Origin of the sequence: Sellimonas catena, from assembly GCF_027924685.1 — a bacterium.
In the GTDB taxonomy this organism is placed as follows: domain Bacteria; phylum Bacillota; class Clostridia; order Lachnospirales; family Lachnospiraceae; genus Sellimonas; species Sellimonas catena.
The window spans coordinates 1-49539 of sequence record NZ_BSBO01000031.1 but is presented as its reverse complement, the minus strand read 5'-3'; the positions used below and the strand labels follow the sequence as shown (position 1 = coordinate 49539).

The window sequence follows — 49539 nt, the reverse complement described above, 5'->3', positions numbered from 1 at the left end:
CTTGCGGGTTCTCAGGGCAGCGCCCTGAGCCCTCGGAGAGCTTTTTGATGTCAAGATCTGCAATTTTCAAGGTTCTTTTGAGCCTATTTTTTTCGGCTCGTTTTTTCATAGATCACTTGACACTACCCTCTGACTTTACTCTGCCTTTTTGTTCCATTCCCGGATGATCTGCGGAATATCACAAAGTGTATCTGCCTTCCGATCGATCAGCGAAAGAAGCTCCTCATCCGGCTGGGTGAGATCCGGCACCATAATGACACGGCATCCGGCACCGGCGGCCGCACGAACGCCGTTTGGCGAATCCTCCACCGCCGCACATTCTTCCGGTTTTCTTCCGATCTTCCTGCATGCATATTCATACACATCCGGAAACGGCTTGCCACGCTCTACCATAGTAGCACAGACGATGTCGTCAAACAGATCCAGAATTCCAATCTCACTTAAATAGCTTCTCGTCCGCTCTTCATCCGTTGCCGTCACAACGGCAGTCTGATATCCGGCTTCCCGAAGACTGCAGAGCACTTCGTCCACGCCGTCCTTCTTCTCGATTCCGTTGGCTTTCAGATGCTCGCTCATCAGCTCTTTTCTCCGCTCCCGGATAGCCCAATAATCGTACTGCTCACCATACGTCTTTGCGAACCATGGGGCAGCGTACCTGCTGGCAAAACTGCGGAACTGATAAGAATCCTCTTCTGTCAGCAAAAGCCCGGCTTCTTCTGCCGCCTGTCTCCAGAACCGGGTCAGGTATTTTTCCGTATCAATCAGAACACCGTCCATATCAAAGAGTACTGCTTTTATTCTCATCTTCTCTTACCATATTCCTTCCATCTTTTCTACAAGCAGGGATTTCACCGCACCCTTTTCCTGTACGTGGAACTCAAAGTTCCCCATCTCGGACTGCTGATAAAACTTCTTCGCTCCTGCCGCTTGCCCTTCATTTAAAAATACCTCACAGACATTCCGGTCCACAAAAACTTCCACCACTGTCACCTGATCAATGTCCGCAGGATAGAGAATATTTTTCGCTCCTTCCCCGACAGTCCGGAAACGGCACTGTCCGTCTTTCTGCTCCAGATAGAGCTTGCGGTCCTTCCATTTATAAAGCGTCATGCGGAAATCCGCCGAATGTTCCAGTTCCAGTCTGACATAGTAGGTGTTCCCTTCGATTCCGGAAAGTTCCACATTCTCGTCACATCCTTCATAGACCGGGTAACGGATCAGCTGATAAATTCCCTGAACCGGATTCTGGTACAGCCTTCCATCCTTGACATGGAGCACCCTCGGAATACTCATGCTTCCGCAGGCTCCATTTACTGATTTGACATGTTCCTTTGCAACATCGCTGATCCAGCCGATGGCAACTCTCCCGATCTCGGTTTCAAGTGTCTGCACGGCATAAAAATCCGCGCCGAAATCATATAGTCCCTTCGTCTCCGCATGGAACTGATCCTGATACCATTCTCCGATATGGTAATATGTCCCGTTTTTCCTTCCGTGCTCGTCCACGTGGCCGCAGTATCCGGCTGTCAGCACCCACTGATTGTCCAGTTTGTAAAGATCCGGGCATTCCAGAGGAAAACATCCTTCCTCCTGCTTTTCCTCGAAGATCTCCTGACAGTACGTCCACTGCACAAGATTGTAGGACTTATAAAGCGCAACCGCCGGGTGTTCCTTTGTCCGTGTGCCGATGATCATCTTGTATTCGCCATCTTCAAAAAATACTTTCGGATCCCGGAAATCCTGGATTTCCTCATCTTCCGGTCCATCGATAATCCGGCTCTCCCGTTCCCACGAAATTCCGTCCCAGCTTTCCGTCATGACCTGGTATTCCCTCATATTCTGCGGTTCTTTCCGCTTTCCGATATGTCTTGTAAAGAACAGCCTCATTTTCTGCTCATCATCAATCAGCGCAGTCCCCGAAAACGCTCCTCCCACAAGTTCCGGATGATTCAGAATCTCCTGCTGCGGCTCCATGCACACCGGGAGGTGTACCCAGTGAATCAGATCCTGGCTGACTGCATGTCCCCAGTACATATTGTCCCACTCTTCCGAGAATGGATGAAACTGGTAAAACAGATGATAGTATCCGTGATAAAAGCAAAAGCCGTTCGGATCATTCATCCATCCCTTCAGTGGTGAGAGATGAAACTGATTTCGCACCGGCGTATCGTACCATCCTGCCCACTGGCTTTTACCGTAAAATCTGCCGTCCTGGATCAGGCAGATTCCCCGCTCCATGATATTTTCACATCCGCTTAAATACGCGTAGGAAATCTCGCAGTCCTCGGGCGTCACCTCATAGGTTGTTCCCTGGTTGACAGCGATCCGCATCCACTTTCTGTACTGGTCAATCCGGAACATCTTGCGCACGCTTCCGGAAATCATATGAAGTCTGCCTGTCTTCCCAGGTTCTGTCTTAATAAACAATTCCAGCTGTCTGTATTTTTGTGTATTAAATCTCATGTTTTTCCTCCTGTTCTCAGGCGTATTTGTCGTCAGTTATCTACTTCTACTGTACAGTTTATCACAAAGCGCCGCATTAAAAAAGCGGTATCCCTTCCGAACGCTCGACAAAATCCGGCCGGAAACGATACCGCCTTCCCTTTGATGTCTACAGAATGATGCTTACAAGAATTCCCGCAGTCAAAAGAATCAGAAGAATCCCTACACTGACCTGAAGCCATCTAGGATTTTTGACCTCCTGATCTGAAATTTCATCTTCCGGCTCCACATCTATCTCAGATTCCGCAAGAATCGATTCGATAATTACTCCTGCCTGCTCCGCATCCCGTCCATCTACATAGATCTTCTCTCCGAAGATCGAATTCCCCGTATACACATCCATAACTCCTCCGGCCCCTCTGGCCTCGCGGAATCCCTGAATACCGTTTCTCTGAAGTGCCTCCAAAAGCATCTCGGCCTCGATTCTGTCGCCTGCCGTATAAATGCAGACCGGACTCATAGCCTCCACTTTTTCCCTTCTTACTGCTCTCATACGAACACCTCTTTTCCTTTACACCAGCGGATTTTCTGATCAAAGATTTCTATCTTTATTATACTTCTGTTTTTTCTCATTTTCAATTCGGATTTCCCTTGACAAGACCTGTTTTAAGATCTATTATGATATCAAAATAATATCACTTTAACTCATGTTTGAATGAAGGAGGAAGAGTTATGGAGGCAAAAGAATCCCTGATCCAGGAGGAACGGATTATTCACGCACTGAACGGTTTTCTCATGTTGTTTGTCAGTACCGTAGTACTGATAGCAGGTACCGCGCTTTTTATCGCAGGACCCGTTTTTTACAGCATGGACCGGGTATCCGGCGGACTTTGCGGTGTTCTCGTGACGCTTGGCATCATCCTTTTCGTTGTTGCCATCATTTTGTACTGCGGACTGAAGATTCTCAATCCGAACGAAGCCCTTGTATTTGCACTCTTTGGTAAATACTACGGCACGATCAAAAAATCCGGCTACTACTGGGTAAACCCTTTCTGCTCGGCAATCAACCCGACAGGAAACAAAGCCGGTTTTACCGTTTCAGCCGGCGGACGTACTTCCGTAACGCCTGCCGCGAAAAAGATTTCTCTTAAGACAATGACTCTCGACAATGCAAAGCAGAAAGTCAATGACGAACTGGGAAATCCGGTGGAGATCGGCGTCATTGTCATCTGGAAGGTTGTAAATCCGACGCAGGCTGTCATCAACGTGGAGAATTATAAAAACTACCTCTCCATCCAGTGCGATGCCATCATCCGGAATACGGCCCGCATGTATCCTTACGACACAAGCGAAAAGGGTGACGAAAAGTCTCTGCGCGGCAGCAGCCAGGAGATTGCGGATATCATGCAGCTGGAGCTTCAGGAAAAGGTAAAAGATGCCGGTATCCAGATCATTGACGTGCGTATTACCCATCTGGCTTACGCACCGGAGATCGCGTCCGCCATGCTTCAGAGGCAGCAGGCCGCAGCCATCATTGACGCACGCCAGAAGATCGTGGAAGGTGCAGTCGGCATGGTGCAGATGGCTCTGGATAAGCTGAATGAAAATGATATTGTAGAGCTTGACGAAGAACGCAAAGCCGCCATGGTCAGCAATCTTCTTGTCGTACTGTGCGGCAACAAGGACGCGCAGCCGATCGTAAACAGCGGTACCATCTATTAAAATCAGGAAAAGGTGGGACACATTTTGGAGAAAAATACGACTGAAAAGGGAAAAGCCAAAAAACAGGTCCCTTTAAGGCTCTCCCAGAGCCTTTATAACGAAATCGCCCAATGGGCAGAAGATGATTTCCGTTCCATGAACGGGCAGATCGAATATCTTTTGACCGAGTGTGTGAAATACCGGAAAAAGAAACTGAATAAAGAGTAAAAAACAGGAAGAGTTTCCAGTCCGGAACTCTTCCTGTTTTTTTATTCTTTATGCTTTTTTCTAAACAAGATGTAACAGGTGTGTTGCCACCTGAAAGTATACCATGATAGAGCAGACGTCCACGATCGTTGTGATCAGCGGCGCCGCCATGATGGCCGGATCCAGGCGCAGCTTCTTTGCGACAAGCGGAAGCACACATCCGATCAGCTTCGCGATCAGAATTGTCGCAACAAGTGATATCGATACAAGAAGTGCCAGCATCGGATCATGGTAACGGATCACCATATAAATTCCGTTGACTACCGCAAGAGCCGCTCCCACAAGAATGGCCACCCGGAACTCTTTGAAAATCACCTTGAAAATATCTTTAAAATGAATCTCGTCAAGGGCAATACCGCGGATAATCAGCGTCGAGCTCTGGGAGCCGCAGTTTCCGCCGGTGTCCGTCAGCATCGGAATGAAGGAAACGAGAAGCGGAACGGCAGTAAATGCTTCCTGATAGTGCGCGATGATCGTCTGTGTCAGCGTCGCGGAAAGCATCAGCACCAGAAGCCATCCGATCCGGTTTCTTGCGTGTTTGATCACGCCTGTTTCAAAATACGGCTGTTCACTCGGGCTCAAGGCGTTCATGATTTCCATATCTTCTGTCGTCTCATCAACGAGGACATCCATCGCGTCATCGACTGTCACGATTCCGACCATATATCCCTGCTGGTCCAGAACCGGGAGCGCCAGAAGATCATACTTGGAAAGCAGATGCACTGCCTCCTCCTGGTCGGTATGAGTTGTGACGGAAATAATCTCTGTCTCCATCAGCTCTTCCATCGTCATGTCATCGTCCATTGTCATCAGATCCTTGGCAGAGACGATCCCGACAAGCCTTCTATTTTCCAGCACATAACAGGTATAGATCGTTTCTTTGTGAATCCCGGTCTGTTTGATGTGGTCCATGGCCTCTTTGACTGTCGTTTTCCGGCGCAGATCCACATACTCCGTCGTCATAATGCTGCCCGCACTGTCCTCCGGATAATTCAGAATCGTATTGATCTGCGCACGTCTTTCTTTATCGACCTGCTCCAGGATCCGCGTCACCAGATTGGCCGGCAGCTCCTCCAGCAGATCGACCGTGTCATCCATGTAGAGCTCATCAATCAAATCTTTCAGCTCTTTTTCCGTAAACATTTCCACCAGATAAGTCTGCATGGAGCTGCTCATCTCCGCAAATACTTCCGCCGCTTTTGCTTTTTCAATCAGGCGGAACGCCAGAATCATTTCCTTATCTTCCAGCTCGGCAAGAAGAGCTGCAATGTCTACGGTATTCATGACCTCCAGAATACTTCTGACTGCCTTGAACTCTTTTTTCTTCAAGAGGTCTGTTAAAATCTGTCTGTTCATAGCAATCCCTACTTTCTTTTATGAATTTTTCCATGTAACAATACGAGTCATAACTGCCTCCAGCATCCATTGCACCTCACCTGCCTTTCTTTTATCGGACGTTACTGTTCATTCCGTGGAACATTTTGTTTTACAGGGAAGAAATTTCCTGTGAAACAAAAAAATCTCCGGCAAAAACCGGAGATACCTGATCCTGTCCTTTCTTACGTACAAGCTTTAGTATCACAGGGCATAAAAACTGCGTTAGGTTATGCCTTATCGCCGACATAACCTGTTGACCAGCGCATTGTGTCTCCACAATTTAGCGGCAGCAATCTTAGGTGTCCCAGATCCCTGTGGTAACCTCACCTACCGATTTCCTATACCATCATACTTCGATTATCATCCGGTGTCAAGTTTTTGTTTCTTTCTTTTCGGATCTGATTTATACTGGAAAGTATCAAAGGAGGGTGATGCATGTGCGTATATTAATTGCAGAAGACGAAAAGGATCTGAATCAGATTCTTACTTCACGTCTGAAGGCCGAACACTACAGCGTGGATTCCTGTAAAAACGGCCGGGAAGTGCTGGAATATATGGCCGGCGCCGAATATGATGCCCTGGTCCTGGATATTATGATGCCGGTACTCGACGGCTTAAGTGTCTTAAAGAAAATCCGTCAGCGAGGCTGTACCGTTCCGGTTCTTCTTCTGACTGCAAAAGACAGCATCGAAGACCGCGTGGCAGGTCTTGACGCCGGAGCGAACGATTATCTTGTCAAACCATTTGCCTTTGAGGAGCTGCTTGCACGAATCCGGGTACTGCTACGCAAACCTGCCGAGACTCCATCCAGCTGTCTTCAGACTGCAGATCTGAAGATCCTTCTGGATACCCATCAGGTATTCCGCGGGGATACGGAAATCCGTCTCTCCGGGAAAGAGTTCTCCCTGCTCCGCTACATGATGCAGAATGAAGGAATCGTGCTGTCCCGCGACAAGCTGGAACAGCATATCTGGAATTATGACTATACCGGCGGTTCCAATGTTATCGATGTCTATATCCGCTATCTCCGCCGCAAAATCGATGACGGGTACGAGCCGAAACTGATTCATACAGTACGGGGCGCCGGATACGTCCTGAAGGTGGTATCATGAAACGATTATCTTTAAAATTAAAAGTAACATTACTGTATTCCTTTTTCATGACACTTCTGACCTGCGCGGCTCTTGCGATTTTGTTCTCCCTGAGCAATCAGGAGATTCTTGCTTCTACGCAGAATACACTGAAAAAGCAGGTGCAGGAAAGCATGGAGGATGTCGAATGGGAAGACGGTTCTTTTGATCTGGATTCGGATTTCTATGATCTGGACGGCGGTGTGTATTTGTCCCTTTATACGGAGACCGGAGAGCTTCTGTATGGACGGATTCCCTACGGATTTGATCTGAAGCCGGATTTTTCCGACGGACAGCTCCAGACACTTTCCGATTCCGGCCGTCAGTGGTACGTGTTTGACCTTGCCCACCGGATTTCCGGCTATGGACTCGTCTATATCCGCGGAATTTCCTCTGTCACAGAGGCGGAATCCAGTTTCCGGATCACGCTCCGTTTCGCCATGATTGTGCTTCCGCTTCTGGTTGTGTTGACTGCAGTGATCGGATATCTCTTTACGCGAAGGACGCTCCGCCCTGTCCGCAGGATCACGGATACGGTACAGGAAATTCAGACAAACCAGGATCTTTCCCGACGCGTCGAGCTTGGAAATGGAACCGATGAAATTTATCAGCTTGCCGATACATTTGACCAGCTGCTTGACCGGATTGAACGTGCCTTCCGGAGGGAACAGCAGTTTACTTCTGATGTTTCCCATGAGCTTCGTACTCCGATTACCGTGATTCTGGCCCAGTGTGACGCGGCACTTGCCGACGAAACCCTGAACGGTGAACACCGTCAGCAGATTGAGCTGATCGAAAAAAAGGCGCGGAATATGGCTCAGATTATTTCCCAGCTTCTGCTGCTCTCAAGGGCAGATCAGGGAAGACAGAAGCTTCAGCTGGAAACGCTCAATCTCAGCGAGCTCACTGAGATGGTCTGCGAAGAGCAGGCGATTCTGGCCGGAGAAAAACAGATCATCATCAACACACAGATTGAGCCGGAACTATATGCCTCCGTCGATGAGACCTTTTATATCCGGATGCTTGTCAACCTGATTTCCAATGCCATCTGTTATGGCAACGAAGGCGGACACATTCTTGTCTCCTGTTTCCGGCAGAACGGATTTATCACCGGATCCGTGGAAGACGACGGCATCGGCATTTCCGCAGAAGATCTGCCGCACATCTGGGACCGGTTTTACCGGGCAGATACCTCCCGAAGCGCGTCAGGACATTCGGGACTTGGGCTTTCCATGGTGAAATGGATTATCGAGGCTCATGGCGGTACAATCACAGCGGAAAGCATCCCGGGAAAGGGAACCATATTTACCTTTTTGCTGCCGGAAGAAAAAAAATAAATTTCTGTTTTCCTTTAATGTTCCTTTAATCTTTGGGTACTATACTTACATCAACAACAAAAAAACACCCCGAAAAACCAAAGGGACATCATAGAAAGGAGATTTATTATGAAAAAAAGAATGATTGTTACAGCAGCAGTTACCCTTACACTTCTCGGCCTGGCTGCCGGATGCGGAGGCGGAAATGATATCGGAGAGGACAGGGCAAAGGAGATCGCTTTAGAAGACGCAGGCGTAGCCGAATCCGATATTTCCAGATTCCAGTCTTCCAAAGAACGGGACGATGGAAGAACTACCTATGAGATTCAGTTCAACTCCGGCGATACAGAATATGACTATGAGATCAACGCCGAAAACGGTGACATCCTGAGTTACGATACGGAAACTGCAGGAAACGGACGCAGTCAGATTCAAAGCGGCACAGACACTGCCGGCAATACAGACACGGCTCAGTCACAGGATGACACCCAGAACAGCACCCAGGATAACACCCAGAATAATACTCAGAACAATACTCAGAGCAATACCGGAACTACCCAGACTCCGAATGTTCAGATCAGTGAAGCGGACGCAAAAGCCGCAGCTTTGGAACGGGTTCCGGGCGCAACCGAGCAGGATCTGCGCATGGAGCTGGAACATGATGATGGAAAATATATCTACGAAGGAGATATTATCTACCAGCAGACCGAGTATGAATTCGAAATTGATGCAAATACAGGAAACTTCCTGAAATGGAGCGAAGAGAGAGCATAACAGCTCCCTGTAAGAAAAACTGAAACATGATGAAAGGCGGCTGCCGTAACCGGTCTGATTCCTGACCGGATCACGGCAACCGCCTTTTTCTTTTGTCTTTCATTGTCCTTCCCGCCATCTGTTAGAAAAGATCTCTTGTGTAGATCTGCTCCATGCATGTCTCGAAAGACTCTCTTAAAAATGCACTCCATTTTCTAAGCATTTCCGGCACCTCCTTTTAATTTTGATTGCATTGTAGCTTAATTTTCGCTATAATTCTTGTCAAATATATGGAGAAACCGGCCAGATTTTGCAGGAGGGATATGTATATGCACTTTTTTTATGAACTGAAAGAATCCAGTATGGAAATTGAGAAAAAGACTTCTGTCCATGTTCCTCCCCACCTTCACCGGTCACTGGAATGCATTTTTGTTACCAGTGGTACGCTGGAACTTGGCATCGGTACAGAGCTTTTCCATATGAATACCGGCGATTTCGGAATTGTATTTCCTGAGCAGATCCACCACTATCAGGTCTTTGACAGCGCGTTCTGTCAGGCAGTTTATCTGCTTGCCGCCCCTTCGCTTTCGGGTCCATTCTCAGATCATCTTCAAAACTTTGTTCCTGAATATCCTGTCCTGTCTGCGGCAAACGTCCATCCGGACATTACGTATGCCCTGCAGTCTCTTCTGAATCTTGGAACCCCTGCCTGGACTTCAGTGCTTTGTCAGTCCTACACCCAGATCATCCTTTCCCGGACACTTCCGCTTTTCTCTCTACAGCCCAAAAAGGATTTGACAGGGCAGGACATTGTATTTGATGCCGTCTCCTACATGGCAGGACATTTTACAGAAGAGCTCTCTTTGTCCCGGATGGCCAAAGATCTTGGTTACAGCCAGTTTGCGCTTTCCCGTGTCTTTTCCTCCGTTTTTCATACAAACTTTAACCAGTATTTAAATGACCTTCGTCTGAACTGTGCGCTTGGGCTGTTGAAGAACACCTCGCTTCCGGTTACTGAACTTGCCATGAATGCCGGTTTCACCAGTCTGCGCACATTCAACCGTGCCTTTAAGGAGCGCTTTCACATGTCGCCAAGAGAATACCGGAAGCAGCAGGCAGCTCCCGGTTCCTGATTTTCTTCTTTTTCAGGAGACAATTGCTTCATGCTTCCATTTTCCGCTTTTAAAGCGGAGCAGAAAACAGACAGAGCGGGCAACCCAGTCGATAATCATGGCAACCCAGACGCCAAATACACCCATTCCAAAATACTGTCCCAGAATATAGCTGAAAATAATCCGGAAAATCCACATGGAAACCACAGAAATAACCATACACATCCTTGCATCTCCTGCTGCCCGGAATACAGCCGGTGTTGTAAATGCCAGCGGCCAGATCAGTACACTGCATATTGCATAGAATCCGACAATCTGTGTCGTTGTGGATGCCGTAAGCTTCGACAAATGATACGCTTTTAAAATCCACGGCAGTACAAACAGAATAATCGTATTGGTTACAATCATGCTCAAATATGTAATGATCATAAGTTTCTTTGTGTAGTATTTAACCTGCTCATAATCTCCGGCACCCACACATCTGGCAATAACCGTCGTCACTCCCAGTGCGATGGCCATTCCCGGAAGAACCTGAAAAGAAGCAATAGTATTGGAAACCGCATTGGCCGCAATTGCATATGTACCAAATGTAGAAACAAGGCTCAATACAATGATCTTTCCAAGCTGAAACATACTGTTTTCCAGTCCATTCGGAATTCCGACCTTCAAAATGTTCCTGATCATCTGCCAGTCCGGACGGTAATGTAGATTTCTCTCCATGGATATTGTCTGACCCGGACGAAGCAGCAGAGAAATGATCAGTATCGCCGCCACCATTCTGGATATGAGCGTTGGAACAGCCACCCCTTCAGTTCCCCTGTGCAGTCCATAAATCAAACATGCGTTACCTGTCACATTGATAATATTCATAATAACAGACACCCGCATGGAAACTTCCGAATTCCCCATTGTACGGAAAATAGCCGCACCGCCGTTATATAATGCAATGAACGGAACAGATGCCGCCACAATCATCAGATAAATGTCTGCATGCCGCATGACATCCTCTTCGATCTTTCCAAACACTCCATGAAGAATCCAGCTTTTGCACAGATAAATCAGTACGGTAATCACAACTGCACAGATCGTAATAAACCAGATAAGCTGTGTAGCAGCCTGTCTGGCTTTTTCTTTATCTTTTCGTCCAAGATACTGCCCTGCAACCACGGCACCTCCGGTTGCAAGAGCAGAAAACACGTTGATCAGAAGCACCATGATATTATCCACCAGCGACACCCCGGAAACCGCCGCTTCTCCTACATTCGCTACCATAATGCTGTCCGCCATCCCGACCAGTACGGATAAAAGCTGCTCAATTACCAGCGGAATCAGCAAAGCCGTCAGATCCCGGCTGCTGAATAAATATCCGGATCTGTCCACCTTCTCTTTTCCTCTCATTTGTATATCCCCCTTTTCACGTAATGTCTATTATAAAACTTCTGTCCGGAGGATACAATCCTTTCTGCCCGGTTTCTCTATTTCTCGAGCAAACGCACTTTCACATGGTAGGTAAGGGTCTTCCCCGGTTCCAGAAATTTCAGGCGGCCGTCCCTCCTCATGACATCTCTGCCGTCCGGATAACAGTTGCCACATTCCAGGCCAAGCACATAATCCCGGACGCCCATCATTTTCCACTCGGTAAAGCAGTCCAGTTTCTTCGGATCAAACCGGATTTCCAGGCCGATTCCAAGTTTCGGCTGGCAGATGGACGCACGACCCTCTTTTTTACATTCATGGTAATAACAGCGTTCCTCATAGCCTGCCTGCGGTTTCTCCATATGCATCCAGTTTTCCAGGTCTTCTGCCGCATGGGCATTGCGCGGGCGCACCTGTTCCGAGGATACTTCCACAATACTGTCTTCATCCAGGAGTGGATAGCCCATATTCATATGGTACAAAAGCTCAATCGGCTCCGTCCGGTCTCCTTCATTGACAATCCTGTCACAGATCGTAAACGAAGCTTCCGTAAGGCTGACCCGGATCTCTCTTATCAGCTTCAGTTTCCTGCCAAAAATCACCTCGTCCCGCATCTGCGCATGAACAACGATCTCGCCGTCTTCCTCCTCCCACCGGTAATATTCCGCAGGGACATTGGCGATCGAACCGTGCATCGGCACCTGTTCCCCGCCGTCTTCACACGGCACACCCACGGATTCCAGACCGCATGTGGTCAAAAATCCTGCTGTAAAGGATTTGAGAAAATGATCCTCTCTCCTGTCATAATATGCCGGTCCCACATACCCGCACGGGGAAAAGTACCCCATATTGATTCCGCGGAACCGAAGTCTGGAAATATCCGCCGCACGGTCCAGCGACACCGTCAGATGCACCCCTGTCCCGCTGCTGATTTCCAGCAGACGCATTCCATCTCCTTTCCCGCCTACAAGGCGGTGTTCTTCCACACTCCAGATCTGCGAATCATGTCCAATATACGGATTCATACACATTCCTCCTCTTTCTTTATCTGTCAATCTGCTTTCATCCAGACCTGCATTTCTCCTTCACCCCGGTTGTTCCACAGATAATACGGGACAGCCCGGACTTTGACTTTTTCCTTCACCGGACGATACGGCATGTAAAGGTCCTGCCCCTCCGGCAGTTTGATCCGGACAGCATCTGCCTCCAGCTCCACATATCCATTCCACTCCGGACGGGCCGTCTCCCGGATTCCCGCTTCCGTATTCAGCACCAGTTCATCCAGACGCGGCCCGTTGTCCGCTTCTTCCAGGCAGTACACCAGTGGTCCTCTTGTCATGGCCGCCCTGCCAAGATCATAATGGATCTTCGGATTTGCCCCGACAAACTGTGCTTTCATCTCAAAATCTGCCTGAATCGTGGTCTCCTGTTTCCAGTTCCTGCAAAACACAGCATATCCCTTTTCAACCTGATCCGGCACCACCGCTTCTCCATTGATCGTAAAGCGCCAGTTTTCTGCCCAGCCGGGAATCCGAAGCGCAAATTCAATATCTCTTTCTCCATCACCCTGAATCGTAAAGCTGATCTTGCCATCGTTCGGATACTCTGTTTTCTGGATGACCGAAAGCGTCTGTCCCCCTGTATTCAGATGCGCAGTCCCTGCAATATACAGCTGGACATTGACCCGGCTTTCCCCGACCGTATAAATATATTTCCAAAGACTTCCGATCAGCCTTGCGAGATTCGGCGGACAGCAGGCACATGAGAACCATTTCCTGCGGAGAGTCCCGACATGATGCCGCTCCGGATTTGCCTTGCTTACCTCCGGAACCGCTTCCAGCGGATTCACATAGAAAAACCGGTTCCCTTCATAGTTCATTCCGCCAAGCACAGTATTATACAGAGCCTGCTCCATTACATCCCCGTATACCGAATCCGTTTCGCACTGCAGCATTCTATGAGCAAAAAAAATCAGTCCGATGGACGCGCAGGTCTCGGAATAATTCGTATCATTCGGCAGATCGTAGTCTTGCGTAAACGCTTCTCCGGACGAAGTCGCACCGATTCCGCCGGTCAGATACATCTGCTTTGTAGTCACATCATCCCACAGCCTTCTGCAGACCCGGTAAAGTTCCTGGTCCTTCGTCTTTGCCGCAAGATCAGCCATCGCCGTGTACATATACATGGCTCGCACCGCATGGCCAACCGCCGTCTCCTGCTGCCGGACCGGTGCATGAAACTGATTGTAATAGCTATAAGGATAGTGATTGTACCTCTCATTGGGTTCCGGAATTTTTGCCCCGTTCCAGAAAGTGGTCCTTCCGCGCTTTTCAAACTCCTCCTCAAAAAAGCGGTTCGTCCCTCTGGTCTCCAGAAAATATGAAGCAAGCCGCAGATACTGCTCTTCTCCCGAAACCTCGTACAGCTTCAGCAATGCAAGTTCAATCTCCTGATGCCCCGGGTAACCGTGCATCTTTCCCTCTTCCTGTCCAAAGATTTGCGTCAGATAGTCCGCAAGACGACAGGCCGCCCGGTAGATCTTTTCTTTTCCCGTTGCCTGATAATAAGCAATCGCTCCCTCGATCATATGCCCCGCACAATAAAGCTCATGGCACTCCAGCAGATCACTCCACTTTTTGTCCGGCTCCCGAATCGTAAAATAGGTATCCAGATACCCGTCCGGCTCCTGCGCTTTTACAATCAGATCAATCAGAGAATCCGCCTGCTCCTCCAGATGAGGATCACGCTCCAGCATTAAAATATTTCCGACAGCCTCCAGCCACTTATACACATCACTGTCCTGAAACACCTGCCCGTAAAACGCCCCCTCCATCTCACCTGCCGCAATCCGGAAATTGTCGATCGCATGACTGGGCTCGGCATCCTCTCTCCGATCATTCAAAATATCCCACTGATACGGAATTACACCATTCCGTATCACCCCGATATACCGGTTCCAGAATCCACTCTCAATCCTGCAGGCCCCCTGCCCCGGAATCTCATTTCTCTCCACTGTCCATCACTCCTCACCTTCCTTGATACATATCCTATATTACAGGTTGCTCCTATAAACATACTATATCTTCCACACACCACTTCCGTCAACATAAAAACTTGGGGACGTGTACCGATGCACAGGAACCCGTCCCCAATGGTGTTATTTCCTACCATCTCAGTAGGTTATTCTTGATAGCGAATCCGTTCGACGATGGATTCTTTTTTGATATTTCGGCTCAGGATGAAGGAGAGTGAGATCTGTAGTGCCGTTAGGATGATAATCATGGCAGCGATCTCGATGACCGGGATGTGGTACACATCCAGACCGAAGTATCCATGTTCTCTTCCGTAGCAGAAAAGTGCGTATCCTGCCGGCATGCCGACGAGGAGGGATACGAGGATACTTCCGGCGGTGAAGAGGACTCCTTCGTTTCTGAGCATGCTGTTCATCTGGCTGTTTGTCATGCCGAGTGCCTGCATGACGCCGAGTTCTCGTTTTCGTGTGATGATGCTGATGATTATGGTATTTGCCATGTTCATGAATGCGATCAGTCCGACGAGGAGGAGGAAGCCGTAGGCAAGTGTCTCGAACATGCCGAGGCTGCTTTCGGATGTCTCCAATGCGCCCTGATAGGTGCTGAATTCGTAATGCTGTTTATCCGTAAGCAGGTCTTCCAGCTGGTTTTGTACGTCTGCGCAGTCCTGTGGGCGGCAGTCTACCCAGATGGTACCGATGCTTTTTCCGGAAAGTCCCAGCTGATCATAGGCTTCATCTGTGATAATCCAGTCGTAATTGCTGCTTCCGAAGGCTCCTGTCATTGTTCCCTGGAACCTGGCTTCGCCGCCTGCGTCTCCCATAGTCATGGTGACGGTATCGCCGAGATCATAACCGCTCTCTTCGATGAAATAAGACCAGCCGTAAAGGATGTCTCCGTTTTTCGCTGCGGTTTCGTAGTCAACTTCTCCTTTTAATGACCCCTGGTATTCTTCGTCATCGAACTGTTCTTTGTTCAGAACGCCGATGGACTGAAGATTGCCGTTCTGATCATAAGCGTACATCATGTAGCGAATCTTGACATCTGTAACGGCATCGATTTTCCTGATCTGCTCCACCAGTTCCTCATCCAGAGGGTTGGCTTTTAAGATGGAGTCCAGATTGTTTTCCGGATAGGCCGTATCAGCCTTGCTGTAGGTAAGGTCGATCTGGAACTGTCCGTACGGTACCTGTTTTCTTGCGTCATATCTGGTGCTGACATTTCCGGTAAAGTTGGCTGCCACTACAAAGAGGACACAGGAAAGTCCCATGGAAATAATTGTGGTGATGGTCCGCTTCCGGTTCATGGACATATTAGCCTGGGTCAACTGGCGCACGCCCATCTGTTTTCTGCCCCTGCGAAGTCCTTTGTTTTTCTTCTGACTGCCCTGGAAACGGATTGCCTCCACCGGCGAAATCCTGGAAATCACTTTCATCGGACGTTTCAATGCCGCCCATACCGCAATGGCTGATGCTGCCGCACAGAGGAGAAGTAATGGAATCGATACCATATTAACCTGTACCACATCCTGGTTTCCTAAGGTTGTGCTCTGAGAGAGCCAGCTGTTCATAAAGCCAATGGAAACGGTGGTTCCGACAATCAGTCCTGCCGGAATACTGATTATGGTAAGCAGCATTCCTTCCCGGAATACCAGTTTTTTCATCTGTTTTTTCGTTGCGCCAAGCGCCTTGATTTTTCCGTATTCCTGAATCTTCTGAATCAGTCCTACCTGAAAAATGTTGTAAATGACCATGACTGCAAAGAATACTACAATCAGTGCCACAACGATGCAGCCGACAATCATTTCCATACCCGGATCCAGAACCCACATAGAATAATACATATTGTCAAAGGCATATTCCGGATTGATCCCACATTCCTCCGCCAGGTCTTTGATGGTCATCTCCAGAGTGGAGGAATTTACATCCACGGAATCGGACAGGCTGAAATAAATCGTATATGCCCGTTCTTCCGGTGCATAGAGGGATTCATAGCAGGCTTTGGAGACGTAGGCCGTATAAGACCGATTTTCCTGCTCTTTCACCGTCTGGCTCATGATGCCGCTTACAAGAAACTCTTTTTCCTGATAGGTCTCGTGAGTATTTCTCCGGAACCGGATGTTCACCTTGTCTCCCACTTTCACATCCGGATAGCCGATCCGCTCAAACATGGCCTTCTGCCCCGCAATTTCATTTTCCTGTTCCGGGAAGGCACCTTCCTGAAGCTGCCTGTCAAGATTAGCCAGATCCCTGGTCTCATTATCCATCCAGACCATGGAAATGCTTCTCGCGTTTTCAATAGTTCCAATAGTTGCCGCTCTTCCGATCCGGTCAAATTCGCTCCGCTTTTCCATCTCGCCGATCTGATCTTCGGTTACTCCGGCGTAGGAGCCGTAATAGGAACCATAAAATTCTTCTGCGTTTGCACTCTGAAATTTGATCTGGCCGTACCCGAACGTGGCGATTGCTGAAAGCAGTACCGTGGTAAGGAAGATGGAAAGCATAATAAGAATGCTTCTTGTCTTATTCTTTTTATTGTTACTCAGTGCAAGTTTTGTGATCATTTTCATCTTAACTCTTCCACCTTTCCGTCCTCAATCACGAGAATCCGGTCCGCGATCTGGGCAATGTCTTCGTCGTGTGTAATCATAACCAGTGTCTGTCCGTATTTTTCTACGGACATTTTCAGAAGTGCTATGACCTCGTCACTTGTCCGGGAATCCAGATTTCCCGTCGGCTCATCGGCAAAAAGGATATCCGGGCGGGAAGCAAGCGCCCTTGCGATGGCAACTCTTTGCTGCTGACCTCCGGAAAGTGTATTTGGAAGATTGTGAAGCTTCTTTTCCAGTCCCAGCGTCTTTACAATATCCATGACAAATGCTTCATCCGCTTTGCGTCCGTCCAGTCCGATCGGGAGCACAATATTTTCCCACACATTAATGGAGGAAACCAGGTTAAACGACTGGAAAATAAAACCTATTTTTCTTCTCCGAAAGACTGCAAGAGCGTCTTCTTTGTACGAGAAAATGTCTTTCCCACGGATAAATACTTTCCCGCTTGTCGGGGTGTCAAGCCCGCCCAGCATATGAAGCAGCGTGCTTTTTCCAGAACCGGATTTTCCGACAATCGCGACAAATTCTCCTTTCTGGATGTCAATGTTGGCATTCTGCACCGCTCTTACTTCGTTTTCGCCGCTTCCATAATATTTACATAAATTTTCTGTTCTTAAAATTTTATCCATATCATCTGATTCCTTTCTGCTGTCATTTTCCTGTTCTGTCATCTATCTTACCGCGCCTGTCTTTCATTTCCCTTGCAGAAACAGAAAAAAAGCCTTACAGTTTTGTAAGACTTCTATTCTACCGATATGGAATCTGCACTACAAACACGGATCCTTTCTCTTTTTTCATCTTCTTTCCATCCAGAGAAATGGTGCCGTGATGGCCTTCAATGATCTTCCGGGCAAGGTAAAGCCCCACACCGGAACCTTCCTCCTTTTGAACTTCCTTTTCATCCCCCCGGTAAAATCTCTGAAAGACTTTGTGATAGTTTTCTCTGGCAATTCCGATTCCCTGATCCTGGATCTCTATTCTCAAAAAGGATGCCATTCTGGCTGCGCGGATCGTCACGGTTGTTCCCGGCGGACTGTATTTTACCGCGTTATCCAGCAGATTAACCAGCGCCTCACACAGCCATTTGGAGTCGAGCGGAAGAATAAGATCTTCCAGCTTGTCTTCCGCCTCCATCTCGATTTCAATCTCCTTTTTCTGAGCCTTTACCCATACACGGTTGACCGCTTCCAGAATCACATCAAAGATTCTGCCCTCTGTAAGCTTCAACTCAATCATTCCGGTCTCCATCCGGGAAATATTTACAAGCGCTTCCACCAGCTGTCCCAGGCTTTGCATCTGTTCTTCCAGTCTGCCCTCAAACTCCCGGCGTTCGTCCTTTGTCAGGTCCTCATTTTTCAGCACTTCAAAGCAGGAATTGAGCGCCGCTACCGGTGTCTTCAGCTGATGGGAAATATCGGTGACCAGCGTCTTCGTCTCCTGCTTCTCCTGCTGTGCCTGTGCTTCCATCATTTCCACGTAGTTTCCGAGAGAATCCAGCTCATCCAGAATCCGGTCTTCACTTTCTTCCTCTTCATACCAGTCCATAAGATCCTGCCGGTAATCACCCTCCCGGATTCTCGCAATCCCGTCTGCCGCCTTTTTGCTCTGTTCTTCCATTTCCTTTTTATGTCTGTGTTTTTCATAGAAAACAACAGCCGCATAGCCAAGATAAAGAGCCACTGCACCGCCTGCCGTCCATCCGCAGTTTCTCAGAAAACGTTGCCCTTCCAGACTGTCCCTGACATGCTCATATCCGTAGTCTCCGAGAATATCCTGCACTTCTTCTGTATTCAGATCCCCGTCCTCTTTCAGAATCTGAAACACCTCTTCCGCTGGATTTTCCGCCAAAAGCAGTCTTGCCCTGGAAGCCAGATTTTCCTGATATGTCTCATACTGCCAGAACAAAATCATTGCTGTCACGGCGGCCGTCACAAGAAATCCGAGAACCAGTTCTGTAATACACCGCCTTGTCTCTTTTTTCATGACCTGTTCCCCTGCCTTTTCTGGCAGTCCTGGTCCCAGATGTATCCCAGCCCCCGAACATTCCGGATATACTGAGGATGTGAAATATCCGGCTCAATCTTTTCACGAAGCCTTCTGATATTGACTGCCACTGTATTTTCATCTACGAATTCACCATCCACATCAAAGAGCTGATCCAGAATCTGTCCCTTGGACAGGATCTGTCTTGGACGTTCCAGAAAAAGTTTCAGCATCTTCCACTCATTTTTTGTAAACGAGACTTCCCCGTCCCCCTTTTTTGCGCACATTCTGGACATGGAAAAGACGAGTTCCCCGGATTCGATTTCATCTGCCGCCGCTTTCTGATGCCGTTTGAAAAAGGCGTTCACTTTCAGGACAAGCACCGACAGGCTGAACGGTTTTGTGACGTAATCATCCGCCCCTGCCTCGTATCCCATAACCTGATCCATGTCCGTATCCATCGCGGTCAGGCAGATCACATGCGTCATGCTGTCTTTTCTGATCCGCCGGATCAGATCCAGACTGTTGCCATCCGGCAGATTCACATCACAGATCATCAGACCCGGCTCGTCTTTCAAGAACATCTCCCAGGCCTCTTTGATCGTTCTGGCACTATCCACCTCATACCCTTCTTTTTTTAATGTGAACTCAATCCCACGATTGACACTTTCCTCATCTTCCAGCAATAAAATTTCTGCCATGCCTTTCACTCCTGTCTATTGCTTTTACGTCTCTTTCTCTGCACGCACTGCCAAAAATGTCGGGATTCCATGCTCATGAAGATTCCCTTCTCCATTCGTGTCTTCATAAAGATGGGTAAGACAAAATCCAGCCTTTAGAAGCCCTCCGATCTGCTCCTCCACCGTATGAGAAAACTGAATCCCGTCACCGCTTTGCATCGCTTCCTCATACAGTTTCCTGTCTTTCAACGGATTGTACGGAAGCCCGTGAACAATACAGGTCTCTGTATCATCGAATATATAATTCATCCCGTTATCCACGCCGGCAAGCAAAATTCCACCTTTTTTCAACACACGGAAACATTCTTTCCATACCGGCAGGACTTCTTCCACATAGCAGTTGGAAACCGGATGGAAAATCAGGTCAAAGGTCTCATCCGCAAACGGAAAGGTCTTAGTCATATCCGCTTTGACAATCTCAATGTCGTACCCTTCCCTTTTTGCCACCATCTCTTCACTTGCAAGCTGCCGGTCCGAATAGTCCAGCACGGTACAGATCCCGCCAAGCGCCGCAAAAATGGGCATCTGCTGTCCACCTCCGGAGGCAAGCCCCAGAATCTTCTTCCCTTTCAACTCCGGAAACCAGGATTTTGGAACCGGCTTTGTCGGTGTCAGCACCATCTCCCATTCTCCGTTTACGGCCTTTTCATATACCTCGTGGGAAATCGGTATGCCCCAGATCCAGCCTTCCTCTACCCACTGGTCGATTGTTTTTGCATTCTCTTTTGTGTAATCCTTCTCATACATCATCAAATTTCCCTCCCTATGCTATCTATGATACCACAGCCAGAGTATGGAAGAAAACAAAAAACTGACAGGTCTTCCCGTCAGCTTCTGTTCTTTTCTATTTACTTTTTTATCTCATCCAGCCGGTTTTCCAATGCAAGGCGCATTGCAAAGGCCGCACCGTCCTCATCATTGGTTTTTGTAATGTAACCTGCCGCTTCCAGTATCTTTTCATGGGCATTTCCCATCGCTACTGCCGCGCCGAATCCGGCCTGAAACATGGACAGATCATTCAGACTGTCTCCAAGTACCATCACTTCTTCTTTCCGGTACCCCAGCTTTTCCATATATCTTGAGATCGCATGCCCTTTTTGTGCCTTCTCATCCGTCAGCTCCAGATTGTTAAAAAAGGAAGATGCAACCGCGATTCCCGGAATCTTTTCCATCTCTTTCCAGATCTCCTGAATGATTTCCCCGGTCTTTGCGTTGATAAACACTTTATAAATCGGAATCTTCATCTCCCAGAGCTCCTCCAGGCTCCCGATTCGGCACATACGCCTCAACAGCTGCTGAAACTGATCCGATTCAAGGATTTCTTCATCCGTATTTCCCGGGAAAAACAACCTGGATTCTTCCAGAAGCTTCTGCTCCAGATCTTCTTCCTCTGTCAGGACAATATCCTTTCCCGTTGTGCAGAAACGGATATACGCCGGGAACTTCTCCACACAGGAAACGATCTGTTCAAAGCACTTCGGATCCATAGGTATCGTCTGAAGAAGCTCTCCATCCCGGTTTCGGATCTCCGCGCCACTTCCCGTCACCCAGTCACAGTCCAGCGGAAAATTTTTTAATGTATCGGATGCCGATGGATAATCCCGTCCTGTTGCGATCATAAAACGGATTCCACCCTGTTGAACATCCTGTATTGTCTGATAAGTCTGCTCTGAAATCGTATGTCCGGAATTTAAAAGCGTTCCGTCCATATCCGCTGCTATTACTTTTATCATCTCTTTTCTCCTTGTCCCTGCATGCTCGTCTCCTTTATCTTATCACAGGAGAAAAAACCATACAATCTACATTCTGTCTATGATTTTCTTTCTTATTTCCGGTTCTGTAGGCAGATTTTCCAGATCAGTGTGAAACGGGGACGTGTTCCGATGCATCGGAACACGTCCCCAATGGTGTTAATCCCTATCTTTCCGATAGAGTTTCTTGAGATTTTGTACTTTGCCGAGGCGTTCGGCGGACTGGGATGCCATGCGTTCGGAGATGGCTAGTACCATGGCGTCGATCATGGCAACGGCGGTGGTCATGGAGTGGTATTCTTCTTTTTCTCCCCGGTATACGTAAATGTTGATGTCTGCCCGCTGGTCGCTTGGTGCGTAGAGTCTGCTTGTGAAGGCAAGTGTCTGGTAGCCTGCGGTCTGTGCGTAGTCCAGGATGATCCTTCCTTCTGTGGATACTTTGGAGTAACTGAAGATGATAACGAGGTCTCCTTCGCCTGCGTGTGCGATTCCTTCGATCACTTCGGAACCGCCGGATGGCACCATGGTCACATCAAATCCAAGTCTGCGAAGCCGGAAAAACAGCAGTTGTCCGGCAGATGCAGATGCGTTTTTGGCGTGGATATAGATTCGTCTGGCTTTCTGGATTGCAGTGAGTGCTTTATCCATTTCACCGATATCAATCTGATTCTGAGTCCGTTCAAGGCATTCCTGCTGGTAGGTAAACCATTTGCGGATGTCAAATCCCTGAATTTTCATCAGGGTGCCTGCGATTTTTCTGGCCGGTCCTTTTCCTACTTTGCGGGCGGCCACATGGTTTTTCATTTCTTTAAAATCGGTATAGCCGATATGTCTTGCGAATCTGGAGATGGTCGCTTCGGACATGTCCAGCCGTTTTGCAAGCTGTCCGATACTCATAAAAAGGAATTCATCCGTATAGTTCTCGATAAAGTCCATAATTTTTAAATCTGATTTTGTATACTTGCTGTCCTCATCCGGCATCAGCCATTCCATCTTTCTTCCTCCGTAATCTTAAGTAGTTTCTGAAATTCTTCCCGGATTTTTGGTGTGCATGCCATGGTATCCGGTCCCTCTATGACTGTCGTTCCGCCTGCTTCTGTGACCAGAAGGCTTCCGGCCGCGTAGTCCCAGATTTTCAGGTTCTCTTCATAAAATCCATCCAGACGCCCGCATGCCACATAGGAAAGTTCCAGTGCCGCGCTCCCGATTCTTCGTATATCCTGGCACTGATCATAGATGCGCCTCATTCTGGCAAAATTTTCGTCCGCGTGTTCCCGGCATCCTGGTGAGGTGCCTATGGCAGTCAGGCAGTCGCCAAGCTGTTCTTTTTTGCTTACCTGAATCGGCTTTCCATTTAAAAATGCGCCTTTCCCGAGTTCCGCAGTAAAGCATTCTTCATGAAATGGATCATAGACGACTCCAAACAGAATTTTTCCTCCTTTGGCATAAGCAAGAGAAATGGTGCTGTGCTGAAAATCATGGATCAGGTTCGTTGTCCCGTCCACCGGATCCAGAATCCAGATGCTCCCCTTCCGGTCGATTCCCTCATTCTCTTTCTCTTCTCCAAGAAGCTGAGCTGTTGGATCCAGTTCTTTTAACTCCGCAAAAATCTGCCGTTGTACCCGGATGTCCACTTCTGTTACATAGTCGGTCCGTCCTTTTTCCCGGATGGTGTCTGCCCCGTCTCTTCCGGTGAGCTCCGCCCCGTTTTTCTTTACAATCTCAACAGCTTTTTCAAATATCATTTCCATTTCCCTGTCTCTCCTAACCGCTCGATGTGCTCTGTCCGAAAACATTACGCCTGCTTTTCCACCAGCACGTTCACATAATTTCCGCCAAGGGCATCGATTTCTTTCAGTGCTTTCTTCAAAATTCCTGCTGTCCGGACCTTGAAAGAAGCATTGTCAGATATGAGAATCTCATACGCTCCTTTTTTCATCTCTGCATAAAGATCGCTTACTGTAATGATTTCTTTTTCAAATTTTGTCCGGATGCATCCGTACTGAACTGCCTGATGGGTGTCGCTTCCGCTTACCACCGGGATCCCTAGCTTGTTCCCGAGCCGGTATGTCTTTTCTTCGGTACCTTTCCGGTCCTGCGCAACATCCTTCCCGTTAAGATCCAGAAAATGGAAACGGCCAAGCTGTTCCATCGGAAGTTCCGGAATATGTCCTCCCTCCCGGAACGGATGCCCTGCTCCTACTATTATAGGATATTTCTCAAACAAATTCATCAGTTTTTCGAATGTGAGAAAGGATCCTTTCTCCTTATTCGGTTCCAGTCTCCGGTTCAGTTCCAGAATATTCTCCGGCGTTCCGATTGATAAAATATGACCACCTTCTGCAATATCTGTCTCCATTCCGGCAAAAATCCGGAGCCCGCCTTCCGTAACGAGCGTATCCCCGTCCCTCCGGCATGTTTTCATCAGATAGCCGTAAAGTTCATCAAACTGTAAGGTGTTAAAATGTTCAGTCAGGCAAAGTGCATTCAGTCCTGCGTCCTTTGCCTCTCCAAACAGCCAGTCAGTGTATACCGTAGAAAACGGCAGTTTTTTTGCCAGTTTTCCGTGGGTGTGAAAATCAAGATACATGTGCGCCTCCTATATCATTACCATAACCAGTACAATGACCGCGATCCACAAAAACGAAACCGCTGCGAACAGCATGTCATTGTACGTCACCTTTAAGGAAGATAGTTTCATCTTCTTTACTTCTTTGTTCACCGCCGCATAGCGGTACCCTTTGATCTCCAGGGCTTCCACTGTAGTTCTGGACCGTTTTGCCGTATTAAGCATAAGCGGATAAAAGGAATGGATAATGACCTTCACCTGGTAAATCAGATAACGGATCTTTCCCATCACGCCTTTGCTGTCCGGTGCGTTTCCCCTCAACCGGTAAGAAAGTAGCACATTCTGAAACTCCTCCATCAGCATCGGCAGCATCCGGTATGCATAGGAAATGGAAAAGGACAGCTTTTCCGGGCATCCATACCACATCAGCCCATTCGACAGACGGTCCGGATCCAGACCGGAAAATACGGTAATCGAGGCCAGTGAGACTGTTGCCACCTTTAATGTCAGTACAAGCAGCGGCACAATTGTCTCCGTATTGCCTCCAAAAAGAAGCGAGACAACAAACAGATATCCTGTCTGCGAAAACACTCCGAGACCGAATAAAACCAGCACCAGCCCTGCCACGCGTGCCATGATCGTGGTCACTGCCACCAGAAGAAAGCATCCAAGCAGAAATACCAGATCATTCATAAACCATGGTACAACAGCAAAAAACAGATACCAGACGAGCAGCACTCTCGGATCCGTCTTTGCAATCAATGTATCATCATTTCCATACGCATTTTTCAGAACCTGATTCCGCAGAAAATCCATGGAAAACTTATCCAGAATGTTCTCGGACATCTTTTTCATCATTCCACTCATCTTAGTTTCCTCCAAATCCCTGTACAAATTCATCCACTGTGTAACAGAATGCGTCCGACTGAATCTCCTGTCCAAGGGTAAAAATCTCCGGCGGCCGGATTCCGGATTTTTTTACGACTTCCATATCCCCGAAAATCTCATCTCTCGTTCCGTCCGCAATGACTTCTCCCTGACACAGTACAATGATCCGTTCTGCCCACTCACATACAAGCTGCATATCGTGCGTCGCTATCATCACTGTCTCTGTGATTTCTTTTATATCATTCAGTGTGCGCATAATCTCTTTTCTCGTCGCAATATCCAGATTGGCCGTCGGCTCATCCAGAAGCAGAATCTCAGGATTGAGGGCAATTCCGATGGCAAGTGATGCCCTTCTCATCTGTCCGCCGGATAAAAGCCGTCCGTCCCGGTCCTTGAATTCCGTGAGCCGGAACCGCTCGAGAAGTGCTTTCGTCCTCTCTTCCCAGTCCGATTCATTCCGCACTTTCATGGCGAACGCCACATCTGACTCAATGGAGTCTTTGATAAACATATCTTCCGGATTCTGGTACACCAAAGATACATACCTGGAAAGCTGTTCCGGCTTCGTATCCTTGATGGATTTCCCCTTTAAGAGGACCTCACCTTTTGCCGGCTTTATAAGACCGGTCATCATTTTCATCATTGTAGACTTTCCGGCACCGTTGGAACCAATCAGTGCGATCTTCTCCCCTCTGTGAATTTCCAGATTCAGTCCGCCAAACACCTGAGCTGCCTTGCCTTTCACTGCCCGGTAGGAGACAGAAACGTCCCGAAACTGCACCATCGCCTCAGTTTCGGATATAACGGCACCTTCACGATCACCACTTCTTTGACATACAAGACCTCCCAGAAGCCGGATTCCATCTTCCATGCTGGACGGCAGCATGTCCGGCTTTGGAATGACCTGTTTTTTGACCATCTCGTAGGCTGCCAGTGTCACCTGAGGCGGAAAAATGTTGCAGGACTGGAGTTCTTCTACCCGGCATAACGCTTCTTTTGTCGGCTTCTTCCATTCCATATGCCCATCTTTCATCAGAATCACATGTTTACAGTACTCCGCAATATACTCGGTATGATGTTCAATCACAATAATTGTTTTTCCATACTTCTCATTCAGATTTTTTAAGATCTGATAAATCAGATCCGCATGATGAGGATCCAGCTGTGCAATCGGTTCGTCCAGAATCAGTACTTCCGGTTCCAGAGATACTACGCCCGCCAGCGCAAGCAGATGGGTCTGCCCTCCGGAAAGCTGCCAGATATACTCATTTTCTCTACCTTCCAGCCCGCACTGCGCCAGTGCTTTCATTCCCCGCTCTTTATAATCCGGCATGGCATAATTCATGCAGGCATAGGAAGCATCGTCCAGCACAGTCGGCCGGACGATCTGATTTTCGAAATCCTGATAGACATATCCCACTTTTCTTGCCAGAGTTCCGATGTCTGAATCCTGAACCTTTACCCCGTCTGCCTCCACACTTCCGGAATACGTTCCGGTGATAAAGTGTGGAATCAGCCCGTTCATTGTCTTGCATAATGTCGATTTCCCGCAGCCATTGTTGCCGACAATCGCTGCAAAATCTCCTTTTTCAATTTCCAGGTTTACGTCATTTAATGTATTTTTCTCCGCTCCCGGATAAGCAAATGTCAAGTGTTTGATTTCAATACTATTCATATCTGTCTATTCTGCTTCCCTTTTTACTTACGCATTTTTCAGTGTATTATCAGTAGTTTCCGCCTTTTTCTTCATCACGAGCAGCATCACAACCGCAAGGGCCGCTGCCACAACCATGCCTGCCGCCACTGCAGTACCGCTCTCTGCCCAGCTTGCTTCCCAGTCAATGAGGGAAGTGCCGCTCTCTGCCAGCATTTCCGCTCCGATCGCCGCCGCAAATGCCACCAGCGCGCCGATCACTACTTTTGCATTGATTGCTCCCAGAGCTGTTTCCTCTGTCCTCGGCTGCATGCCAAGAAGCGGCTCGATTTTCCCATAAAGTCTTGGCACAAGGAATATCGTCGGAAGCAGGCAGAACAGGATTCCGGAAAACAGGATATCATTTAAGCATGCAAAACCTTCTGTCGCAAATACACTTTCCGGGAGTCCCGGTACCGCCTCAAAATCCGTTACCGCAAACTGAACCTTCAAAATGTCCACAATCGTTCCCAAAAGCTGCTGTAAAATCACACCCGTCATCGATGCAATCCCTACCATCGTCCGGTTTTTCGGATTTCTCACAAGTCTTCCCGCAATATATACACCGATTGTGACTGTAATAAACTTTTCCAACTCTCCAAGCCCGCCAAACTGTCCCAGCATGATCTCACTGAATACCAGTTCTCCGGTAGCCGCTCCGAGTGCAGCTGACATCGGATCAAACAGAATCGCAAGAACCAGCGGAATAAACAGAAAATATTCTACGGAAAATTCCACAATTCCCACCTGAAATTTCGGAATCAGTTCTGTAAATAACGTAGCCAGACCGTAAAGTGACATCGTAAGAACAAAAATCATAAGTTTCTGCGACTGTGTCGCTGTCTGTTGTTTCGTAACCATTCTCTTTTCCTCCTGAAAACTTTCACGCTTTTTACATTAAAAATCATAACAATCCGAAGTAAAGTTTTCTTTCATTCTTTAGTTAAATGTAAGTAAATTTTCTTTCACTTGGTTTATGAAAGTTTATTTTCTCTTGTCTTCGAAAGCGATATCGAAGAACACTTTCTTTTTATTTCCCTTTTCGTCAGAACTTGTCATGTTTTTCACGTTATTAATAGAACTTTTACAATTTGAAAAGAAGTTTTTTCACTTTTCCCGTCCCATCCATGATATGATAGATCTAACTTATCAATTTTCAACTAAAAGGAGGTAGTGTAAAATGAAAGGCTATGCAATGCTGAAAATCGGTGAATCCGGCTGGATTGAGAAAGACCGCCCTGAGTGCGGGCCGCTTGATGCGATCTGTAAACCACTTGCTGTCGCAATCTGCACATCTGATGTTCATACGCTGTGGGAAGGTGCCATCGGAGAACGCCACAACATGATTCTTGGCCACGAATGCTGTGCTGAAGTTGTAGAAGTCGGCTCTCTTGTCAAAGATTTCAAACCAGGTGACCGTGTTCTGGTTCCGGCCATCACTCCGGACTGGAACTCTCTCGAAGCACAGGCAGGATATTCCATGCACTCCGGCGGAATGCTGGCAGGATGGAAATTCTCCAACTTCAAAGACGGTGTCTTCTCTGAATTCTTCCATGTCAATGACGCAGATGGAAACCTTGCGCTTCTGCCGTCCAACATCGATCCGGTAGACGCATGTATGCTCTCCGACATGGTTCCGACCGGATTCCACGGCGTAGAACTTGCCGACGTTCAGTTCGGTGACACCGTTCTCGTTATCGGAATCGGCCCGGTAGGACTGATGTCCGTTGCCGGCGCCAATATGCGCGGTGCATCCCGCATTATTGCAGTCGGCACAAGACCTGTCTGCGTAGAGGCGGCCAGAGGATACGGCGCTGTTGATTTTATCAGTTACAAAGACGGAAGCATCGAAGACCAGGTTCTTGCCATGACAGACGGAAAAGGCGTGGACAAGGTCATTGTCGCAGGAGGCGGCTGTGAAACGTTTGAATCTGCTGTCAAAGCATTAAAACCAGGCGGAAAGATCGGTAATGTCAACTATCTTGGAAGCGGCACCTATGTCAATATCCCGCGCGCTGAATGGGGTGTCGGCATGGGACACAAACAGATCAACGGCGGTCTCATGCCAGGGGGACGTCTCCGCATGGAAAAGCTCGGTGCACTCGTTTCCGCAGGCAAGCTGGACGTACATCCGCTCGTATCCCATGTATTTGACGGATGGGAACATCTGGAAGAGGCACTCTTCCTTATGAGAGACAAGCCAAAGGATCTGATCAAACCAGTCGTTAAAATTGAAGACTAACCAGAAAATCGGAGGATATTATGAAGATACTTGTCGTTTCCGGCTTTCTCGGCGCCGGAAAAACTACGTTTATTAAAGAAATGGCCCAGAAGACAAAGCGAGATTTTGTCGTCATGGAAAATGAATACGGAGAGGTGGGTATCGACAAGACACTTTTAGATAAGGAGAAGGATATCAACATCTGGGAACTGACGGAAGGTTGTATCTGCTGTTCCATGAAATCGGACTTTGCCTCCTCCATCCTGACCATCGCCAACACCCTCGATCCGGAATATCTCATTGTAGAGCCGACCGGTGTGGGCGTACTGTCCAATGTCATTCATAATATCCGGCAGATCGAATACGAACGGATTTCCCTTTTAAGCCCCGTTACCATCGTGGACGCCAACTGCTTTGACCACTATATGCGGGACTACCGGGATATCTTTGAAGATCAGTTAAAGGCAGCCGGGACCATCGTCATTTCCAAACGTAACTTCGATACACCGGAAGAGATGGATACTCTGGTTTCCAAAATCCGGGATGTCAATCCTGACGCCCGGATCCAGGCAGAGCATTACAGCCATATGGAGTTGTCCTGGTGGAACACCTTGTTGCATACGGATCTGAGCGGAAACCCCATAGCACCCGAAACAATGGAGACTCCAAATCTGCTCTCCCTTGGCCTTACAGATATTTCGCTTCCCGGTCCCAATCATCTGATCTGGTTTCTGGAACAGCTGATCCACGGTGCTTACGGGACGATCTGCCGAGCCAAAGGATTTGTTGATGCCGGCGGCTGTCTCTTCCGCTTTGATGTGGTGGACGACCGTTACACCATCACCGGATTTGACGAAGCCGAACAGCCAAAGAGCATTTTCATCGGTCCGAAAATCAAACGCCGGGAACTGCGCAAACTACTGATCAAAGAATTGCGAGAATCTTCTTAATTTCATGTGAGGCCTTCCGGATCAGCATTGCAAAGTCCGGAGGGCCTTTCTGCCCTTTCTGTGACTTCATCACGGAACTCTCCATTTAAATCTGAGATAATAATGCCAGAAAAAGCAAAGGAGGATTCCACCATGAAATTTCATCTTGACGAACGGTTAATTGAGCATATGAAAAAATCCAATCATAAAAATATCCTGATTACCCCAATGATGTGCCACACATGAGGCGGCTCCCGTCTGGATATATCGGCAAGGTTTGTCGATTCGGAAGAAACAGCCGTCCTGAAACGTGAGCATTTCTTAAGTTTCCCTCACGAATTCGGGGAAATTCTGATCCGCCGGATCCCGCAGCGTGTGGAAGAAACCGTAACCCTTGGACTCTCCCGGTTTTTCCGGCAGATCACCGTACAGGGCATTTACTCCGCATAAAACACCTGTATGCTGCAGTACGAATATTCTGCAACTGGCAGCATCAGATAAGGCGCCGGAACAGAGACTGAACTCTGCGCCGACGCCTTATTGTCTTTAATCTGTGTACAAACCAATCAGTTTTTCCTGATATCCTGCCTTTTTTTCTTCTCTCATTCGTTCCACTGCCGGAAGCAGCCGTGGTTCCGTAATTTTCTCCAGCATTTTCATTCTCCTTTCGGAGATCGTTTCTTTCGACATCGCCTGCTCATAATCCTGACGTGTCATATGCCAGAAAATGAAATCTCCCCGGTAATACTGTTTCAGTTTTTGTGCAATTAAAAGCCCCTCCGGGTCAAAGTCTCCGGCATAGTAAATCCTGACTCCGCTCCCTGCAAGCAGATCCAGCAGAAGAAGAGAACTGAGTCTTGGCTGTCCGTTCATACACATACAGGATCGTTTTCCTTTCCATTTCCCGCAAAGGACAGAAAATACCGATGGATTCTCCACAAGAAATAATTCATGCTCCCTGCATTCCACCCGTCCCCACTTTGCTATAGAAGCAAGTGAAACCTGCACGGCCTCCTCTTCTTCTAAATATCCGCATATTCCCTGATGCAGTTTTCCATTCTCTTTCCACGCACGAATTCCAAAAACAGTAGTGTAATTCGATACATCATCTTTTAAGATTCCTGCCTGAAGATACAGTTTCTGCGTGTGAAGTGCCGGAAAGATGTTATGATTCGGCTGACAGGACTCTTCCTTGTTGTTTTGTCCATTCTGATTCTGCCTGGCAAACCAGTTCAAAATGAGTGTAAGAAGCGCACTGTCCTGTTCTCCCCGGTCAAATGCGTGCGGATTTCCTGTTACCTTTGCCGCAAATACAGCCTGATATTCCACGTTTCCTTTCCAGTATGGGAGCGCATTGATCATCCGGACAACCATGGAAACCTGTTTTCGGATCTCATGTTCACTGCTTTTTGACTCGCCACAGCGTTTTTTCAAATAGCGGTATATCTCCTTCACACAGGCAGAAACATCAGAACTGACGCCTTTTTCCAACACATCCTCAAGATTCTTAATCCAGCCGGCCGCAGGTGTTCCTTCCGCTTCTTTCCCTGCCTGTTTCAGGATCCTTTTCCACATCTGTTCATATAATCTTTTTTCTTCGCTTTTTGCCTCCGGCTTTTTATCGAAATAGATTTCCAGAACTTTCTCCGGTGAAATTTCACTAAACCGGCTGTTTTCCCAGGCATTTCTGAATTTTGCCGCAGAGACAGAAACACTCTTTTTTCCATGAAAATTTTTTCCAAAAAATCCTTCCAGTTCCTCTCTCTCATCTTCTGTCAGATTCCGTAATTCTACTGTACCTGTAAACATCCCGTATGATTCATATTTCTTCCAGAATCCTTTCAGCAGTCTGGCAAATACTTCCTGTCCTTTCAGATAGGTTAGGCATTCTTTTTCAAGCTCTGGCAGCCCGCTTTTCCATCTCATTTTCATCTTCCATTAATTCCTTTGTCTTTCCGTTCCAAAGATACGGCATTACTGTCACAAACTTTGCGTTTTCCGGACGGATCAGCTGATAAATCGCAAGAGCGTCCAGTGTGTCGCAGTCTCCCCAAAGTACCTGTGAATTAATCAAAAAATCAAACCGGAATTCCGTCATCAGCCGGAACATATCTCTGATATTTCTGTTATCCACACCTGCAAATGCTTCATCGAGAGAAATCAGCCTTGGAGCGTCTTCCCTTCCGCCTTCATATTTTGCTACTACAGCCGAAAACAGAGGCACATACATTGCCATCGCCTTTTCACCGCCGCTGAACGTACCAAACATACTGTTCGTCAGCTCTTTGACCTTTTCGCCGCCTTTTTGGAAAAACAGCTGGAATTCAAACCATTTCCGGTAATCCAGCGTCTCCTTCATTACCTGATAGAACGAAACCATTCCGCCACTGTCTCTTGCATTTTTCCGCGCTTCCTCTACTTTTGAACGGAAGTGCATGGAAAGGCGTTCTGCCTCCTCTTCCCGCATCAGCCGGTAGTCTTTTTTCAAAAGATCGACCAGTTCTTTCGTATCCAGCTGTCCCTCTGTTTCCGCCGTCCGGCTTCTCCAGCGAAGACTGAGTTTAAGTCCACTTGACGTATTCATCGCTCCCATGAGCTGATTCATGTTTTCCACCCAGGAAATAGAACTGTTAATTTTTCCGCGGATTTTCCGGCTCACCGTATTTGCCAGAATATCTTCAAAAAGCTCTCTGTCTCCTTCCCGGATCAATTCTGTCAGATCTTGAATTTCCTCCTCCAGATATCCGAGCAGTTTTCCAAACGGAATGACGGATCCCTGATATCTTGCCGTCATATCAATTCTCTTCGGAGATGGCAGTCCTTCTCTGATCTCCCCGTCTCCAAACAGTTCTTTCTGCATCGGCTGATAGTCATTTAAGACGCCCCGGTTTTCAAAATAAACCTGATTCAAATCCTGAATAATACTGTTTCGATCCATTTTTTGACATTCTACGCTCAATGCTCTTCTGACTTCTTCCGGTTTTTCCTCAAATTCTGGCGAAAATCCTGCATATTCAAGAGCCAGTTCCTCCCGGAAGCAACGCTTCAAATATTCCTCTTTGTCCTCCAATTCCAGTTTTTTGTCCTTCAATTTCTCTATCTGCTCCCGGATTCCCCGAATCTGTTCTTCTTTCTGCGCCTTTTCTTCCACACACTCCTGCAGTCTCTTCGGATAAGCATTCAGCCATTCAATGCAGGTATCCAGACGTTTTTTGATTTTCTCATAATCTGTCAACTTCAACTGCTCTCTGACCGAATCGTATTCCACCTTATCTTTATTCATCTGTCTTTCTAAGATCCCGATGTCATACCGGATCTGATCCATGTCAAAATCCAGCCCTTCCAGCTGTTCCTCCAGTTCTTTTTGGTAACGGATCATCTGGATATATACTTCATGGCCGGCTTTTAATTGATAGAACGCTTTTTCATATGTTCTGGAAGCTCCATCCGCCTTCTGAAAGATATCAAGCCGGCATGACAGATACAGTTTATCCGCAATCTCTCCGGCTTTTGTTTTCAATTCTCTCAGTTCTGCGGCTGCTGTTCCAATCTCGCCTTCCAGTCTTCTGCCCTCTTCCCGCAGTTTCTGCTCCCTTTCTTCTGCCTCTGTAAGCATTTTCCAGGCAGTCCTAAGATCCTGATCTCCCGGAAGTGCCTGATATTCACTTTCCAGAATCTCCATTCTTTTACTCAAAACCCCGGTTTCTTGTTCCAGACAGGTCATCTCTTCCTCTAGCACATTCATATATTCTCCGCACAGCCGGATTTTTTCCTGACGGTTTCTCTCTCTGGCCTGTGTTCCGAGAAATCCCGCTTCATAATTCCCTGTCACAGTTCCCGTCAGCACACCAATCTGGTAAATTCCTTCTTTCGTTACGATCGTACTTTCCTGCATATCTTCTCCATAAGCAATTCGTCCCAGAATATTCGTGATTGTCTGATTAAAGAAAAGATTATTCACCGTATCGTTTAAATCCAGCACGGAGAGCAGACTGTTCTCAACATGCCCGTTCTGTACAAACAGATACCTGTCACATCCTGTTGTATCCAGATGCAGCACCTGATCCTTATATGATTCATCAATCACAAGTGCATCCAGAATCCCCATATAAGCCAACGCTTCTTCCAGCCGGTCACATTCTTCTTTACTCAGGTTCTGCCCAAATTCAATGACTTTATAAAATTCCTGGTATGGGATCTGCTTTTCCCGAAGCACCCGGCGGTTTTCCAGAACCTCTTCGCTCCTGTCCGGTTCCGGCTCTTTCCTGTTCTGCCAGTCAGCGAGTTCTTTTTTTGTCTTTTCGTACTCCTGTGTCAGATCCTGAATTCTCACTTTTCGTTCCCGGCTCTGCCGGTCAAGTTCATCTCTTTTTCTCATCCAGATATCTGCCGCCTGCGTCCGAACTTCTGCAAAATCCGAATGATCGCCATAATGCTCTGCGAATCCGGACATCCCTTTTAACGTATCCGATGGAATGTGCAGTTCCTCATTGCTGCCTGCCCATCTGTACAACATCTCTTTCCATTCGTTTTGTGCCTGAATCAGCAGATTCTCCTGCTCCTGCACCTTCCTTGCTGACAAATCTTCTTCCCTCTGGTGCCGTTCCCTCTGCAGACGCAGTTCCTCCAGACGGCGCTCTTTTCCATCTGCCGCCTGTAAAATTTTCAGGCCTTCTCCAATACGTTCCTGTACAATTTCCATCTGGTTTTGATGACTTTCAAATCCATATGGTTCTTCTATATTATGCAATAATTCATCTGCGAAAAAGGTATGCTCCTCAAAAGCCATGTCCCCGGCATCCTCATCCATCTCTTCTAAAAGATGCCCAATCTCACTTCTCTTTTCAAATGCCTTATCTTCTTCCTGCTTCTTTTTCTTCTCTGTCTCAATATATGTGTCCTGCTTGTCCGCAAGCTGCCCTTTCTTTTTTTGAAGCTGAATTTCCTGATCAGAAATCCTCTTTCCCAATTCCACTTCCCGTTCTTTTAAACCGACAGCGTCACTTTTCTTCAGAGAATCTCTTTCTTTTTCCATCGTCTCCCGTCCGGCATCCAGCTTTTCTTGTTCAGCGATGAGTTCCTGCACCCGTTCCTGATGTTTCTGAAGCAGCTGCTCATCTTCTTCCTGCTCTCTTTTTGTGTCATTGAGCCGTTTCTTTGCTTCGCAGTAATTCTGGACTTTCTCATAAAGTACCAGTCGATTATACTTCTCAAATACCCTGTTGATCTTTTCCGCAGCCTGTTTCCCTTCCCGGCGCGCTTTCAGATTCATGTTCATGGTGTCCATATTTTCAATTGCTTCCGACATCGGCAGAAGATCTTCGTCTGACAACGGCTGCAGGGAATCGCTCAAAATTTCATTGATAATTGACGGTTTAAAATCTTTTGACAGTTTCGGCGTACGCAGCTGAATCAAGAGATCGATCATCTCTTTGTATTCTTCCACATTCTCAAAGCCAAAAATCTGACGATTGACATATTCCATATACTCTGCCTGCCGTTCTATAACCCGGCCCCCGTCTCCAATCCGGTTTTCCAGTTCTCTTTTGGAAAGAGTGATCTTCTCATCCAGCTCTTTATAAAGCCAGAAATCCTTTCCGATTCTTCTTCCGTCTGTGATGGCAAAATACCATTTATCCAGCGGCTTTCCTTTTCTGGCACGAATCCCCATCCCGATCGTCAGATAGTTCTCGCTGTCACATCGTTTAAACTCCAGATAGAGGTATCCTGTCCTCTCTTCTCTCTCATCTCCGTCTTCCAGAAGGTAACTGCTCATCTTACGATCTCTCGATCCAAAAGGATCCAGACGTTCCGGATTCATATTTCCGTCCAGAAGAAGAGGAATCACACTCTGCATTGTTACTGACTTCCCCGAACCATTGGAACCCCTGAGAAGCATTCTCCCTTTCGCAAAAGAAAACTCCTGCTCATCATAGTACCAGAAATTGATCAAACCGATCTTGTTCGCCTGCCATCTACTGTTCATCTCTATCTCCTCCTGCGTAATCTGCCGGGTATCTTCCCTGTATTTTTCCTGCTGCCGGATAGATGCCAACCATGTGATCCTTCTCCATTACCCGGATAAAACTCCAGATCCGCATTTCTTCCATCATGGTTTCTACATATTCTCCTTCCTGCATTTCCCGAAACTGCTTGGTAAATCCATTTCCATACGTTCTCTTCACTTCTTTTAGAAGTCTCTCAAATTCCATCTGATCTACCAGGATCATCTCATCTGTCTCTGCTTTCCAGATTCCTTCTTCAACTTTCCGCCTTACTTCCCGGCACACAAGCAGAATCATGTCTGATACTGCATTATTTCCCGGAAATTGTATTCCAAGCCTGCTTCCTTCCTGCGGAAGGGCATAAGCGCTGCCTCTGTGAATATGCAGATCACAGTCCAGATGTTCATTCAAATCTTCTGCCAGACGTCTTCCATAATATTTCAGATATTCGAAATCCTCCGCTGTTCCCTCGCTTCTGTACATTCCGGGTGAAAACAAAAGACGCTTATAGACACGGTGTCTCCTGGCAATTCCCCGGTCTTCATCCACGCCAAACCACTCGCTTTCCAAAAAATCCTCCGGTTCAGAATAAGACATAATATCTGTAGAGAAATTTTTCATAAAATACCTGGACGCTCCTGTATTTTCATAAAGGACCTGCCCATTTTGATCTTCCATAAAATTTTCATCATTCCCGTCTGTTACCTGAATAATCCCCTGCGTCTTTGCATAACGCATCACCTTCACCAGCCTCCGCCTGTGCGTGTAGATTGTCCAATCCACCTTTTCTGCCGGCATATTAGCGGAAATATAATCCGTCAGCATAGAAATCGTAAACTGATATTCTGTATCTTTATCCTCCAGAAACATCAACAGTACACAAAGAAAGGCATATTCCTCTCTGGATGTAAACTCGCGGATTCCCATCCATTCTTCCGGTACTGCCGGAATCTTTTCCATTTTGATCAGCAGCGAATTGGCAATGATCTGGCAGCCCATTTTTTCTGTCGCAAACTTCCGTATTTCACCGGCCGCATCTCTCAATCTGTAATATAATTCTTTTTCTTCTGACTTTAATACCCATCTTCTGTTCATTAAAATTTCAAGTTCTTCTCTCATTCTTCATCCTCTTGAAATACAATACTGATTTTTGGCATTGTAAAATTTCCATCTTCACAGTGAACCACGCACTTCTCCGACGCACGTGTCATATCGAGCACAAACTTTCTTCCGTCATCGGTGCGGGCGGAATACTCTGCATCTTCCATTGCATCTGACAGCCACCGAAGCAGAATCTCTCGGACCCTTGGTTCGATCACAGGCAGATTGGAAAACTCGATTCTCCCGTTTTGTATTAGTTTTTCTGCCTTTTCACGGTCATCTTTGATCTGTTTTAGCATCTGCTCACGTACTCTGGCTTTCTCTGCCCCATGATCACGAAGACCGCTTCTCGTGCTCTTTTCCCTATATGCACGGATTCTTGGTTTCAGCACAATTTCCTCCGGTGTTTCCTCATACACGGTCGTATTCATGCTGTCTGTCTCACGTTCTTTTTTTACATTCAAATGGAATGGTTTCTCCAATCCGAAAATCATTGCCGCCATCTTATGCGCCTGTCGCACGTCCTCACAGGCCATAAAGATAGATGCCGCCTTTTTATATTCTTCCTTGCGGTTTGCTCCAAGAGCATTCCTCTCACTGATCTGTGCCGCGTACCGTGTGATCTTTCGAATAATTTCGTTCGTAGCATCAAACAGTTTTCCCGCCTCATTCTCCTGACCATTCTCCGGAACAAACCAGTCATAGATACTTTGAAATCTGCCGTAAATATTATCAGCAATCAACGTCTCTGACATTTCCACATCCATTCTTGGTATTGACATCGAATACTGTACTACCTTATTCAAGACAGTCTCTTTCGTTTCTTCCGGAAGTCCCCGGATTTCTTCCTCAATGATTCCCACATTTCTCTGCAGTCCTTTGATAAAATTCCGCAGATATTCAATCAACCGGTCTTTGAATCCAAGAAATGCCCGTGTCCTCATCATCTCTTCCGCTCTTACGCTGTTCAGGTCCCGGATATAATCCTGGTAATTCTGATTCAGCCGGATGAAATCATTATTGAGATCTGTCCACCACGTGTAAACTGCATCTAATGGTTCCGATACCATCTGCGGAAATCTCCCTACATTGATCCGGATCCGTTCCAAAAGCGTCGGTTCCAATGATGCTCCCTCAATAAACAAATTTTCCAGTCTGAGAACCAGTCTCTCAATCTCCACACTGTATTCTGACATCTGATACCGGAACCTGCGGTTACTGAACTCCTCCAACGATGTGACTTTCCGCGTATCCTGATCCGCAGTCAGATTTTTCCAGGCAGTCAACGCATTTAAATCCTGCTGACACTGCTCCATCTTATAATCAGCAAAATATGGATCCTGTTTTAATTCGTCATAAACTTCCTCCTGATACATCCAATATTTTAACTTTTCATAATTATCAAAAAAAATACGCATAATGCACCGATACCGGTCCACATTATCCGCATTTAAATATTTTACTTCTGTTAACGGCTTCGTAAGTTTATCTGTCACGTACATTTCCAGCGTCCTCCTAAAACAGACTCTGGAATTATTATAAACTGTCATCTACAGATTCACAAGGAAAAGAAAAAATATCCTACACAGCGCTATTCCATCCATTTCTGAATCAGCCTGATTTTCTCCTGATATTCGTTCAGCTCCCGGATTGCTTTTTCTACTTCTTGCTTTCCAAGGAGAATTTCGGCGTCATCTGCTACTTCAATCCCAAGTGCACGTTTTATATTGTATGCAAGCCATCCAAGCATTCCAGAACATCCTCCGGCAGATACCTCTCCCATTTATACATTGGCATCATTTCTTCTGTATCCTTTATTTGCCATGCATTCTCTGCAAGCTTATGCATGATCCCAAGTATCTCACCAATTTTCGCACAATGCCTTTCCTGAATTTCAGGCGGAAATACAGAATTTCCCTCCACCCACGGAAATACCATATAAAATTTACCGTCTATGGTGCAGACTTTTTCACCATTCACTTCCAACGCTGTCACTGCCGGAATCTTTTTGCTGAAAAATGCGGCAATCTTTTCCGAACGGATTGTATTTTCAAGCACACCTGGCCGTTTCATAATCTCACTGTTCAAAACTTTTACCGCAAATACACCATCCGCTGTGCATACCCTGTACATTTTATGAAGAAGTCCGCCTGTAATTTCTACAGGTTCCTCAAGCGCTTCACCTATGCCAAGTAAATTTGTGTTCAACTGACTTTTCATAGCTGGTCTCCACTCAAATATCTGTAAATATTAAAATCAAAGAAGTTTTGCAAGTATCTTCTATGTTTATTCCTAAAACTCATACCGTTAATCAACTCAAGACTATGCTCGTAAATTACTATTCGCTCATCCTTTAAGAGCGAATAATTCAGATCTTCTTATAAACACTACTTTTAGTAGCGTACATCTTCTTTATAATTCCTAAATTACATAAAGCCTTTATATATCTTCTGACTTTCCAAAATATCCAATTTACTTTATCCATCAAATGGTAACCACACTGATTACAATTTATCATCCCTGCCTGCCACATCATAAATTGCTTTTTTTAAACAATCATATCCATTTTCGGCAGTCAAATCTATGCAATTTCTCGATTTTAAAAAATCGGGCAATGGTAATTCTCCTTTATCAGTTCGTTCACTTGCAACAGGAATATATCTATCCTGCAATGGTTCATTTCTGATTTGATTTAATATCAAGCCTGATTCATATCCTACACCGCCTGATCTTGAATTTGCTTTTTGAGCATAATCACTATTGCATACGATTATAACAGCGTCAACTTCGCGTAACGACAAAGCCTGTTCCATGAAATAATTCATATCCTGACCAGGATGAAGATCCTTTTTATCATAAATTACATGAATACTATCTTTTTCCAATTTTTCTATTAAAGAAAAAACATTTTTTTGATTCTCTGGTGGATTCCAACTATAGGATATAAATACTGTTGGATTATTCTTTTTCTTTGATGAAAAATATGGTTTCAGGTCTTCTAAATTTGCTTTTTTTATTGTCCAATGCGTTCGGTTCCATTCCCATGTTCCCATATCCAATAAGTTTGTCAATTGTGATAAATCGTCATAGCATATTCTCTCCTCTGTTAATGAATAATCAAGACGTATATTTGTTTGCTGCACTTGGATATTAGTAATGCGTCCAATGAGAGCATCCTGCTTCAGCGGCTTTTCGGCTTTGGCAGTACCGATGCCAGAATACTTCCCAGAAGTGTAGCGGCACCGATCACGGCATTCACCAGTCCCATCGCAGTGTGGCTTCCGCCTTTTCTGGAGAGCATCATTGCCGGAAGGGCCGCATCATAGATGGATGCCACCAGATTAATTGCCGCAAGAAACAGAATCAGTCCAAAGATTCCTTTTTCTGTTCTGAGATATGCGATTCCTTTCCCTGCAGATATAAGCAACGATTCGTTCCCCGGCGCTTCTTCCGTCTCTTCTGGAATTTGAATTCCAAACGCCAATGTCATAAATGCCGCTCCAAATGTAAACAGGTCAAATGCAATCACCGCATCCATTCCTGCGATTCCCAGTACAGCCGTTGCTATAATCGGCGTAAGAATCGAATTCAAAGCATTGGCCAGATACCGCATGCCTCCGACTTTCTGATAATACTTTGGCGGCAGAATTCTCGTCACGGCCACCTCGGATGCCGGCTGCTGTACCGTATTCATCAGTCCGTTGACAATATTGATCAGATAAAGATGTCCTACCTGCAGCGTCTGCTGTTTCATGAGAACCAGCATTACCACGGTGGATACCGCAGCGACCGTATCGCAGACTAACATTGTCGCCTTCTTATTCCAGCGGTCGCTCAACGCCCCGGCAAAAATGCTGAAGATGACATATGGCGCATAAGAGCAGACCATTAATAATGATGTCATCAGAGCCGATTGTTTCTGTGTATAGGACCAGATTACAAGTGCATAACTGGTCATCGCACTTCCCAGCGCGGAGAATGCCTGTGTCCCCCACAGCATGAGAAATGGTTTCATTTCGTGTAATGTTGTTTTATATGTTTTCATAAGACTTTGCTCCTTTTTTCTTTCTTCCCGGCAAAGTCTCTGACTGATCATCTTACTCCATGCAATGTGATCTTACAAGACTTTGAATGGAGATAATGCAATGCATAATCTCATTGTTGCTCCCTCTTTCTACTCTTTCAATCTGTTATTTTCCCATCCATTTACGAATCAGTTCCATCTTCCCAGTGCCCGGTCTCTCTGTTATGCTTTGTGGTTTCATAACTTCCCCCATTCGTAAATTATATTCTCATTATACAGTCCTTCTTCTTTTTTTACAAATACCGAATCAAAAAAAGACCGTATTCCGGTGCTTTTTATACCTGAATACGGTCTAAATAATTTAGAATCTTTATGCAATGGCACCTCATCCATCATGCCAGTCCATGCTCTTCCAGCCACACCATCCATGTATTTTTGCCTTCCCGCATTTTCCGGGATCTCACAGTGAACTCCAGAATCGTAAGTCCTGTAAATACAAGGAACAGAATCAGCAGGAAAATGAGACATCCCCGGATACTCTCGCCGCCGCTTATGGTACTGCGGAACGCCTGCACCGTATAGGTAAACGGCACCCAGTCATGAAGATACGGCACAAATGATCCGGACAGTTCATAAGGGTACGTACCTGCAGAACCGGCCAGCTGGATCACCATGAATATCAGCATCAGGAAACTTCCTACACGGCCCAGCAGACTGGTAAAGAAGTACATCACCGACATAAATGCAAGCGATGCTCCACACGCTACCAGAACGGTCTTTCCAATTTCCACAGGAGTAAAACCATCAAATATATGGAGTGCACCAATCATAACTACCGCCTGTAGAACTGCTGTCAGATAGAGCACAGATGCCTTGCTGATCCACCAGCGGAAGCCGGATTTCATTTTTCCTCCATAACTGGTCAGCGGATACATCAGGCTGAACGCAATGCAGCCGACCCACAGCCCTACAGACATCATATACGGCGCCATTGCATGGCCGTTGTTGGCAACCTCCGTGATCTGTGTCTCTTCTGTATCTACCGGTGCGGCAAACATATCCGTCGCCTCATCTGACGTATTCGTTTCCCGGATCTTCTCCGCACCGCTTCCCAGTTCTTTTGACAACGTATCCGCACCCTCCGAAACCTGATCGATCCCATCGCCCAGTTCGCGACTGCCGTCAGAAAGTTGTTCCGCTCCTTTGCTGATCTGGCCGGCTCCGTCTGTCAACTTTGCCGCCCCCTCCGTCAGTGCTTTACTGTTCAAAGTAAGCTTTCCGGCTCCGGAAACAAGTGTATCCGTTCCGTCTTTCAGCTTCGTACTTCCCTGTGCCAACGCCCCAAGGCCACTGTTCAGTTCCGCAGCTCCTTTCCGGAGCGCTGATGTTCCCTGCTTCTGAAGCTGATCTGCTCCTGAAGCAGCAGCGGAAATTCCTCTCACCAGTACCGGAGCCTGCTCTGCCAGTGCGGACGTCCCGGACTGAAGCTGTCCGATCCCGTTTTTCAGGGAATCCGCACCATTCTGCACAGTGGAAATACCATTCTGAAGTTCCGGGATCTTCGATGCAAGCTGTGTGCTTCCTGCTGCCGCTTCATCAACACCGTATGTATAATCGGAAACACCTGCAGACAATATTTCTGCCTGTTGCTGTACTGCTGCAATCTGTGTCCTCAGTTCTTCCGGTACGCCTTCTGCTCCGGCAAGTGCCGCCAGCGCCTGGCTGATCCCGGCCGCCCCATTACGCAACGACCGGGAACTGGAAGCAGCAGACTGTAGACCGGAGCTAAGAGAATCCGCTCCGTCCTTCAAGTTGGCCGCTCCTTCAGACAGAGCTGTAATCCCGCCTGAAAGCTGTTTTGCTCCGTCATTTAAAGAAGCTGCTCCGTCATTCAGCGCATCTGCCGCATCCGGAAGGGCAGATGCGGCCACATTCAGTTCGGACAGTCCGGCGTTGAGAGCAGTCATATTATCATCCACATCCGCCGCACCGGCTGCCAGATCGGAGCCGCCTTTCTGTGCATCATTTACGCCGCTGTCCAGCGCATTTACACCGTTTTGCAATTCTTCTGCTCCTGCTGCCGCCGCACTGACTCCATCTGTATACTGCTCAAGCCCTACTTCTAATTCCTGACTTCCATCCGCGAATACCAGAGCGCTCTTGGAAAGAATCTGCAGATTGTCAGTAATCGTCCGATTTCCGTCGGCCAACTGATCCGCCCCGTCTTTCAATTCACCAGAACCGTCAGCTGCCTCCTGCATTCCGTCCCCCACTTCCGCAAGTTTATCAAACAGGACTTCTGTATACGTCCTGGTAACCTCTTCCCGTACTGAACTTTCCAGTTCTTTCATCGCCGTCTCGCTCATCTTGGATGCGATATAATTTGTTCCCGGATTCGTTTCATAGGACAACGTCATCTTTTCCGGGTTCGCATCCGTCAGCGATGCGGCATGAGCTGAAAACTCTTCCGGTATGGTAATAACCATATAGTATGTACCATCCTTAAGTCCTTTCTGCGCTTCTTTGTCTGACGGGAACTGAAAGTCAAGAGAATCGTTGTCTTTCAGTTCGTCCATCAATGTGCCGCCAATATCCAGCTTCTGATCTGCATAAGTCACCGGAACGTCATGATTGATGACAGCCACCGGAAGCTTATCAAGATTTCCGTATGGATCCCACATAGATCCAAGGAAAAGTGTCGTATAGATTGTCGGGATCGCGATGACCGCGACTGTAACAATCAGTAAAATCTTATTTTTGAACAGACTGTGCCATTCCTGCCTCAACATCTTTTTTCTCCTCTCTTTTTGCAACATTAATTCTATTAATAGATATTGTGTTGATTTTTCTATCACCATGAATTATAGTAAAATCAGAAAAGAGATACAACCATTAATGTGACGGCTCTCTGTCTGTTAATGGATAAGCAAACGACATAATGTCTATTATTTTAAGAGGAGGATTTATTTCATGCCAAAAACTATGGACCGGCGGATTCGCAAGACAAGAGCCCAGCTCCGTCAGGGGCTGGCCGAACTTCTGAAAGAAAAAAGCTTAAAGGAGATCACCATTAAAGAACTCGTAGAAAAAGTGGACATTAACCGCTCCACCTTCTATTTACACTATACGGATATCTATGACATGATGGAAAAGATTGAAAATGAACTGACCGGGGAGATTGAAGATCTGATCCATACCCATCCGGTCAGCCCTTTCAATGAGGACAGCTTCCCGTTCATCGAAGACATTTTCTCTATCCTTGCGGAAAACCGTGATATTTGTGCCGCCCTCCTGGGACCTAACGGAGACATCTCTTTCCTGCACCGGATTGAGAATATTCTTTCCGAACACAGTCTGAATGCTCTGAAAGAAACATTTCCGGGGAAGATGGATGATCTGACATATTATTATGCCTTTTGTCTTTCCGGCTGCATCGGTCTGGTCAAGACCTGGCTGTCAGAAGAATCCTCCGCAAGCCCCCAGCATATGGCTGAACTTACATTTAAACTCATTATGAATACACTGAGAGGTTTCTATCCGGACTTTTCCGTAAGACATTCCTGATATTTACGAAAAGATAAAGCTTAAAAAGGGATTGCCGTTCGGCAATCCCTTAAATCTTCGCTATATTCGATTACTCGATGATTGTAGCAACACGTCCAGATCCTACTGTACGTCCACCTTCACGGATAGCGAAACGAAGTCCCTGCTCCATAGCTACTGGATGGATCAGTTCAACTGTCATTTCTACGTTATCTCCAGGCATGCACATTTCTGTTCCTTCCGGAAGTTCGCAAACACCTGTTACGTCTGTTGTTCTGAAGTAGAACTGTGGACGGTAGTTGTTGAAGAATGGAGTATGACGTCCACCTTCATCTTTTGTCAGAACGTAAACCTGAGCTGTAAATTTGTGGTGGCATGTTACAGAACCTGGTTTACAAAGAACCTGTCCTCTTTCGATTTCTGTTCTCTGAACACCACGAAGCAGAGCACCGATGTTGTCACCAGCCTGAGCTTCATCAAGAAGTTTACGGAACATTTCAACACCTGTTACAACAACTTTACGTGTTTCTTCATGGATACCAACGATTTCTACTTCATCAGATACGTGAAGTGTACCACGTTCTACTCTACCTGTAGCAACTGTACCACGTCCTGTGATAGAGAATACGTCTTCGACCGGCATAAGGAACGGTTTGTCTGTGTCACGTTCCGGATCCGGAATGTAGCTGTCAACAGCATCCATAAGTTCCATGATCTTGTCTCCCCATTCTCCGCTCGGATCTTCCAGAGCTTTCAGAGCAGATCCTCTGATGATCGGAGTGTCATCTCCCGGGAATTCATACTCGTCAAGGAGTTCACGGATTTCCATTTCTACTAATTCAAGAAGTTCTTCGTCGTCTACCATATCACATTTGTTCATGAATACAACGATGTAAGGTACACCTACCTGACGGGACAGAAGGATGTGCTCTCTTGTCTGAGCCATAACACCATCTGTAGCAGCTACTACAAGGATAGCTCCGTCCATCTGAGCTGCTCCTGTGATCATGTTCTTAACGTAGTCAGCATGACCCGGGCAGTCAACGTGTGCGTAGTGACGTTTCTCTGTTTCGTACTCTACGTGAGCTGTGGAGATTGTGATACCACGTTCTCTTTCTTCTGGTGCTTTATCGATATTTTCGAAATCTACTGCAGCGTTACCAGCAACTCTTTCTGCAAGAGTTTTTGTGATAGCAGCTGTTAAAGTAGTTTTACCATGGTCAACGTGTCCGATTGTACCAATATTACAATGTGGTTTTGTTCTTTCAAATTTAGCCTTTGCCATTTGAATAATCCTCCTTAATTCTACCCTCAAGCAGGGCAATTTTTTTAATTTAAAAGTTTACTCAGCTATATCTGATTATATTTCAAAACTGCTGAATTTTCAAGCCTTTTTAAGCTTTTTTATTGGATAATACCTTTTCCTGTACATTCTTCGGTACCTGCTCATATTTCTCAAAGAACATAGAGTAGTTACCACGTCCCTGTGTTCTGGAACGAAGATCTGTAGAGTATCCGAACATTTCAGAAAGCGGTACATATGCACGTACAATCTTTCCGCCGCCCAGGTCATCCATTCCTTCGATACGTCCACGACGGGAGTTGATGTCACCGATAACATCACCCATATATTCTTCCGGCATTGTTACTTCTACTTTCATGATAGGTTCAAGAAGTACCGGAGCTGATTTTGCCATCGCATCCTTGAATGCAAGGGAACCAGCGATATGGAATGCCATTTCGGAAGAGTCGACTTCATGGTAGGATCCATCGTATACATTTGCGTGGATACCAACAACCGGGAATCCTCCAAGGATACCGGATTTCATAGCTTCTTCGATACCTTCACCTACTGCCGGGATATATTCCTTCGGAATAGCACCGCCGACAACAGTGGATTCGAATTTATATGTTTCTTCACCGTTGACATCCATTGGCTCGAATTTAACTTTACAATGTCCGTACTGTCCACGTCCACCGGACTGTTTAGCGTACTTGCTGTCTACATCAACCGGTTTTGTGAAAGTTTCTTTGTAAGCAACCTGAGGTGCACCTACATTAGCCTCTACCTTGAATTCACGGAGAAGTCTGTCTACGATGATTTCAAGATGGAGCTCACCCATACCGGCGATGATGGTCTGTCCTGTCTCATGGTCTGTATGAGCACGGAATGTCGGGTCTTCTTCTGCAAGTTTTGCAAGAGATTCACCAAGTTTGCCCTGAGAAGCTTTTGTCTTCGGCTCGATAGCAAGCTCGATAACCGGTTCCGGGAATTCCATGGATTCAAGGATTACCGGGTGCTGATCGTCACAGATTGTATCTCCTGTTGTGGAGAATTTGAATCCGATCGCTGCAGCGATATCTCCAGAGTAAACTTTGTCAAGTTCTGCTCTCTTGTTGGCATGCATCTGAAGGATACGTCCAACACGTTCTTTTTTATTCTTTGTCGCGTTCAGGACATAAGAACCGGAGTTCATTGTTCCTGAATATACACGGAAGTAAGCAAGCTTACCTACGAACGGGTCTGTCATGATCTTGAATACGAGAGCGGAGAACGGCTCTTCGTCAGAAGAATGTCTCTCTACTTCGTTTCCGTCTTCATCAACACCCTTGATAGCCGGGATATCTGTCGGAGCCGGCATATACTCAAGGATTGCATCCAGAAGTTTCTGAACACCTTTGTTTCTGTAAGCAGATCCACAGCATACCGGAACAGCTGTACATTCGCATGTCGCTTTTCTCAGTACTCTCTTCAGATCTTCTACTGCCGGTTCTTCACCTTCCAGATATTCCATCATCAGGTCGTCGTCAAGTTCACAGATCTTTTCAACGAGCTCTGTACGATATAATTCCGCATCATCTTTCATTTCTTCCGGAATGTCGCATACAGTGATGTCATCACCTTTTTCATCATTGTAGATGTATGCCTGCATTTCCATCAGGTCGATGATACCTTTGAATTCGTCTTCTTTTCCGATTGGAAGCTGAAGACAGATTGCGTTTTTACCTAATCTTGTTTTGATCTGTTCAACTGCATTGTAGAAATCTGCACCCAGAATGTCCATCTTGTTGATGAAAGCCATACGAGGTACGTTGTAAGTGTCAGCCTGACGCCATACGTTTTCTGACTGAGGCTCTACACCACCTTTGGCACAGAACACACCTACAGCACCGTCAAGTACACGCAGGGAACGCTCTACTTCTACTGTGAAGTCAACGTGTCCCGGAGTATCGATGATGTTGATACGGTGCTCAAGAGCGCCCGGCTTCGGTTTCGTCTTTTCTTCCAGTGTCCAGTGACATGTTGTAGCAGCTGAAGTGATCGTGATACCTCTTTCCTGCTCCTGCTCCATCCAGTCCATGGTAGCAGTACCTTCATGTGTATCACCGATCTTGTAGTTTACACCGGTATAGTAGAGAATACGCTCTGTCAGCGTAGTCTTACCAGCATCGATGTGAGCCATGATACCGATGTTTCTTGTTCTCTCTAATGGATATTCTCTTCCAGCCAAGACTTTTTCCTCCTAAACTAATAAGATCGACTGTTTCCTGCCATATCCGGCAGAACCGTCTCCAGGGAGAATCCTTAGAAACGGTAGTGAGCAAACGCTTTGTTTGCTTCTGCCATCTTGTGCATATCTTCTTTTCTCTTCACAGATGCTCCTGTGTTGTTTGCAGCATCCAGAATTTCGTTGGCCAATCTTTCTTCCATTGTCTTTTCTCCTCTGTTACGGGAGAATGTTGTCAGCCAGCGAAGAGCTAACGCCTGTCTTCTGTCAGCACGTACTTCGATCGGTACCTGGTATGTTGCACCTCCGATACGTCTTGCCTTTACTTCCAGTACAGGCATGATGTTGTTCATTGCCTCTTCGAATACTTCGATCGCCGGTTTGTCAGCTTTCTCGGCAACTCTTTCAAATGCGCCATATACAATCTTCTGTGCTACACCTTTCTTACCATCCAGCATGATGTTGTTGATAAGCTTTGTAACAACTTTGTTATTGTATAATGGATCCGCTAATACGTCTCTTTTCTGAGTATGTCCTTTACGTGGCACGGTCCTTCCCTCCTTAATCATAATTGGATTAAATCATCAGTACTCGCTTCACAGTTTGCGTTCGTGCGGCAGGGACATATCAGTGTATGTCAATCCGCAACCTACTAATTTCATAGTCCTGTGATACGATAACGATTTTGTTACTTTAAACTTTTACTTATTTCTTTGCGTCTTTCGGTCTCTTAGCACCATATTTTGAACGTGCCTGACGTCTCTTTGCAACACCTGCTGTATCAAGTGTTCCGCGGACGATGTGGTATCTTGTACCTGGCAGGTCCTTAACACGGCCTCCACGGATCAGAACAACGCTGTGTTCCTGAAGGTTGTGTCCTTCTCCCGGGATGTAGCTTGTTACTTCGATTCCGTTAGACAGACGAACTCTGGCAATTTTTCTAAGAGCTGAGTTAGGCTTCTTAGGTGTAGCTGTCTTAACTGCTGTACATACACCTCTCTTCTGCGGAGCAGATGCATTGATAGCTCTTTTTCTCAGAGAGTTGTATCCTTTCTGAAGCGCCGGAGCTGTAGATTTCTTTACAGAAACCTCACGTCCTTTTTTTACTAACTGGTTGAATGTTGGCATTCCTTTCACCTCCTACGAATAATTAATAGGTTTGCTTGAAAATTTCTGATTTGCGCACAAAAATATCACGTATTTCCACACGCGCTTAATCATTGTATTACGTCTAAAAGGAAAAGTCAAGGCTTTTTACATTAATTTATCATCATTCCCATGATGTAAAGGTCATGGTAAACTGTCGAGCGACACTTTCTGGTAGCCACAAACAGCATTTTATAATCGCCAACTTTTCCAGAAAAAAAGCACAATCGCATCTCAACGACACGGTCATGCCTCTTTTCCTGCATTCTTTCAGCTCAGT

41 protein-coding genes and 1 riboswitch are annotated in these 49539 nt (G+C 46.7%); of the genes, 9 read left to right on the top strand and 32 right to left on the bottom strand.

Features of this window, described 5'->3' with window-relative positions:
- Nucleotides 1-135 precede the first annotated feature (135 nt).
- From Selli1_RS13950 to Selli1_RS13940, 3 genes are all read right to left on the bottom strand, one after another.
- Nucleotides 136-804: an HAD family hydrolase gene (locus tag Selli1_RS13950; RefSeq protein WP_138373433.1), complete on the bottom strand. Its 669-nt coding sequence runs from the start codon at nt 802-804 to the stop codon at nt 136-138.
- A 6-nt stretch (nt 805-810) separates the two neighbouring features.
- A complete protein-coding gene (locus tag Selli1_RS13945; protein WP_281873502.1) occupies nt 811-2463 on the bottom strand; it encodes a glycoside hydrolase family 32 protein in 1653 nt (550 codons plus the stop codon).
- Nucleotides 2464-2611: 148 nt separating this feature from the next.
- Nucleotides 2612-2995, bottom strand: a complete 384-nt coding sequence (locus tag Selli1_RS13940; protein ID WP_087167072.1) for a putative signal transducing protein — start codon at nt 2993-2995, stop codon at nt 2612-2614.
- 179 nt (nt 2996-3174) lie between these two features.
- On the opposite strand from Selli1_RS13940, the gene Selli1_RS13935 reads away from it, so the two are divergent.
- The gene (locus Selli1_RS13935; protein ID WP_281873500.1) at nt 3175-4164 is read left to right on the top strand and encodes an SPFH domain-containing protein; all 990 of its coding nucleotides are present in this window, start codon (nt 3175-3177) and stop codon (nt 4162-4164) included.
- Nucleotides 4165-4176: 12 nt separating this feature from the next.
- Nucleotides 4177-4371: a type II toxin-antitoxin system antitoxin gene (locus Selli1_RS13930; protein WP_171027938.1), complete on the top strand. Its 195-nt coding sequence runs from the start codon at nt 4177-4179 to the stop codon at nt 4369-4371.
- A 60-nt stretch (nt 4372-4431) separates the two neighbouring features.
- Here Selli1_RS13930 and mgtE read toward each other — a convergent pair whose 3' ends face one another.
- On the bottom strand, nt 4432-5766 hold the full coding sequence (mgtE, locus tag Selli1_RS13925; protein ID WP_087253645.1) for a magnesium transporter: 1335 nt from the start codon (nt 5764-5766) through the stop codon (nt 4432-4434).
- 193 nt (nt 5767-5959) lie between these two features.
- Nucleotides 5960-6129, bottom strand: a riboswitch (M-box (ykoK) riboswitch).
- 95 nt (nt 6130-6224) lie between these two features.
- Between mgtE and Selli1_RS13920 the strand changes: the two genes are divergently transcribed.
- From Selli1_RS13920 to Selli1_RS13905, 4 genes are all read left to right on the top strand, one after another.
- Nucleotides 6225-6899, top strand: coding sequence for a response regulator transcription factor (locus Selli1_RS13920; RefSeq protein WP_087253769.1), 675 nt, complete (start codon nt 6225-6227; stop codon nt 6897-6899).
- Nucleotides 6896-8254: a sensor histidine kinase gene (locus Selli1_RS13915; protein WP_138373430.1), complete on the top strand. Its 1359-nt coding sequence runs from the start codon at nt 6896-6898 to the stop codon at nt 8252-8254. The genes Selli1_RS13920 and Selli1_RS13915 overlap by 4 nt, the downstream gene beginning before the upstream one ends.
- Nucleotides 8255-8362: 108 nt before the next feature.
- A complete protein-coding gene (locus tag Selli1_RS13910) occupies nt 8363-9007 on the top strand; it encodes a PepSY domain-containing protein (RefSeq protein ID WP_087253638.1) in 645 nt (214 codons plus the stop codon).
- A gap of 308 nt (nt 9008-9315) precedes the next feature.
- Nucleotides 9316-10119 carry a helix-turn-helix transcriptional regulator gene (locus tag Selli1_RS13905; RefSeq protein WP_138373429.1) on the top strand — a complete coding sequence of 268 codons (804 nt, stop codon included), beginning with the start codon at nt 9316-9318 and terminating at the stop codon, nt 10117-10119.
- Nucleotides 10120-10131: 12 nt separating this feature from the next.
- On the opposite strand, the gene Selli1_RS13900 is transcribed toward Selli1_RS13905, so the two are convergent.
- From Selli1_RS13900 to Selli1_RS13830, 15 genes are all read right to left on the bottom strand, one after another.
- The gene (locus Selli1_RS13900; RefSeq protein ID WP_087167064.1) at nt 10132-11496 is read right to left on the bottom strand and encodes an MATE family efflux transporter; all 1365 of its coding nucleotides are present in this window, start codon (nt 11494-11496) and stop codon (nt 10132-10134) included.
- A gap of 77 nt (nt 11497-11573) precedes the next feature.
- Nucleotides 11574-12539: an aldose 1-epimerase family protein gene (locus tag Selli1_RS13895; RefSeq protein ID WP_281873495.1), complete on the bottom strand. Its 966-nt coding sequence runs from the start codon at nt 12537-12539 to the stop codon at nt 11574-11576.
- A 26-nt stretch (nt 12540-12565) separates the two neighbouring features.
- Nucleotides 12566-14527 (bottom strand): glycoside hydrolase family 127 protein, encoded by a 1962-nt coding sequence (locus tag Selli1_RS13890; RefSeq protein WP_087253630.1) that lies wholly within the window; start codon nt 14525-14527, stop codon nt 12566-12568.
- A gap of 167 nt (nt 14528-14694) precedes the next feature.
- A complete protein-coding gene (locus Selli1_RS13885) occupies nt 14695-17115 on the bottom strand; it encodes an ABC transporter permease (protein ID WP_281873493.1) in 2421 nt (806 codons plus the stop codon).
- Nucleotides 17112-17786, bottom strand: a complete 675-nt coding sequence (locus Selli1_RS13880) for an ABC transporter ATP-binding protein (RefSeq protein ID WP_087167249.1) — start codon at nt 17784-17786, stop codon at nt 17112-17114. Before Selli1_RS13880 ends, Selli1_RS13885 begins: the two co-directional genes overlap by 4 nt.
- Before the next feature lie 118 nt (nt 17787-17904).
- Nucleotides 17905-19140 (bottom strand): sensor histidine kinase, encoded by a 1236-nt coding sequence (locus Selli1_RS13875; protein WP_138373426.1) that lies wholly within the window; start codon nt 19138-19140, stop codon nt 17905-17907.
- Nucleotides 19137-19841 carry a response regulator transcription factor gene (locus tag Selli1_RS13870; protein WP_281873490.1) on the bottom strand — a complete coding sequence of 235 codons (705 nt, stop codon included), beginning with the start codon at nt 19839-19841 and terminating at the stop codon, nt 19137-19139. Before Selli1_RS13870 ends, Selli1_RS13875 begins: the two co-directional genes overlap by 4 nt.
- Before the next feature lie 24 nt (nt 19842-19865).
- A complete protein-coding gene (locus Selli1_RS13865; protein WP_242959040.1) occupies nt 19866-20630 on the bottom strand; it encodes a class I SAM-dependent methyltransferase in 765 nt (254 codons plus the stop codon).
- Between the two features lie 98 nt (nt 20631-20728).
- Nucleotides 20729-21613, bottom strand: a complete 885-nt coding sequence (locus Selli1_RS13860; protein ID WP_281873486.1) for an HAD family hydrolase — start codon at nt 21611-21613, stop codon at nt 20729-20731.
- A 177-nt stretch (nt 21614-21790) separates the two neighbouring features.
- Nucleotides 21791-22624 (bottom strand): MurR/RpiR family transcriptional regulator, encoded by an 834-nt coding sequence (locus tag Selli1_RS13855; RefSeq protein ID WP_087167057.1) that lies wholly within the window; start codon nt 22622-22624, stop codon nt 21791-21793.
- The gene (locus Selli1_RS13850) at nt 22612-23382 is read right to left on the bottom strand and encodes an inositol monophosphatase family protein (protein ID WP_087253613.1); all 771 of its coding nucleotides are present in this window, start codon (nt 23380-23382) and stop codon (nt 22612-22614) included. The genes Selli1_RS13855 and Selli1_RS13850 overlap by 13 nt, the downstream gene beginning before the upstream one ends.
- A 44-nt stretch (nt 23383-23426) precedes the next feature.
- Nucleotides 23427-24221: a PHP-associated domain-containing protein gene (locus Selli1_RS13845; RefSeq protein ID WP_118636107.1), complete on the bottom strand. Its 795-nt coding sequence runs from the start codon at nt 24219-24221 to the stop codon at nt 23427-23429.
- A gap of 9 nt (nt 24222-24230) precedes the next feature.
- The gene (locus tag Selli1_RS13840; protein ID WP_191427609.1) at nt 24231-25067 is read right to left on the bottom strand and encodes an energy-coupling factor transporter transmembrane component T family protein; all 837 of its coding nucleotides are present in this window, start codon (nt 25065-25067) and stop codon (nt 24231-24233) included.
- Between the two features lies 1 nt (nt 25068).
- Entirely contained in the window at nt 25069-26763 is a 1695-nt protein-coding gene (locus tag Selli1_RS13835) for an ABC transporter ATP-binding protein (RefSeq protein WP_087253605.1), read from the bottom strand.
- 27 nt (nt 26764-26790) lie between these two features.
- Nucleotides 26791-27642 carry a DUF8171 family membrane protein gene (locus Selli1_RS13830; protein WP_138373420.1) on the bottom strand — a complete coding sequence of 284 codons (852 nt, stop codon included), beginning with the start codon at nt 27640-27642 and terminating at the stop codon, nt 26791-26793.
- 319 nt (nt 27643-27961) lie between these two features.
- Here Selli1_RS13830 and Selli1_RS13825 point away from each other — a divergent pair, with 319 nt between their 5' ends.
- Nucleotides 27962-29023 carry an NAD(P)-dependent alcohol dehydrogenase gene (locus Selli1_RS13825; protein ID WP_118636108.1) on the top strand — a complete coding sequence of 354 codons (1062 nt, stop codon included), beginning with the start codon at nt 27962-27964 and terminating at the stop codon, nt 29021-29023.
- A 20-nt stretch (nt 29024-29043) separates the two neighbouring features.
- Nucleotides 29044-29952: a GTP-binding protein gene (locus tag Selli1_RS13820; protein WP_138373419.1), complete on the top strand. Its 909-nt coding sequence runs from the start codon at nt 29044-29046 to the stop codon at nt 29950-29952.
- A gap of 525 nt (nt 29953-30477) precedes the next feature.
- On the opposite strand, the gene Selli1_RS13815 is transcribed toward Selli1_RS13820, so the two are convergent.
- From Selli1_RS13815 to Selli1_RS13775, 9 genes are all read right to left on the bottom strand, one after another.
- Nucleotides 30478-31863 carry a TIGR02679 domain-containing protein gene (locus Selli1_RS13815; protein WP_281873482.1) on the bottom strand — a complete coding sequence of 462 codons (1386 nt, stop codon included), beginning with the start codon at nt 31861-31863 and terminating at the stop codon, nt 30478-30480.
- Nucleotides 31826-35917: a TIGR02680 family protein gene (locus Selli1_RS13810; RefSeq protein ID WP_281873480.1), complete on the bottom strand. Its 4092-nt coding sequence runs from the start codon at nt 35915-35917 to the stop codon at nt 31826-31828. Before Selli1_RS13810 ends, Selli1_RS13815 begins: the two co-directional genes overlap by 38 nt.
- Nucleotides 35907-37055, bottom strand: a complete 1149-nt coding sequence (locus tag Selli1_RS13805) for a TIGR02678 family protein (RefSeq protein ID WP_281873478.1) — start codon at nt 37053-37055, stop codon at nt 35907-35909. The genes Selli1_RS13810 and Selli1_RS13805 overlap by 11 nt, the downstream gene beginning before the upstream one ends.
- On the bottom strand, nt 37052-38539 hold the full coding sequence (locus Selli1_RS13800; RefSeq protein ID WP_138373386.1) for a TIGR02677 family protein: 1488 nt from the start codon (nt 38537-38539) through the stop codon (nt 37052-37054). The genes Selli1_RS13805 and Selli1_RS13800 overlap by 4 nt, the downstream gene beginning before the upstream one ends.
- A gap of 89 nt (nt 38540-38628) precedes the next feature.
- On the bottom strand, nt 38629-38787 hold the full coding sequence (locus Selli1_RS13795; protein WP_281873476.1) for a hypothetical protein: 159 nt from the start codon (nt 38785-38787) through the stop codon (nt 38629-38631).
- Nucleotides 38760-39257 carry a protein kinase family protein gene (locus Selli1_RS13790; RefSeq protein ID WP_281873474.1) on the bottom strand — a complete coding sequence of 166 codons (498 nt, stop codon included), beginning with the start codon at nt 39255-39257 and terminating at the stop codon, nt 38760-38762. Before Selli1_RS13790 ends, Selli1_RS13795 begins: the two co-directional genes overlap by 28 nt.
- 284 nt (nt 39258-39541) lie before the next feature.
- Nucleotides 39542-40108, bottom strand: coding sequence for a toll/interleukin-1 receptor domain-containing protein (locus Selli1_RS13785; RefSeq protein WP_281873473.1), 567 nt, complete (start codon nt 40106-40108; stop codon nt 39542-39544).
- A 110-nt stretch (nt 40109-40218) separates the two neighbouring features.
- Nucleotides 40219-41082 carry an MFS transporter gene (locus tag Selli1_RS13780; RefSeq protein WP_281873472.1) on the bottom strand — a complete coding sequence of 288 codons (864 nt, stop codon included), beginning with the start codon at nt 41080-41082 and terminating at the stop codon, nt 40219-40221.
- A gap of 371 nt (nt 41083-41453) precedes the next feature.
- Nucleotides 41454-43850, bottom strand: coding sequence for a YhgE/Pip domain-containing protein (locus tag Selli1_RS13775; RefSeq protein WP_158099263.1), 2397 nt, complete (start codon nt 43848-43850; stop codon nt 41454-41456).
- A 181-nt stretch (nt 43851-44031) separates the two neighbouring features.
- On the opposite strand from Selli1_RS13775, the gene Selli1_RS13770 reads away from it, so the two are divergent.
- A complete protein-coding gene (locus Selli1_RS13770) occupies nt 44032-44625 on the top strand; it encodes a TetR/AcrR family transcriptional regulator (RefSeq protein ID WP_118636115.1) in 594 nt (197 codons plus the stop codon).
- Nucleotides 44626-44695: 70 nt separating this feature from the next.
- Here Selli1_RS13770 and tuf read toward each other — a convergent pair whose 3' ends face one another.
- The 4 genes from tuf to rpsL form a co-directional block, all read right to left on the bottom strand.
- Nucleotides 44696-45889: an elongation factor Tu gene (tuf, locus tag Selli1_RS13765; protein WP_087253568.1), complete on the bottom strand. Its 1194-nt coding sequence runs from the start codon at nt 45887-45889 to the stop codon at nt 44696-44698.
- Between the two features lie 109 nt (nt 45890-45998).
- Nucleotides 45999-48116: an elongation factor G gene (fusA, locus tag Selli1_RS13760; protein ID WP_087167043.1), complete on the bottom strand. Its 2118-nt coding sequence runs from the start codon at nt 48114-48116 to the stop codon at nt 45999-46001.
- Nucleotides 48117-48190: 74 nt separating this feature from the next.
- A complete protein-coding gene (rpsG, locus tag Selli1_RS13755; protein ID WP_207651994.1) occupies nt 48191-48661 on the bottom strand; it encodes a 30S ribosomal protein S7 in 471 nt (156 codons plus the stop codon).
- A 157-nt stretch (nt 48662-48818) separates the two neighbouring features.
- Nucleotides 48819-49241 (bottom strand): 30S ribosomal protein S12, encoded by a 423-nt coding sequence (gene rpsL, locus Selli1_RS13750; RefSeq protein WP_087167041.1) that lies wholly within the window; start codon nt 49239-49241, stop codon nt 48819-48821.
- Nucleotides 49242-49539 lie beyond the last annotated feature (298 nt).

Coding starts and splice junctions, on each gene's coding strand:
- Selli1_RS13825 (WP_118636108.1), top strand. CDS start 27,962: ATGAAAGGCTATGCAATGCTGAAAATCGGTGAATCCGGCTGGATTGAG.
- Selli1_RS13780 (WP_281873472.1), bottom strand. CDS start 41,082: ATGAAAACATATAAAACAACATTACACGAAATGAAACCATTTCTCATG.
- Selli1_RS13815 (WP_281873482.1), bottom strand. CDS start 31,863: ATGAAAATGAGATGGAAAAGCGGGCTGCCAGAGCTTGAAAAAGAATGC.
- Selli1_RS13840 (WP_191427609.1), bottom strand. CDS start 25,067: ATGAGTGGAATGATGAAAAAGATGTCCGAGAACATTCTGGATAAGTTT.
- Selli1_RS13860 (WP_281873486.1), bottom strand. CDS start 21,613: ATGATAAAAGTAATAGCAGCGGATATGGACGGAACGCTTTTAAATTCC.
- Selli1_RS13935 (WP_281873500.1), top strand. CDS start 3,175: ATGGAGGCAAAAGAATCCCTGATCCAGGAGGAACGGATTATTCACGCA.
- Selli1_RS13945 (WP_281873502.1), bottom strand. CDS start 2,463: ATGAGATTTAATACACAAAAATACAGACAGCTGGAATTGTTTATTAAG.
- Selli1_RS13820 (WP_138373419.1), top strand. CDS start 29,044: ATGAAGATACTTGTCGTTTCCGGCTTTCTCGGCGCCGGAAAAACTACG.
- Selli1_RS13900 (WP_087167064.1), bottom strand. CDS start 11,496: ATGAGAGGAAAAGAGAAGGTGGACAGATCCGGATATTTATTCAGCAGC.
- Selli1_RS13895 (WP_281873495.1), bottom strand. CDS start 12,539: ATGAATCCGTATATTGGACATGATTCGCAGATCTGGAGTGTGGAAGAA.
- Selli1_RS13875 (WP_138373426.1), bottom strand. CDS start 19,140: ATGAAAAAAGAGACAAGGCGGTGTATTACAGAACTGGTTCTCGGATTT.
- Selli1_RS13850 (WP_087253613.1), bottom strand. CDS start 23,382: ATGGAAATGATATTTGAAAAAGCTGTTGAGATTGTAAAGAAAAACGGG.
- Selli1_RS13940 (WP_087167072.1), bottom strand. CDS start 2,995: ATGAGAGCAGTAAGAAGGGAAAAAGTGGAGGCTATGAGTCCGGTCTGC.
- Selli1_RS13775 (WP_158099263.1), bottom strand. CDS start 43,850: ATGTTGAGGCAGGAATGGCACAGTCTGTTCAAAAATAAGATTTTACTG.
- Selli1_RS13905 (WP_138373429.1), top strand. CDS start 9,316: ATGCACTTTTTTTATGAACTGAAAGAATCCAGTATGGAAATTGAGAAA.
- Selli1_RS13805 (WP_281873478.1), bottom strand. CDS start 37,055: ATGAGAGAAGAACTTGAAATTTTAATGAACAGAAGATGGGTATTAAAG.
- rpsL (WP_087167041.1), bottom strand. CDS start 49,241: ATGCCAACATTCAACCAGTTAGTAAAAAAAGGACGTGAGGTTTCTGTA.
- Selli1_RS13810 (WP_281873480.1), bottom strand. CDS start 35,917: ATGAACAGTAGATGGCAGGCGAACAAGATCGGTTTGATCAATTTCTGG.
- Selli1_RS13830 (WP_138373420.1), bottom strand. CDS start 27,642: ATGGTTACGAAACAACAGACAGCGACACAGTCGCAGAAACTTATGATT.
- Selli1_RS13880 (WP_087167249.1), bottom strand. CDS start 17,786: ATGGATAAAATTTTAAGAACAGAAAATTTATGTAAATATTATGGAAGC.
- Selli1_RS13800 (WP_138373386.1), bottom strand. CDS start 38,539: ATGTACGTGACAGATAAACTTACGAAGCCGTTAACAGAAGTAAAATAT.
- mgtE (WP_087253645.1), bottom strand. CDS start 5,766: ATGAACAGACAGATTTTAACAGACCTCTTGAAGAAAAAAGAGTTCAAG.
- Selli1_RS13835 (WP_087253605.1), bottom strand. CDS start 26,763: ATGAATAGTATTGAAATCAAACACTTGACATTTGCTTATCCGGGAGCG.
- Selli1_RS13885 (WP_281873493.1), bottom strand. CDS start 17,115: ATGAAAATGATCACAAAACTTGCACTGAGTAACAATAAAAAGAATAAG.
- Selli1_RS13950 (WP_138373433.1), bottom strand. CDS start 804: ATGAGAATAAAAGCAGTACTCTTTGATATGGACGGTGTTCTGATTGAT.
- Selli1_RS13790 (WP_281873474.1), bottom strand. CDS start 39,257: ATGAAAAGTCAGTTGAACACAAATTTACTTGGCATAGGTGAAGCGCTT.
- Selli1_RS13795 (WP_281873476.1), bottom strand. CDS start 38,787: ATGCTTGGATGGCTTGCATACAATATAAAACGTGCACTTGGGATTGAA.
- tuf (WP_087253568.1), bottom strand. CDS start 45,889: ATGGCAAAGGCTAAATTTGAAAGAACAAAACCACATTGTAATATTGGT.
- Selli1_RS13845 (WP_118636107.1), bottom strand. CDS start 24,221: ATGTATCTTGATTTTCACACCCACGGAAAACTGGCAAAAAAACTGCCG.
- Selli1_RS13770 (WP_118636115.1), top strand. CDS start 44,032: ATGCCAAAAACTATGGACCGGCGGATTCGCAAGACAAGAGCCCAGCTC.
- Selli1_RS13865 (WP_242959040.1), bottom strand. CDS start 20,630: ATGATGTATGAGAAGGATTACACAAAAGAGAATGCAAAAACAATCGAC.
- Selli1_RS13910 (WP_087253638.1), top strand. CDS start 8,363: ATGAAAAAAAGAATGATTGTTACAGCAGCAGTTACCCTTACACTTCTC.
- Selli1_RS13870 (WP_281873490.1), bottom strand. CDS start 19,841: ATGGCAGAAATTTTATTGCTGGAAGATGAGGAAAGTGTCAATCGTGGG.
- Selli1_RS13915 (WP_138373430.1), top strand. CDS start 6,896: ATGAAACGATTATCTTTAAAATTAAAAGTAACATTACTGTATTCCTTT.
- Selli1_RS13855 (WP_087167057.1), bottom strand. CDS start 22,624: ATGGAATGGCTGATGCCGGATGAGGACAGCAAGTATACAAAATCAGAT.